The sequence below is a fragment of the Allohoeflea poritis genome (assembly GCF_027889715.1).
GTDB lineage: Bacteria > Pseudomonadota > Alphaproteobacteria > Rhizobiales > Rhizobiaceae > Hoeflea_A > Hoeflea_A poritis.
Genome location: NZ_JAPJZH010000007.1, coordinates 56507 through 114177, shown reverse-complemented (window position 1 = coordinate 114177; position 57671 = coordinate 56507). Strand labels below are relative to the sequence as shown.

At 59.2% G+C, this 57671-nt stretch carries 44 protein-coding genes (2 of these 44 running past the window's edge); 31 read left to right on the top strand and 13 right to left on the bottom strand.

What is annotated here, in order from left to right; translation table 11 throughout:
• The 4 genes in view from OOZ53_RS12845 to OOZ53_RS12830 are tightly spaced (each overlapping or abutting the next) and all read left to right on the top strand, a layout consistent with a single transcriptional unit that may run on beyond the window.
• Window positions 1-654, top strand: partial view of a hypothetical protein gene (locus tag OOZ53_RS12845; RefSeq protein WP_271089982.1) — the end only. 816 nt of this gene lie to the left of the window's left edge; 654 of the gene's 1470 nt are visible here — the last part of the coding sequence; its start codon lies beyond the left edge, outside the window; the stop codon is at window positions 652-654.
• Window positions 651-1694, top strand: a complete 1044-nt coding sequence (locus OOZ53_RS12840) for an OmpA family protein (RefSeq protein ID WP_271089981.1) — start codon at window positions 651-653, stop codon at window positions 1692-1694. Before OOZ53_RS12845 ends, OOZ53_RS12840 begins: the two co-directional genes overlap by 4 nt.
• A complete protein-coding gene (locus tag OOZ53_RS12835; protein ID WP_271089980.1) occupies window positions 1691-3004 on the top strand; it encodes an EH signature domain-containing protein in 1314 nt (437 codons plus the stop codon). The genes OOZ53_RS12840 and OOZ53_RS12835 overlap by 4 nt, the downstream gene beginning before the upstream one ends.
• Window positions 3001-6204 carry a DEAD/DEAH box helicase gene (locus OOZ53_RS12830; protein ID WP_271089979.1) on the top strand — a complete coding sequence of 1068 codons (3204 nt, stop codon included), beginning with the start codon at window positions 3001-3003 and terminating at the stop codon, window positions 6202-6204. The genes OOZ53_RS12835 and OOZ53_RS12830 overlap by 4 nt, the downstream gene beginning before the upstream one ends.
• Before the next feature lie 146 nt (window positions 6205-6350).
• Here OOZ53_RS12830 and OOZ53_RS12825 read toward each other — a convergent pair whose 3' ends face one another.
• From OOZ53_RS12825 to OOZ53_RS12815, 3 genes are all read right to left on the bottom strand, one after another.
• Window positions 6351-7925 carry a D-Ala-D-Ala carboxypeptidase family metallohydrolase gene (locus OOZ53_RS12825; RefSeq protein WP_271089978.1) on the bottom strand — a complete coding sequence of 525 codons (1575 nt, stop codon included), beginning with the start codon at window positions 7923-7925 and terminating at the stop codon, window positions 6351-6353.
• Window positions 7926-7958: 33 nt separating this feature from the next.
• Complete coding sequence (locus tag OOZ53_RS12820) at window positions 7959-8855, bottom strand: hypothetical protein (protein WP_271089977.1); 897 nt, start codon at window positions 8853-8855, stop codon at window positions 7959-7961.
• A 439-nt stretch (window positions 8856-9294) separates the two neighbouring features.
• A complete protein-coding gene (locus OOZ53_RS12815; protein ID WP_271090149.1) occupies window positions 9295-11319 on the bottom strand; it encodes a patatin-like phospholipase family protein in 2025 nt (674 codons plus the stop codon).
• Between the two features lie 853 nt (window positions 11320-12172).
• Between OOZ53_RS12815 and OOZ53_RS12810 the strand changes: the two genes are divergently transcribed.
• The 5 genes from OOZ53_RS12810 to OOZ53_RS12790 all read left to right on the top strand — a co-directional run bounded on the left by OOZ53_RS12810 (window position 12173) and on the right by OOZ53_RS12790 (window position 21094).
• Window positions 12173-14035, top strand: a complete 1863-nt coding sequence (locus OOZ53_RS12810; RefSeq protein ID WP_271089976.1) for a methyl-accepting chemotaxis protein — start codon at window positions 12173-12175, stop codon at window positions 14033-14035.
• A 45-nt stretch (window positions 14036-14080) separates the two neighbouring features.
• A complete protein-coding gene (locus OOZ53_RS12805) occupies window positions 14081-14665 on the top strand; it encodes a hypothetical protein (RefSeq protein WP_271089975.1) in 585 nt (194 codons plus the stop codon).
• A 507-nt stretch (window positions 14666-15172) separates the two neighbouring features.
• Window positions 15173-17029 (top strand): type I secretion system permease/ATPase, encoded by a 1857-nt coding sequence (locus OOZ53_RS12800; protein WP_271089974.1) that lies wholly within the window; start codon window positions 15173-15175, stop codon window positions 17027-17029.
• Window positions 17022-18332 (top strand): HlyD family type I secretion periplasmic adaptor subunit, encoded by a 1311-nt coding sequence (locus OOZ53_RS12795; protein WP_271089973.1) that lies wholly within the window; start codon window positions 17022-17024, stop codon window positions 18330-18332. The genes OOZ53_RS12800 and OOZ53_RS12795 overlap by 8 nt, the downstream gene beginning before the upstream one ends.
• Before the next feature lie 302 nt (window positions 18333-18634).
• Window positions 18635-21094 (top strand): M10 family metallopeptidase, encoded by a 2460-nt coding sequence (locus tag OOZ53_RS12790; protein WP_271089971.1) that lies wholly within the window; start codon window positions 18635-18637, stop codon window positions 21092-21094.
• A 13-nt stretch (window positions 21095-21107) separates the two neighbouring features.
• On the opposite strand, the gene OOZ53_RS12785 is transcribed toward OOZ53_RS12790, so the two are convergent.
• On the bottom strand, window positions 21108-21875 hold the full coding sequence (locus OOZ53_RS12785; protein ID WP_271089970.1) for a DeoR/GlpR family DNA-binding transcription regulator: 768 nt from the start codon (window positions 21873-21875) through the stop codon (window positions 21108-21110).
• A 417-nt stretch (window positions 21876-22292) separates the two neighbouring features.
• On the opposite strand from OOZ53_RS12785, the gene OOZ53_RS12780 reads away from it, so the two are divergent.
• The 5 genes from OOZ53_RS12780 to OOZ53_RS12760 all read left to right on the top strand — a co-directional run bounded on the left by OOZ53_RS12780 (window position 22293) and on the right by OOZ53_RS12760 (window position 27325).
• Window positions 22293-23030: a DUF3750 domain-containing protein gene (locus OOZ53_RS12780; RefSeq protein ID WP_271089969.1), complete on the top strand. Its 738-nt coding sequence runs from the start codon at window positions 22293-22295 to the stop codon at window positions 23028-23030.
• Window positions 23031-23102: 72 nt separating this feature from the next.
• Window positions 23103-23837: an SDR family NAD(P)-dependent oxidoreductase gene (locus OOZ53_RS12775; RefSeq protein WP_271089967.1), complete on the top strand. Its 735-nt coding sequence runs from the start codon at window positions 23103-23105 to the stop codon at window positions 23835-23837.
• Window positions 23837-25261 carry a cryptochrome/photolyase family protein gene (locus OOZ53_RS12770; protein ID WP_271089966.1) on the top strand — a complete coding sequence of 475 codons (1425 nt, stop codon included), beginning with the start codon at window positions 23837-23839 and terminating at the stop codon, window positions 25259-25261. Before OOZ53_RS12775 ends, OOZ53_RS12770 begins: the two co-directional genes overlap by 1 nt.
• Window positions 25262-25355: 94 nt before the next feature.
• Complete coding sequence (locus tag OOZ53_RS12765; RefSeq protein ID WP_271089965.1) at window positions 25356-26249, top strand: isocitrate lyase/PEP mutase family protein; 894 nt, start codon at window positions 25356-25358, stop codon at window positions 26247-26249.
• Between the two features lie 20 nt (window positions 26250-26269).
• Window positions 26270-27325 (top strand): dipeptidase, encoded by a 1056-nt coding sequence (locus tag OOZ53_RS12760; RefSeq protein ID WP_425499141.1) that lies wholly within the window; start codon window positions 26270-26272, stop codon window positions 27323-27325.
• Between the two features lie 594 nt (window positions 27326-27919).
• Here the strand turns inward: OOZ53_RS12760 and dddP are convergent.
• On the bottom strand, window positions 27920-29257 hold the full coding sequence (gene dddP, locus OOZ53_RS12755) for a dimethylsulfonioproprionate lyase DddP (protein ID WP_271089961.1): 1338 nt from the start codon (window positions 29255-29257) through the stop codon (window positions 27920-27922).
• Window positions 29258-29379: 122 nt separating this feature from the next.
• Window positions 29380-30417 (bottom strand): M42 family metallopeptidase, encoded by a 1038-nt coding sequence (locus tag OOZ53_RS12750; protein WP_271089960.1) that lies wholly within the window; start codon window positions 30415-30417, stop codon window positions 29380-29382.
• 239 nt (window positions 30418-30656) lie between these two features.
• On the opposite strand from OOZ53_RS12750, the gene pyrC reads away from it, so the two are divergent.
• From pyrC to OOZ53_RS12725, 5 genes are read left to right on the top strand one after another with little or no spacing between them, the layout of a single operon-like run.
• A complete protein-coding gene (pyrC, locus tag OOZ53_RS12745; RefSeq protein WP_271089959.1) occupies window positions 30657-31700 on the top strand; it encodes a dihydroorotase in 1044 nt (347 codons plus the stop codon).
• A gap of 34 nt (window positions 31701-31734) precedes the next feature.
• Window positions 31735-32436, top strand: coding sequence for an orotate phosphoribosyltransferase (locus OOZ53_RS12740; protein WP_271089958.1), 702 nt, complete (start codon window positions 31735-31737; stop codon window positions 32434-32436).
• A 33-nt stretch (window positions 32437-32469) separates the two neighbouring features.
• Window positions 32470-33726, top strand: coding sequence for a saccharopine dehydrogenase family protein (locus OOZ53_RS12735; RefSeq protein ID WP_271089957.1), 1257 nt, complete (start codon window positions 32470-32472; stop codon window positions 33724-33726).
• 1 nt (window position 33727) lies between these two features.
• Window positions 33728-34906, top strand: coding sequence for a carboxynorspermidine decarboxylase (locus tag OOZ53_RS12730; protein ID WP_271089956.1), 1179 nt, complete (start codon window positions 33728-33730; stop codon window positions 34904-34906).
• A complete protein-coding gene (locus tag OOZ53_RS12725; RefSeq protein WP_271089955.1) occupies window positions 34878-35690 on the top strand; it encodes a phosphorylase family protein in 813 nt (270 codons plus the stop codon). The genes OOZ53_RS12730 and OOZ53_RS12725 overlap by 29 nt, the downstream gene beginning before the upstream one ends.
• Window positions 35691-35796: 106 nt before the next feature.
• Here the strand turns inward: OOZ53_RS12725 and OOZ53_RS12720 are convergent, their stop codons facing one another.
• The gene (locus OOZ53_RS12720; protein WP_271089954.1) at window positions 35797-36678 is read right to left on the bottom strand and encodes a LysR family transcriptional regulator; all 882 of its coding nucleotides are present in this window, start codon (window positions 36676-36678) and stop codon (window positions 35797-35799) included.
• Window positions 36679-36820: 142 nt separating this feature from the next.
• On the opposite strand from OOZ53_RS12720, the gene OOZ53_RS12715 reads away from it, so the two are divergent.
• On the top strand, window positions 36821-38317 hold the full coding sequence (locus tag OOZ53_RS12715; protein WP_271089953.1) for a CoA-acylating methylmalonate-semialdehyde dehydrogenase: 1497 nt from the start codon (window positions 36821-36823) through the stop codon (window positions 38315-38317).
• 133 nt (window positions 38318-38450) lie between these two features.
• Window positions 38451-38921 (top strand): DUF1203 domain-containing protein, encoded by a 471-nt coding sequence (locus tag OOZ53_RS12710; protein WP_271089952.1) that lies wholly within the window; start codon window positions 38451-38453, stop codon window positions 38919-38921.
• A gap of 7 nt (window positions 38922-38928) precedes the next feature.
• On the opposite strand, the gene pgi is transcribed toward OOZ53_RS12710, so the two are convergent.
• A complete protein-coding gene (gene pgi / locus OOZ53_RS12705; protein ID WP_271089951.1) occupies window positions 38929-40557 on the bottom strand; it encodes a glucose-6-phosphate isomerase in 1629 nt (542 codons plus the stop codon).
• Window positions 40558-40736: 179 nt separating this feature from the next.
• Window positions 40737-42464, bottom strand: a complete 1728-nt coding sequence (locus tag OOZ53_RS12700; protein WP_271089950.1) for a long-chain-fatty-acid--CoA ligase — start codon at window positions 42462-42464, stop codon at window positions 40737-40739.
• A gap of 416 nt (window positions 42465-42880) precedes the next feature.
• On the opposite strand from OOZ53_RS12700, the gene OOZ53_RS12695 reads away from it, so the two are divergent.
• The 10 genes from OOZ53_RS12695 (at window position 42881) to OOZ53_RS12650 (ending at window position 52828) form a co-directional block, all read left to right on the top strand.
• Window positions 42881-44164, top strand: coding sequence for an imelysin family protein (locus tag OOZ53_RS12695; RefSeq protein ID WP_425499140.1), 1284 nt, complete (start codon window positions 42881-42883; stop codon window positions 44162-44164).
• 9 nt (window positions 44165-44173) lie between these two features.
• Complete coding sequence (locus OOZ53_RS12690; RefSeq protein ID WP_271089949.1) at window positions 44174-45655, top strand: di-heme oxidoreductase family protein; 1482 nt, start codon at window positions 44174-44176, stop codon at window positions 45653-45655.
• Between the two features lie 177 nt (window positions 45656-45832).
• The gene (locus tag OOZ53_RS12685) at window positions 45833-46510 is read left to right on the top strand and encodes a TetR/AcrR family transcriptional regulator (RefSeq protein ID WP_271089948.1); all 678 of its coding nucleotides are present in this window, start codon (window positions 45833-45835) and stop codon (window positions 46508-46510) included.
• 63 nt (window positions 46511-46573) lie between these two features.
• Window positions 46574-47635 carry a C4-dicarboxylate TRAP transporter substrate-binding protein gene (locus tag OOZ53_RS12680; protein ID WP_271089947.1) on the top strand — a complete coding sequence of 354 codons (1062 nt, stop codon included), beginning with the start codon at window positions 46574-46576 and terminating at the stop codon, window positions 47633-47635.
• A 67-nt stretch (window positions 47636-47702) separates the two neighbouring features.
• Complete coding sequence (locus OOZ53_RS12675; RefSeq protein WP_271089946.1) at window positions 47703-48266, top strand: TRAP transporter small permease subunit; 564 nt, start codon at window positions 47703-47705, stop codon at window positions 48264-48266.
• On the top strand, window positions 48253-49566 hold the full coding sequence (locus OOZ53_RS12670) for a TRAP transporter large permease (protein WP_271089945.1): 1314 nt from the start codon (window positions 48253-48255) through the stop codon (window positions 49564-49566). The genes OOZ53_RS12675 and OOZ53_RS12670 overlap by 14 nt, the downstream gene beginning before the upstream one ends.
• A 12-nt stretch (window positions 49567-49578) precedes the next feature.
• Window positions 49579-50355 carry a cyclase family protein gene (locus tag OOZ53_RS12665; protein ID WP_271089944.1) on the top strand — a complete coding sequence of 259 codons (777 nt, stop codon included), beginning with the start codon at window positions 49579-49581 and terminating at the stop codon, window positions 50353-50355.
• A gap of 9 nt (window positions 50356-50364) precedes the next feature.
• Window positions 50365-51303, top strand: a complete 939-nt coding sequence (kce, locus tag OOZ53_RS12660) for a 3,5-dioxohexanoate:acetyl-CoA acetone transferase (RefSeq protein ID WP_271089943.1) — start codon at window positions 50365-50367, stop codon at window positions 51301-51303.
• Entirely contained in the window at window positions 51303-52334 is a 1032-nt protein-coding gene (locus OOZ53_RS12655) for an SMP-30/gluconolactonase/LRE family protein (protein ID WP_271089942.1), read from the top strand. Before kce ends, OOZ53_RS12655 begins: the two co-directional genes overlap by 1 nt.
• Window positions 52331-52828 (top strand): OsmC family protein, encoded by a 498-nt coding sequence (locus tag OOZ53_RS12650; RefSeq protein ID WP_271089941.1) that lies wholly within the window; start codon window positions 52331-52333, stop codon window positions 52826-52828. The genes OOZ53_RS12655 and OOZ53_RS12650 overlap by 4 nt, the downstream gene beginning before the upstream one ends.
• Before the next feature lie 75 nt (window positions 52829-52903).
• On the opposite strand, the gene OOZ53_RS12645 is transcribed toward OOZ53_RS12650, so the two are convergent.
• From OOZ53_RS12645 to OOZ53_RS12630, 4 genes are all read right to left on the bottom strand, one after another.
• Window positions 52904-53344, bottom strand: a complete 441-nt coding sequence (locus OOZ53_RS12645) for a universal stress protein (RefSeq protein WP_271089940.1) — start codon at window positions 53342-53344, stop codon at window positions 52904-52906.
• 3 nt (window positions 53345-53347) lie between these two features.
• Window positions 53348-56170, bottom strand: a complete 2823-nt coding sequence (locus OOZ53_RS12640) for a TRAP transporter permease (protein ID WP_271089939.1) — start codon at window positions 56168-56170, stop codon at window positions 53348-53350.
• A gap of 79 nt (window positions 56171-56249) precedes the next feature.
• Complete coding sequence (locus tag OOZ53_RS12635) at window positions 56250-57221, bottom strand: TAXI family TRAP transporter solute-binding subunit (RefSeq protein ID WP_271089938.1); 972 nt, start codon at window positions 57219-57221, stop codon at window positions 56250-56252.
• Between the two features lie 5 nt (window positions 57222-57226).
• Window positions 57227-57671: the 3' portion of a MurR/RpiR family transcriptional regulator gene (locus tag OOZ53_RS12630; RefSeq protein ID WP_271089937.1), read on the bottom strand. Its footprint extends 461 nt past the window's final position; only the last 445 of its 906 coding nucleotides appear in the window; its start codon lies off the right edge, out of view — the gene reads right to left on this strand; the stop codon is at window positions 57227-57229.

Genomic DNA, 57671 nt, shown 5'->3' with positions numbered 1-57671 from the left:
CAACAGGCCGTTGACCAAGGATCAGATGCGGCGGGCCAGGCACTTCGCGCAGTTGCTGGGCAGGTGGCCGATACTCTCTCGGGTTCTATCACCCATGCGGGAGAACAAATGGAATTGGCTTCTGAAAAGATGGCGGATTTAACATCTCAATTGGCTGATGTTACGAATGGTTTTGTTGGCGAAATGGAAAAGACTACAGCTGGGCTTGACGCGGTTTCTCGTCGGCTTGAAATGGTTAATGGTAAACTCGCTGCGGCTGGCGAAAAGCTGGAACGGGGCGCGACACCACTAGCCGAATCGATAGCGGAAACTTCCGACACAGCACGCTCTATTGCAAAAGCGAGCATCAACATGGTGAATGCCGCGCAAGCCTCTTTGAGTGAGCAATCGACGGTTCTGTTGAGTACAGCTACCGCAATTCGCGAACAAGTCGACGCGTTTGAGCAGCGTGCAAAAGCGTATGATGGAGAAATGGATAGAGCGCTGCGTAGCTATAAAGACAATTTGGACAGCGCGGTTGGTGAAGTAGAGAAGTTTTCAAGCTCCGTGCACGATCGATATGCAGATGCACTTCAACGACTACAGAGCCTAATTGATGGTGCCAAAAGTTATGAGCCCGAAACCACCGGAGCTTCGGAGCGACAAGTTCAATGAGAACCTTGCGACGGTACCATCGGCATTCAGAAGATGAAGACGAGTCAGTTTTTATCTCCATGACAGACATGGCGGTGAGTATCCTATTTATTGTACTAATTTTGCTGGCGTTTTTTGCCAGTCAGCTGCGCCCAGAAGCGGTTGTTTCGCAGGATGAATACGACCGAGTGGCCAACCGCCTTGCCGAACGTGACGAGCAACTACAACAGACAATTCGTCGAATGGAAACACTCTTGTCTCGTTTGTCAGGGATACCCGAGGAACTGAACATCTCTGAGTTGCTGGCGGAGAACACAGCACTTCGTGAAGAGCTTGCAATACGGCAGAAATCGAATGAACAACTAGCTGAAGCAGCTAAAGACGATGAAAGATTGCGAGACGAACTAAACCGTCTTTATCGTTTGCTATCAGAGCGAGAAATCAATCGCCTGGAAACATACAATGCTGATGTAAGTGCCGAGCGCACTCGTCTACTTCTTCGTCTTCGTGATCTAATAAACGCAGAATATCCTGAACTAGGTGTCCGTTTAAGTAAAACGAACGACGCACTTCAGTTTCAGGGTGAGGGACTTTTTGAGTCTAGTAGTGCCGAACTATCAACAGACAGGCGGAAAAAAGTAGAACGGATTGCAGAAATTATTGATGGAGTTCTGCCTTGTTACACTCTGGGAGTTCGATCGTCCTACAGCTCTGACTGCAACGAAGCATTTGCTGTAGTTGAAGCCTTACAGATTGAAGGGCATACCGATAGTACAGGCTCCGCATCTCTCAACGTTGAGCTGAGTTCGCGGCGGGCAGCCGCGACCTATGTAGCGATGAACCAGTATTTAAGTCGGCTAACGGATCACGTGAATCTCTCAGGACAACCAGTACTTTCTGTTGCCGGATACGGAAAAGATCGGCCGATCGCTGACAACAGATCCGAGGAAGGACGAGCAGCAAACAGACGGATTGACCTCCGCTTTATCATGGTTCAACCGGCTGTTGTCGACGATATTGCCAGGATTAGAGAAAGACTACTGGTGGGTGGCAGTGAATGAGTACACTTGAAACACTGGTAGCATTTGGAAACCCTCGCCCGAAGCGCATATCTAAACCGGTTCGGCTTGATCGCATCTATAATGCCATCAAGATGAAGGTGCCAGACTTTGTCCACCGAAGCGACGAAGATCTTTCTGCAATTGCTAGAGCATACAGTAGACGGTTAGAGACGAATGATTGGGACGGCGCAACAGAAGGCGACATCTCAACTCTAATTCGAGCGGCGGTTTCAGATCGTTTGAAACAGCATCCAAGTCTCGTGGAGTTTTTGTTTTCCGAAGCTGCCGTAACATCGCGCGGGCAATTATTGGCCGCGCTGTGTGAGGGTTATCTTGAAAGCTGGATTGCTGAAAGTCGAAACACGATTTTAGCTGCTGAAATAATCGCCAAACGATTAGAGGATTTGCCTGAGCAGTTTTTGAATTTGTTTATGTCGTGCCCTGAGATTGGAGACGCAATACGCGGTGCAGGAAGATTTGCTGAACGTATGAAACAGCAGCAAGATGCATACGCTTGGTGCGTTTCACAAGGGTTACCCAATCCCCATGGAACCGGTTTTTGTGCCAAGTCTCAATCAGCCTACTTTAGGCTTCTGCCGCTCGCCGAGACACGTGAACATATTACCACTCTAATGCGATGGATCACTCCAAACAACGGTAGAAAGTTGCAAGGCGATGCCCTGCTAGAAGGTCTGAGATTGCTTCTAGATCCATGGCTAAGAAGGGATCCGTCCGACGACATCAAGAGGCTTTTGGTCGATTGGATGATTGATCACTTCGGCGATCCACGTATCGAAGCTCCAGAAGTCTGGAACAGAATGGCTGAAACTCACACAGCTGTGTTAATGCGCTGGCTTGCAGGCGATAGCATACGTGCATTCATGGACGTTATTTCAGATGTAGAAAATCGAGAAACTTGGAAAGTTCGACGCACATTTTGGACGTCACTTTTCGAGGACGGAATTGTTGAAGAAGCTTGGGTCGCTTTGCACCCCGCTGCAGAGGCCGTCGCCCTCAAGAGGGCACAAGTAACGGGCGACGTGTCCTATCGTTCTTTCGCAAAACAATCGGGCTCAAGAACGGACACTTCACTGCTGATAATGCGTTCTGGGGAAAGAGTGATCGTTGAGGGATCTCACAACTACAGGGTCCACATATTTGACAAAGGATTTCCAGCACGGCCAAAGCTTTATGAACCCATTTACCTTGATCAAGACATCACTTTACCGAGGGAAGACAAGCGAAATACGAACTGGCATGACCCACCAGGACACTGGAGGAATTGGGTACGTAGGAGACTTCAAAGTTGATCAAATTCACCTTAGACGTGAAGAACGATGCGGTAATTCTTCGTCCCGAAAAGACGTCCCCTGGTATTCTGCGGCGTTGGAAACGAGATCTCGATATTGATCTAACTGCGTTGCCGAAAGCGGAACGAGAACTGGCCTATGCGCTAGCTAGGGTTCATTCGCTAGATCCTGAAGCCAAAGACAGTGTTATCCGACGAGACTCAATTGCGTTATCACACAGGCTCGTGTCCCGGCTGGACGAGCCATTCGCCAACACACTTGGGCTTCCCGCGTTAGTCCACGATCTTGTTTTCTGCGCTAAACTTCAGGGCGATTTGGGCAGCGAAGACGCAGAGTTCAAGTGGTGGTGGGAAAACAACGGAAGGCGTGAAGCCGTTGCTCGCAGCGGTTCCATTTTACATCCAGACTCGCCTGAATACAGCATGCGACTGCCCGAGGCGATATTTGAGGCTATAACAATATCCGCCACTTTCGATCCTACTGCTCCGTTGGAAAAGCACTGGCAAACTCTCGCTCGTTTTAAAACTCTCCTTGGTGATGACGGTGAGAGTGTGGCGCTAGACCAATTCTTGAACGACCTTAGAATCGTCACGATAAGTCGTGTCGGAATTGAAGTGAATTCGGAAAGAGAAGATGAATTTGCACCAGTACCATTTTCTGTAAATGAAAATAATGAACAGGGTGTGGACTGGCCGGCCTTGTTTGGTTCGCAATTGGAGAGCTTTCAGGATGCTGTGATACGGCGCGGTGCTCAACCAGCTTATAGGCTTTCGGACGGCACGTTTACAGTTGTTGATAGGTCGGCGGCACCTGTGCTTCGGGTGATCGCCGAAGCCATGCAGGGCGATGCGAATGAGCGACGATACTTTATTGAGAACGCACCACGGATAATTGCGGAAGCAATTGAAGAACAGTTGCGCGAAACCGGACGCATCAACGAGGAGACCAGTCCCGAAGGCGTAGTGGAGCTCATCGAACAAACTGTTGGAAACGGTTGGACTGAGACGAACAGTTGGTCAGACAGAGTAACAGGGGTTGGTGTAGTACCCCCGACACCTTCGGAAATCAACGCTGGTACAGGCCTTCCTTGGTTGCCTGCCACCATGAACGTTTCCATTGGGGAAGTTCTTGGGGCCATTTTGGATGAAGATGTGGCAAATGCTCTGCAGGCGGTTAGGACGGCGATAATTGATGGGGTTGATTTCGTGTCGCTTGATGTCGGAGACATTCCGGCGAATGGACAAGTTGCAGAAGCTCTAGAACGTCGATTGGCCATGCTTCCTGAAAGGCAAGCAGAACCGCCTCTGGAAGCTGCTGATGCATTCTTGCCTTTGACACACGATAACTTCTGGGATGTTGAGTACGTCGCAGGCGCTACCCCTCGAAGGGTGGACATAGATACTAAGCTACCCTCCAGTGTAAAGACCCCACTGCGATACTATCAGAGCCAATCGTTTCAGTGGCAGTTAAAAGCCTGGGCGAGCGGTCTTCCTGGATTGTTAAATGCTGATGAGCAGGGTCTAGGAAAAACGCTTCAAACACTCTCTTTCCTTGCATGGCTGAATATTCAGATGGAGGCGGAAGAAGTCGCACCAAAACCGACGCTGATTGTTGCGCCGACATCATTATTGCGTAATTGGGAGGCTGAGATCGAAACGCACCTCTCTAATGGTGCACTCGGACCGATATACAAATTTTACGGTCCTGAGCTGTCAAGATGGAAGATCAAATCCATCAAAGGTCGCGATATTGGTGATGGTCGAGAACACTTGGATTTAGAGCCTCTGCGCGGTGCTCGCGGAACTGTGATCACAACGTATCAGACTCTTGCAAACTATGCTGTCAGTTTGGCACAGCTTCCATTTTCTGTGGCGGTCTTCGATGAGATGCAGTTCGTAAAAAATCCTCGAACACAGCGTTCGCGTGCAGCGAAAGCGATGAATGCCGAATTTACAATTGGGTTGACCGGTACACCAATAGAGAACGCTACACGTGATATCTGGGCAATAATGGATGTTATTTGCCCTGGAGCACTCGGGGCTCTGTCTGGATTTCGCCGACTGTTCGACAGACCCTCCCATGCAAGGTTGGCACAACTTCGTAACGCGCTGTTCGATTCCAAAGGTGACCGCCCCCCACTTTGTATGCGACGAACCAAAGCAGAGGCCGATCCTTCAATTCCACCAAAAACTAGACTGCTGTATCCCCGCGAAATGCCTGAGACACAAGCGATTCGGTATGATGAAGCACGGGCGAAAACCGGGGGGATTTTGCAAGTTCTGCAGCACATAAGGCGCGCGTCAGCTCATCCTGGTTTGATAGAGGGTGAGTTGGGGAGTGATTTTGCAGCTGCATCAGCGCGGACCAAGGCAGTGTTGGATATACTGGCACTTATTAAATCCAGGAATGAGCGTGTCCTCATATTCATTGAGAATCGTGACATACAGGCATGGTTCATCGAGGTTCTTAAAATAGAATTCGATCTGCCAGAGGTAATGTTGATAAATGGCGATACACCAATAGATGATCGAAAAGATATTACAGACCGCTTTCAGAGGCACCTTTCTAATGATGAGGGTTTTGACGTTCTGGTGCTTGGCCCGCGCGCGGCAGGAACCGGATTGACGCTGACAGCAGCAAATCACGTCATTCACTTAACCAGATGGTGGAACCCTGCTGTCGAGGAACAGTGCAATGACCGAACGCATCGTATCGGCCAACAGCGACCAGTAACTGTGCATCTGCCACTTGCCGTGCACCCCAAGCTTGGAAGGGCCTCTTTCGATTGCCTCTTGCACCGTTTGATGACTGACAAATTGGAACTAGCTTCCAACGTATTGCAACCAGCCGATATAAACGAAGACGATATCAAGGGGCTGCATGATGCGGCAGTGTCTGGCCGCATAGTGGACGATATGCCCAGAGAGAAAGATTTTGTTGAGTTCTTCGTAGGTCGAGAAGACCTCATTATAGAAAGGCAAGCTGAAAACGTGTTTGTTGTGCAGTCCAACCAGGATGGTGCATCCGTATTGATAGCTGCCGAACAATCAAAAGAAGAACTCCATCAGTATTTGGACGACAAGATGTCGGAGGTCATACTACTAAAACCAACAGAGCAAGCCACAAATTGGGAATCCGTTGTGCCACTTTGTAGTGTTGTGGATGTCGACCTGTGGCCTGATTTCGTGCTTCCAGCCTAGTGCCAAAAGATGGCATATTCAAACATTCTGAAAAAGTTGCGTAATTGAGATCGGCTGAGGCGGGTTGCAATGGCTTTTCGTTTGTGACGATGCTGCAAACACGCCCCATTGTCTCAATTGTCTTGAAGATGCTTGAGCTGCCCCGACTACCAATCCGCGTTTTGGCCCCGTACGTCGACGTGAACGAAAGTGTTGTATCGACCGATACCGCCTGAGAACAGGCCTTGGTCACGCAGCTCTCGAACCACACCGTGCCAATCGACCGGTGTGCCCCAGCCTGAGACTTTGAAGTCAGCGGCCTTGAATTGGACATGCTGACTGTTGGTAGCCGAACCAGGGATGGCAGCGTTGTATGCGGGGCTACGATAAACGCTTGTCAACACGACCGGATGACCTATTCGCTCACGAACCTTCTGCAGCACGCGAGCCAAGGGCAGGACGTTGGCCCACTTGATCTCCGGCGGATCCGTGTTCAGGCCAAAAGCGGGATCATGCGCTATACTATGCGCCCCGCCCTTGACCAGAAACTCGTGCCACTCGAAATGGGTTACATCCGGGGCATGCGTTTCGAAATAGCTCTTGAAGTTGATATTGCTCGATACTTGGCCGTCGATATTCGGCGATGTCCCCGCTGCAACATCTGCAATATCGGCTGCATCAGAGTCAGCGGCATCGCCTTCGCCTTCGACTACACGTTCTGTTTGTACGTTCTCTGCTGCATCCAGTTCGATCAGCGCTTTCAACAACGTGGCCGCACCGATTTGTTTCGAGACCGCAGTAGCGCTGAAGACACCGTCTCCCACAAACTTCCCGCTTGAGTAGATGTTCGAGAAAGACCAAAGATAGGGCGTCGGAATCTTTCGAGATCGATAGCCGAAACCATTATAGGCTTCCCACCTGTAGAGCGCTCTGGAGAGAGTCCAGTCGGTGAGACCATTGAGCTTTTCGCCAGTAAGCGCGTCGCGCGCGCTTTCTTCCCACGTGTAGGGCAACGATCCGCTGGCCGGGGTGGCGGCGGGACGGCCGGCGGGCACACGATGGGTGCGCGCGTTCAGAGAGTCGCCGTTGTGAAGGTGAGTGCCGAAATTGTAAGATGATTCGAGCAGGTGCACGCCTGCAATAAACCACCATGGAATCCCCAGCGGGCCGCCGACCGCTTCGTAGCGGTGTTTGTTGCTCATCGCGATTCTGGCGTACTTCATCACGGTGGCTTTCGCGGAACCGGACTTGTACTCCATAGACCCGAAAAATTGTGCATATTCGTCGGCCAGATCCACGAACTTCCGGGAATTCGTGGGCTCGAAAGAAGTAAGCCGCGTAAGGCCCTGTGACGGAGACGGCAATCCGGTCGTTTCGCCTGTCGATGGTACATCGGCCTCATCTTCAGCCACTTCCTCGAATTCTTCGGGGTTTTCGAAGGTGGTACGCATGCCTTCCGGGCCATGGAGAGTCGCGAGCCCCTTCGAAAGCTTGGCCGCAATCGCCGCCAGTTCAGGTGTGGGCGGCCGACCAAGTGCTTGAATACCGTTGAACAAATCTCCGGTCAGGCGCGCCAGCTTCGGTGTTCCTTCACGGAAATTTGCCAGAGCAGCCTGAAATGCGGCGGGGGACAACTCGTCGAACGTTTTTTCCGCAATCCTGGCTTCGTCCTCTGGCGTATTCAAATCAAAAATCAGGTTGCCGAGCCGAGCATGGGTTTCTCGAATTTCATCTGGTGACATGGTCATGGCCCCAATCGACCTTGGTTTAAAATTTCAATCCGATAACTGCCGTATGGTTTTCTCCAGAACCTGTGCCGCCGCCTTAACCTCAAGGGCGTGATCGAGGGCGAGGTTCAACGTTTCAGGGTCTGTGACACCCGCCTCAGTGGCTTCAACGAGCGTGTCGAGACTTTCTGCCATGTTGGACAGCAGCACGACATAAGCGCCGAGGCTGTCATACATGGCCTTTATCTTGGCGAATTCTCGCTGGCCTTCTGCACCGCGTGGACCTCCGGGCCGGGTTCGGGCAAAAATCAACTGTGAGGTCCGATAAAGCTGATAGACCTGCGGTGTGTCCTCGATCAAAGCGGTGATCAACGCATTGATGACACTGTGCTGCGCGGCGAGCGACCGGCGTACAGCAAATTGCGCCTGCGCAGTTTGCAATCGCCCTGCAATTGTGCCGACGGATGCGATCGTCGTATCGGTTAGAAGGAGCGCAATACCACCTGATGCAACGCCCGCAACAGACGCAAAACGCGCAGCGACCGAGCCGTAGGCGTCAATCTTCTTGCTCAACGCTGCCCCCGTCTGGCCTGAGTTCAAGGCGACCAGCGTGTCGTTGTAGGCCGCGATCGTCTCAAGGGCGAGAATGCGTGCCAGAATGTCAGGATCGGTAACGGGCGGAGTGGGTAGGAAATCCACCGGGTTGAAACAGCTTGGATTGGAGGTGTTTGCCGCGCATTGAACCGTCTGAGTACCGCTTGCTCTTTTTTTGTTGAATTCGACAGCCTTGTTGAGCGCGCCGTAAATTGCCTTGCCTGCTTCCTCGGCCTCCTTGGAGACGGAGAGATAGGTTGAGAGTTGAGCGCTTGGCAGGCTTGTACAGGATGCCAGCACCAACAAAACTGCCAAGAGCCCGAGCGGCGATCTGATCCAAAATACTCTCATGCTATGCCCCAATCACTCCAGATTGCTCGACCAATTTGTAATGCCAGCGCAAGCGGGACAATCTGCAAACAGTTTGCCAATTGTTGCACACCCAAAAGTAGAAGTGAATTCTATGTTGTGGTTGGGAGATGTCATTGGCAACAGTTTTTTGCCCTGTGCGAGTTTTCCGCTCTAGTCTGGATCGTTTTTCCTTGAAACTGCAAGGCCGGAAGAAAATTTACATGTATAGACCTTTTGCAGCCTCGAACCGGTGTAGGAATTTCGAACTGTAACACTAGGTGACTATTGTCGTCCCCAAGCCGACTTGCCGAATACAAGCCGATAGTGAGTTGCGCAGACAATCGAGACACAAACTGGTCTTGGAATTCAGTATGGATATGCAGAAGTTTTTGAGCGCTGTCGTTCCGCCAGATCAGCCGCATGGCCGACATCAGGGCTTTTACGGACAAATCTTCTTCTTGAGCAGGTAAAACCCGGCCGGGCTTCCTTGCGGCGACAGATATGCGGCGAGATTATTGTCGAGTACGTCCCTGACTTCAACTGCCGTCGTTCGGGGAGCCTTGGGGTTTATGTTTGCGCGGCGATTGACTGTTTCGGCAATATGCTCCGGTGAACATTGGACCGTCTTCAGTTCGACCAGGCAGGCCAGAACGCTTCGTTCCAGATCGCTTGTCAGCTCTGTCTCCAGAGCCAGCTGGTTTCGTCGTATGAGGTCGGCCACCAGGGTCGTTCTTATCTGCCCGAGTGTATGTTTCCTTCGGATGCGCCAGAAAATTTTTAGCCCCAGCCCGTACAAACCTCCGAGTTCCGTCTTCGCGATCGTCCTGACAAGTGCGTTTCCCCGCTTTCGGACCGCTTCCATGAAATTGTCGACATCTTCACAGGTCACGTGGGGCCAAACCGGCGCCGGTATGGGCACATTCGCCGATCCGAACAACGGGATAAGCACACGATATCTTTTACCGTCTTCCCCGCTGATCGTGTGCCGGTCTTCACAGCCCTCCGGCCACGACTTCACAACCTCATTTTCAGCCGAAACCCGGAAATGTTCGCGCAGGAACTTCTGGCAGTTTCGGCGGCCCAGTTGATAGTCATGCTCGGGAAATTTGCTGGTCAGAAATCCGCCAAACGCATTGAACACACCGGTCGCCAGCGGTTCGGCCGCTTCGAATTCTTCATCGCCGACGAAGAATTTCCGTGACGGTGCGATCAGGAAACGGCTGAACACCTCCTTGTTGTTTCCCGACCTTGCCAGGTCGATCGCTTTGACGCGCGCCTGGTTCTTCAGGGTCGGAAACAAGGCGGCGATCACTTCGCGCAGGAAGGTCTGTGTAAAGGGCTTGTCGGAAAGGTTGGGATCAAACCCAGTCGGTTCGGGAAACGGATCCACCAGCAGCACAGCCCGATCCGACTCCACCGAGCCCGGCTTATTGCGTTGCCCGGGGGTTTCCATGATTGTCCAGCGGGCAATCTCGAAGGGTTCATTGTTGATGAGGCCGCCATCGGACCCCGCATAGTCCACCTGGTAACTGTGCTCTCCTGCGTCATTGGGCGGCCAGAGCGGCTCGATGGAGCCAAGTTGCTTTGGGTTGGCATACGGCCACGCACGTTTGGTGTAGTCGCTTGTGTGAACCTCAATTTTCTGCGCCGGCAGGCCGATGGGAAAGGCGCCGGTCGCCAATGCACTTTTGATAAAGCGCCGGGCATGATCATTTCGTTCCGAATGATTTGCCTTGGATGCCGCTGCTACGATGTCGTCAGTCGAAATTGGCGTTCCAAGGTCCCCATATGCCTTCAACCAGTTGCTTTCAAAATCACCAGCGCCAAGCCCGGTCATGCAATAATGAACCCGGTCCGCATGCATGGACATGACATGCGCATCGGAGCCTCCGCCGGCCGTAAAGCGGATTCCGTAGGGAACGCCGCGCAAATTCGTGATGGTCAAGAACAGATGCAATCCCTCGGTCAGATATGGCCGTGGCTTTGCACCGGTTATTGTTCTTGCAACGGCGTCATTGGCGGCCCTTTCAAGGACCGTGCCGTTCATGATCGAGACGGGTCTTTGTCCTTCGCCGAGATCGGAAGTATCCAGCAAAGTGCCCAAATCTCTGGAATTGGCGTTTTCGCCAGAGTCGGAGCGTTGGGATTCGTCGGGTTTAAAGAAGGAGATACTTTCTACCCAGATCCTGTAAAGAGCGGGAAGGACATATTTTGTGTTGGCGGCATCCTGAACCGAAGGCAGCCGGGTGGGTTCTGACAGGGAAAAGGCGCCCAACGCAGCGGTGGCGCCGCCCGCGGAGGCTCCGGAAATGACCGGGATGAGGATTCGATGGTCCGGCACGGAGCGTTGATCCGATGGACGCGCCTGATCCTCCCGCCGGGCCCGCTCCCACTCTTCGAGCGCCTGGATCAGAAAATCGAATACACCGGCATTATAGGCGCCGGCCGAAACGGCTCCCGCCATCGTAAGCCCGACAACGAACTCGGTGTTCGAAGATTTCTCCGATGTAGACATGCACCGACCCCCAATACTTCCGGTTTCTCCGAAAATCATTCCGGTACGGCACAGGCATCTTGCTCCCCTGTGCGCTTGTATCTCGCTCTACGATCTTTGCGGACATTCGGCTGAAATGCCATCTATAATTGTATGATTTCTTCTAAACGTGCGTTTTTCTTGGGCTACGATACGTTCACCGACGAATTATTCTGCTCTCTGTGCCCCACGCGCCGCGGACCGCGAACGCCCGGCCCGGGCGGACAGCGTGCCTGAATTTGCTCATTACGCTGCCAGGCCATTGTCCGGAAGGCTGCCGGGTTGCTCGATCCAACGGACCAGCCCCAAAAAAGATGTCGGGCGGTACCGCATCTCCTCTGCGAGGCAGAAATAAGATAGATAAAATAGAAAAGATGTCGGCTAAAACAAATTCATGTCGATCGCCTGAAGGCTTTAACTTATGCGAGTATTGCCCGTTGAATGAAATAAAAGAAAATTTTTTGAAGATAAAAATATCAGAAAATAAACTTTGTGAAATGGATCAAAGGTTTAGGAGATAAAGTATCAATTCGAATAGCCGATATTCGAACGTGTATTTTTGCAACCATCGCGGCAGCGAATTCGGAATTGTTTGCGAAAGTCCGGATTTTGATTTTACGATAATTTAAATCTTTCGGGATTTTCTGGTTGCACGCGCTCCAAACCAAGACACGGCATGATTGCTGCCCATGTCGAGCGCATGTCTGTTCCAGAACAAATTGACTGGTCGATCCGCGATTCTCCCTTTTCGCGGTGAGCGGCTGCGTGTGGGGAACCCCGGTTTATGTTTAAAAAAATCAGCAATTTGTCGATAACCGCGAAAATCGCTGCTTTCATGATCGCCGTAAACCTGGGCGGCATCGCCGTGCTGGCAGGCTATACGTGGACGACGGAGACGCGCACGTCGATTGCGAACGCCGTCAGCAAATGGACGCTCGACACAGAGCAGTTCGCCACCCTCGCGGCGGGCGGCATCAAATGGAACAAGCCCGAGGTCGTGCGGGATGCATACGGTCTGTTCCGCGAAGACCCGTCGCTGAACATGGTGCAGTTCTTTGCCTTCAACCGCGATGGAGAGATTGTCGATAGCTGGGTTAGAGAAAACCCGGGAAGCAAGCTGTCGGAAGAAGATGTTCGAACCCTCGCACAGGCCAATGCCGAGGTCGAGGGCGCCGTTAATGGTCTGGAGGACGGGCTGGCATCGATCGTCCTGGCGCTTCCAAGGAATGCGGCCGGAAAAATCGGCGGCCAGGTCGTAACGGTCTGGACAACCGCACCGATCTATGCGGCGGCCCACTGGAACGCGATGATCCTGTTCGCCATCCAGACGGTTCTCGTCATTGCGGCGTTCGGACTGCTGCTCGTGGTCATGCGCAGCCTGATTGCGCGGCCGCTTGCCGAGATGAGCGAAAGCATCGGCCGCATGCAGGATGGTGACTTCGATACGGAAGTTCCCTTCCAGCAAAAGGGAGACGAGATCGGGGTCGTGGCGCGGGCGCTCGAGACATTTCGCTGCGAGTTCATCGCCAGGCAGGAGGAAAGCCGCCTCGCCGAGGAGCAGCGGCGCAGCTTCGAGGAAGAGCGGTCCGAAAACGCCAAGCGCAGCGTTGAAGCAGCGCAGGCTCAGGCATTCGCCGTGGATCGCATTGCGGCGGCGCTTGAAAAACTCGCTGCGGGAAATTTCACCTGCCGTCTTGAGGATCTTGGGCCGGATTTCGAGAAGCTCGTCAATGATTTCAACCGCATGGTCGATTCAATGAACGCGACCCTGGGTCAGGTGCAGGGCGCATCCGTCACCGTTGATACCGGCGCCGCCGAACTGGCGAACTCAGCCGACACGCTGGCGCGGCGCACGGAACAGACCGCTGCTTCGCTTGAAGAGACCGCTGCGGCCCTGCGTGAGATGACGTCGACGGTGAAGGAATCCTCCGAGCGGGCTACGGAAGCAGGATCGCTGGTCACCAAAACCAAAGGGGACGCCGCCAGCTCCGCAGCTCTGGTGCGAGAGGCGATCAGCGCCATGGACCGCATCCAGAAATCGTCTTCGGAGATCGGACAGATCAATTCCGTCATCGACGAAATCGCGTTCCAGACAAATCTTCTGGCTCTGAATGCGGGTGTTGAAGCGGCCAGGGCTGGTGAGGCCGGGCAGGGTTTTGCCGTGGTCGCCCATGAAGTGCGCGAGCTTGCTCAGCGTTCCGGCCAGGCGGCCAAGGAGATATCGCAGCTCATCAGCGAATCCGGGCGCGAGGTCGAGGGCGGTGTGCAACTGGTCAATCAGACCGCCGAGGCACTGCTGGCGATCGAGGCGCAGATCAACGAGATCACAGCCCGCATCGAAAAAATTATCGGCGGCTACCGCGAACAGTCTTCCGGGCTGGATGAGATCAACACGGCCGTCGTCAATATGGATCAGGCCACGCAGCAGAATGCAGCGATGGTCGAGGAAACCAACGCAGCCTGCCAGGAACTGCGCACGCAGGGCGCCGGCCTCCGCGAGATCATCACCCGGTTCGACATCGGCGGCGCATCGCCGGCCCGGGCGCCGGAGGCAAGCGGCGCCGACAGGCAACAGGCAAGGCCGGTGCCCGCGGTTGCCGGAAACACAGCGCTGGCAGCCGAGCCGGAAGACTGGGAGGAATTCTGATCACCGAATCCGAAAGGATCATGCAACCAGCAACGAGGAGAGAGCATGTATACCCGAAGCATTAAATTCGCACTTGCGGCAACCGTTATGGCCCTTGGCGTTCAAGGATCCCTGGCTGCCGGAGAACACGTACCGGCGGTTAAGGATTATGCCAGCGCCAACATCATGCCGTGGATATCCGATGGCGCCGTTGTCGCTGCGATCGCGGCACAGAACAAGGCCAATTCCGCTCTGACACAGGCCGAAATCGATGCGCTCGACCAGAAGTGGCGGGCCGGCGTCGACGGCGGGGACACGACGCTGATCGATGCGGTTCTCGGCAATTCCCTGTCGGACTTCCTGCGCGACAAGCAGATGGCTTCCAACGGTGTCATCACGGAAATCTTCGTGATGGATTCCAAGGGCCTCAATGTCGGCCAGAGCGAAGTGACCTCCGACTACTGGCAGGGCGACGAGGGCAAATGGAAGAAGACCTACGGTTCCGGCGATGCCGCCGCGATCTTTGTCGATGAAGCTGAAAAGGACGAATCGACCCAGATGCTGCAGTCCCAGGTTTCGATGACGATTGCCGACGCCTCGGGCGCGCCGATCGGCGCCATCACGATCGGGATCAATCTGAACGAACTCTGATCGAGCCGACCTGAACAGCGCAAGGGGCCCGTCTGCGGGCCCCTTTTGCTTTTCTGAATCACCTTGTTTCCCGATCGTGTAACGGTGACATGCGACGGACCTCCATCACATGCCGAAAGCCCGCACCCACGTGCCCGAATCCGGCTAATCTGCCAGTTCGCTACGAATGTCGAGATTGAAGTAACCAAATATATACCAATCGGACGGCTGCGAACCCTGCCGGCATGGGCGCTTTAGCAATCATTAAACGTCAACGTGTTTCATGAAACCCGGTAGCGGCTTTGTCCCGCATAACCAACTCGAAAGAGGTCGTGACGGTTGAAACAATAAGTCATCCGTAAGGAGCCCCAATTGGTGTAGACCAGCGGTCGGTAACCCGGCGGGTTCCGGGAGCCGACGGTGCATCGGGCTACCGGTAGCGGTAATGCGGCGGCGTTTGATCCACGGCTTGTTTCTGCGTGAACCAAATGGGGCCTCTGGCCCGGATACAGACCATCGAACCGGACGGTGAGAGCATTGAATTTGTCGGAAGGCAGCAGCAATACGAAGTGCCTGACCGTTGAGCAGGCCATCGGCGCCAGTCGTCCGGCGTTTGTCGGCATTGCGGTATTCAGTTTCTTTATCAATCTTCTGATGCTGAGTGGCCCGCTTTTCATGCTGCAGATCTACGACCGGGTCCTTTCCAGCCGGTCCATGCCCACGCTGATGGCCCTGTTCGGGCTTGTCGCGTTTCTGTTTCTTGTAATGGGTTTGCTGGAACTTGTCCGATCGAGGGTGCTTGTGCGGATCAGCGCCCATATTGCGCAGCGGATCCAGGAGCGGTTGTTCGATGCGGTCATGTTTCTTGGATTGCGATCAAGCGGAGACAGAAAGTCGATCGCGCCCCTTCGCGAACTCGACACCATCGTGCAGTATTTGTCCGGGCCGGGATTTGTCGTCCTGTTCGATGCGCCCTGGGTGCCTGTCTACCTGCTGGTGATCTTTCTTTTCAGCCCGACGCTTGGATGGCTTGCCCTCGGCGCTGCCAGCGTCCTGTTCATTGTCGCGCTCCTTAATGACTGGCGTGCGCGCGCACCTGCGAAACAGTCCGGCCAGGCCGCAAGCGAGGCATTTGAACTGGCCGGCGCCGGACAGCGGAACGGCGAGGTCCTGGCGGCCATGGGCATGCTGGAACCATTGCGGCGCAAATGGTCCGAGAAGAACCTGGAGGCACTGGACTGGCAATCCGAGGCGCGCGATCGCGCCGGCACATTGTCTGCCTTTTCCAAAGCGTTCCGGTTGTTCGTTCAGTCCGCAATCTTGGCAGCGGGCGCGGTGCTGGTTATTCAGGGCCAGATTACGCCGGGCGTGATGATTGCCGCATCGATCATTCTCGGCAGGGCGCTGCAGCCGATCGAGCAGTCGATCGTTCACTGGCGCGGACTGGTGCGCTATCGCGAGGCGAAGAAGAACCTGTCGGTGCTGCTGGAGAACACCCCGGTTCAGGCGCCGAAAACCAGGCTGCCGAGACCGAAGGGGCAATTGGAAGTCAGGCAGTTGCATGCCACGGACCCGAGCGGACGCGTTCGTATCCTGAAGAATATCAATTTCAGGGTCATGCCGGGAAGAACGCTGAGCATCATCGGTCCCAGCGCGTCCGGCAAGACCACACTGGCCCGGGTCCTGACCGGTGTCTGGAAACCGGCTTCCGGAGATATCCGCCTGGACGGTGCGACGTTCGATCAGTGGGACAGCACGCGGCTTGGCCGCTTTATCGGCTATCTTCCTCAGGACATCGAATTGTTCGACGGGACGATTGCGGAAAACATTGCCCGTCTGCAGACGAAGCCTTCCTCTGAGGACGTGGTCAAGGCGGCCATGCAGGCCGGTGCGCACGAGATGATCAAGCGCGTCGGCGGATATGAGACGCGGATCGGTCCTGGTGGGTGCAACCTTTCAGCCGGCCAGCGCCAGCGCGTTGCCCTGGCGCGTGCCCTCTTCGGAGAGCCTCCCCTGGTCATCCTGGACGAACCCAATTCCAATCTCGACGAGGAGGGCGAAGAAGCGCTGTATTCCGCCATCGTCGGGATGAGGGACCGCGGTCAGACCGTTATCACGATCGCCCACCGCACCAAGACGCTCAACCTGGCCGATGATCTTCTTGTGCTGAACGACGGGTCCCAGGTTGCATTTGGCGGACGCGAAGAGGTTCTGTCGGGACTCAGAAGGCGTCAGGGCGCACAACCGCAAGGTCGGATGATGCCGAGCCAATGGGGAACCAGCGGTTCCGGTGTCCGCATTACCGCGGGCGGCCAGTATGCGACAGACAACGCATCTTCCGGTGCCGGTTCCGAAAGAAGGGAAAGGCTGGTCCCGAATGACTAGGACGAACGGCAGGAACAACCTTAGCATCAGACCCTGGATATTGTTCGGGATGCTGGTCATTGCCGGCGTATTCGGTGCCGGCGGTGCCTGGGCGACGTTCGCCAGGATTTCGGGCGCGGTTATCGCCTCCGGTTCGATTGGCGTGGAGACGAAGGTCAAGACCGTTCAGCATCTCGACGGCGGGATCGTCAGCGAGATCTATGTCCGCGACGGTGATGTGGTCAGCGCCGGTGCACCGCTGCTGCGCATAGACGAGACGGCGGTAGAAGCGAGCCTGAACATTGTCAACAACAGCCTTTTCGAACTGATCGCGCGCAAGGCAAGGCTGGAAGCGGAGCAGTATGGCGCTGACATAATCTTGTTCCCCGACGAATTGCACCGGGCAAACAATCCGCTCTTTGTCAGCCGCATCATCGAAAGCAAGGCAGGTTTGTTCAATTCGCGTCGGGCCACCCGCGAAGGCCAGAAAAAGGTGATGCGCGAGAAGATACTGCAGCTGGAGAAACAGATCCGCGGGCTGGAAGCACAGGTTGCTTCAAATACCAGGCAGATCGATATTCTGTCGGCAAACATCACGCGCAAGGAACCGGCTGCGGAATCGGGCATCGTCTCGCAGGACACGATGGATCAGCTCTACGGACGGCACGCCGACCTGGCGGGTGAGCACGGTCAGTTGCAGAATACGATTGCGCGCGTGCGAAGCCAGATCAACGAAACCGAACTTCAAGTTCTTCAGATCGATGTCGATTTCCGCGAGGAAGTACAGTCGGAACTGCGTGAGGTCACGAACAAGATCGCCGAGCTGAGGGAGCAAAGATCGGCACTGGAAGACCAACTGGTCCGGACCCTTGTCGTTGCACCTGTTTCGGGTCGCATTCACGACACGTCGGTCCATACCGTCGGAGGCGTGGTTTCTCCGGCAGCACCGATAATGCAGATCATACCGGACAAGGATCGCCTGATCGTCGAGGCGCGGGTAAGGACGACCGATATCGATCTCGTTTATGTCGGTCAAAGCGCGACCGTCAATCTTTCGGCGTTTGATGCGCGGACGACGCCGGTCCTGAGCGCGCATGTCGTGCACATGTCCGCAGCGCAGCTTGTGGATCAGGCGACCAACGTGCCCTATTTTTCCGTAGCGCTGGAGATTCCGGATACGGAACTTGCCAAACTGGACGCCGATCTCGTTCTTCTTCCCGGCATGCCGGCGGAAGCGTTCATAAGCACCGGAGAGCGCACGCCGCTCGACTATCTGCTGAAGCCGTTCTCCACCTCCATCATGAAGGCCTTTCGCGAAACGTGAGTTGGCTTAAATGGAGAAGATGAACACGGGATGGTTTCCGGTTCCGTTCCAATTTATGCCACAATAACAGCAGGTTATTGATCGATATGTTAATCTGATCCGTTTCCTGGCGACAGGCTCACGGATAACAATCTGTTAATTCGGTCGGCCCCTTTTTGAGAAACTGGTTAACGACTGTTTCAGGCGCAATGCGCTAGTATGAGCGCGGGGATTCGTTTTCGTGAGAGGGAAGTATGAAGCCGTGCCGGTTACCGGCGCGGGAGTGGTTTTGATTGCCTTGCGCTTGATGGGAGAGCATCCGGATGAGCCTACAACACCAGCTGATCGGACATTGTGCATGTCCCATGTGCTCGGGAGATTTTGAGTTCGAGGCCGTCGACGTGACGGAGACGGCCGGCAGCCTGGACCCGCAATCTGCGCCGACTTTCACGGATGCTCAAGTCATCAACCAGATCGACTCCGGATACAAATGGTCCGGGAGTCAGATTTCCTACGGTTTCCTGAATAGCGGCCCGTCATGGGCCAATGGCGAGCAGACCGGCTTTGTCGCCTTCAATGCCCAGCAGAAGGCCGCCACCCGAGAGATCATGGAGCTGTGGGACGAACTGATTGCGGTCGACCTTGTCGAGACCGGATCAAATCCAGCCAGCGCCGATGTCAATTTCGGCAATACGAACACCAATATCTCCTATGCGCATGCCTACTATCCCAACGAATATTACGATATTGGCGGATCGGTCTGGCTGAACGCGCCGACCTATTCAGGCCTCTATGCTCCCGATTACGGAGACTACTACTGGCTCACCATCATCCACGAGGTGGGCCACGCGTTGGGCCTCAGCCATCCGGGCGCCTATAATGGCGGCGCGCCCAGTTACGCGAATGATGCGGAATATGCGCAGGACACCCGCCAGTGGTCCGTCATGTCCTATTTCAGCGCCTCGCATACCGGCGCGGACAACAATGGCGGAACGGGGTGGAAATATGCTCAGACACCGATGGTGCATGACATATTGACGATCCAGTCGATCTATGGCGCCGACACGACCACACGCACCGGCGATACCACCTACGGCTTCAACTCGAATGCCGGCAAGGAGATATTCGACTTTTCGCAAAACAGCGCCCCGGTCCTGACGATCTACGACACCGGCGGCATCGACACGCTCGATCTTTCCGGCTTTTCCCAGCGCGCCATCATCGACCTGACGCCCGGCAGCTACTCGTCTGTCGGCGGTGTGTCGAATACCATGACCAACAATCTCGGCATCGCCCACAACACCTGGATCGAAAACGCCATCGGCGGAAGCGGGAATGATACGATTCGGGGCAATAACCTGAACAATATTCTCGACGGCAATGGCGGTACTGACACGGCGGTGTTTAGTGGTGCTCTGACCGAATATACGCTTGTGGAGTTTGGCGGCATCGTTGCTGTTTTGACCGGGAACGGTGACGGCATTGACCAGCTCCTTGATTTCGAGCAAATCCAGTTCGCAGATCAGACAGTCGGAACCGAATCGGCAGCGAAATTCGACGGACTCGCATATATAGCGTCCTATGGGGACCTGATAGCGGCGTTCGGTGCGGATGCGCAGACTGGCTTTGAGCACTATCTGAGCAACGGATATGGCGAGGGTCGTACGGTCGATCTTTTCGACGCCCGCCTGTATCTGGGGGCATATGACGATTTGCGGTCGATTTATGGTTCCGATCTCGAGGCCGCAACGACGCACTTTATAACGACCGGCTTCGCGGAAGGCCGCAGCCGGGATGCCTTCAACGGTTACGAATATATCGCTTCATACGGTGATCTTATTGCCGCTTTTGGTGAGAATGCCGCTGCTGGTATAAACCATTTTATGGAAAACGGCTTTGATGAGGGGCGCTCGATATCGTTTGACGGCCTGGACTACATCGCCGGCTATGATGATCTGATCCAGGCTTTCGGTGCCAACTCCGAGGCAGGTGCACACCATTTCATTGTCAACGGCATGGGCGAAGGCCGGTCGACGGATCCTTTTGACGCCAGATTGTATCTGGGGGCATATGATGATTTGCGATCGATTTATGGCTCCGATCTCGAGGCCGCAACGACGCACTTTATAACGACCGGCTTCGCGGAAGGCCGCAGCCGTGATGCCTTCAACGGTTACGAATATATCGCTTCATACAGTGACCTTATCGTCGGCATTGGCGAGGATGCTGCAGCAGGCGTTACCCATTTTCTTGAAACCGGATTTGATCAGGGGCGTTCGGTACTGTTTGACGGCCTGGACTACATCGCCAGCTATGATGACCTGATCCAGGCATTCGGCGCCAATTCCGAGGCAGGTGCACACCATTTCATTGTCAACGGCATGGGCGAGGGCCGGTCGACGGATCCTTTTGATGCCCGACTGTATCTGGGGGCATATGATGATTTGCGGTCGATTTACGGTTCCGATCTCGAGGCCGCAACGAATCACTTTATTACGACTGGCTTTGCGGAAGGCCGCGACCGGGATGCCTTTAACGGTTTCAAATACATCGCGTCATATGACGACCTTATCAGCGCCTTTGGCGAGAATGCCGCCGCTGGCGTAAACCATTTTCTTGAAAGCGGATTCGACGAGGGTAGATCCATCACCTTCGACGCAGAGCAATATCTTGCAAACTATTCAGATCTGCAGGCGGCGTTCGGCGACAACACAGAGGCTGCTGCCTGGCATTTCATAGCCTTCGGGTATGACGAAGGTAGGACTGACGAATTGATTGTTTAGTCTGGAACGGGTCTCACTCCGCGACAATCAGCTCCACCCGTGCCTCCTGGCAAAGCTGCGCAATGGGCTTGGGTGGCGGGGCATCTGTGACGAAGTAGTCGATATCCCTGAGGCTGCCGATCTGCACCGGCGCCCGGCGCTGGAACTTCATGTGGTCGGCGACGAGGATTTTCCGGCGCGCCTGTTCGATGATCGCCTGCGCAACACGCACTTCGCGGTAGTCGAAATCGAGCAACTCGCCGTCCTCGTCGATCGCCGAGGCACCGATGATGGCGAAGTCCACCTTGAATTGCCTTATGAGGTCGACCGCGGCCGCGCCGATGATGCCGCGATCGCTCTTGCGGACCATGCCGCCGGTGATCACCACCTCCGCATCCTCGGTATCTGACAGGATGAAGGCGACATTCAGATTGTTGGTGATCACCATCAGGCCGCTGTGGCGGCTGAGCGCGTGGGCGACCTGTTCGGTCGTCGTGCCGATATTGAGGATGAGTGATGAATTGTCGGGAACGACGGCTGCGGCCGCCTCGGCAATACGCGCCTTGCCCTCCGAGGCCATGTCCCGGCGCGCCTGATAGGCAAGATTGGCGGTGTTCGAAGGATACACCGCGCCGCCATGCACCCGCTGGAGTTTTTCCAGGTCGCAGAGCTCGTTGAGATCCTTGCGGATTGTCTGAGGCGTGACCGCGAAATGCGCGGCAAGGCTGTCCACCTCGACCCGGCCTTCCTTGCGGGCAATGTCCAGAATGTCGATCTGCCGGGGCTGCAGCGGCTGCGCCATGATCCCTCCCTCCAGTCCGGCTCTATTAGAGCAATTCTGAGTTAAATTGGATCATTTGACCGTGGCGATTTTGGTCTCTGGCTAGGCAGGTTGCGCGCCGTGGTGCCAACCCACCACAAGCGCGAGTCAACAACGCCAGGGGCCAAAATCGCCCGGCCCATTCATTTTTGAGTTTCAATACAATAATCCTCTCTAGGGTGGGGAAAATCGGCCCATCGGCGTCGTTGCGCCACTCGCCCGATGCCCCACATCGCGCTGCGCGACGCGCCTGGCCGAGTGAACCGATTTTCCGCCATCAAATGTCCCAATCTAACTCAGAATTGCTCTAGTCCACAATCCGGCAAAAGATCAAATGCCGGCCCGGCATGTGTTGAACGGGGCTCCCTCGTTGCTTAATCTGCCGGCATGATCAAGGCGATGATTGTGCTCATTCTGGCATTCGTCCTGCCGCTCGCAGCGCAGGCCGCGCTGTATGCGGTGCAGGACGGGCATGTGCACTGGCGTCAGGCGGACTGGTCCAGTGCCGGGCTGGCGCCGGACCCATCCGAAGTCTCCGCGGCCATCGTTCAGGTTTACGCGGCGCGCGCTTATCGATGGCGCGGTATTTTCGGCGTCCATTCATGGATTGCCTTCAAGGAAGAAGGCGCAGCGAACTATGTCCGCTATGACGTCATGGGCTGGGGCAGGGCATTGCGCGAGAGTATCGGCCCGCCCGACGGCCGCTGGGCCGGCAACACGCCGCAAATCCTCTTCGAGGCGCGCGGTCCAGGCGCCGCTACCATGATCCCGCATATCAAGGAGGCCGTTGCGAACTACCCCCATGCGGAACATGGCAGCTATGTGCTTTGGCCAGGCCCGAATTCCAACACCTTCATCGCCACCATCGCGCGGCAGGTGCCGGAGCTCGAAGTGTCGCTTCCGTCGCTTGCGATCGGGAAGGACTACGCACCCCACTGGTTTTCGCTCATGAAGATGCCGTCCGGAACCGGCTGGCAGCTTTCCCTTGCCGGCTATGGCGGTGCGGGCGTTGCAACGGTCGAGGGGCTGGAGCTGCATGCATTCGGCCAGACGCTCGGCCTCGATATCCTGCGGCCGGCGCTGAAGCTGCCCGGCATAGGCCGTCTCGGCATGCCTCGCATTCAGGTGATGCCTTGATTGCCTCGCCAGTGGCGCTAATTCCCGCTTGCAGCGTAACACAATGCCGGTTTGCTGAGCGGTGAGGAACACGTGCCACAGGAAAATGTGCCCAGACATGCCGTTGTGATCGGAGCCGGCGGCGCGATCGGTTCGGCCTTTGCGCGGGCCCTGCGCAACGGTGACCCGAATCTGCATTTGCAACTCGTGTCGCGCAACGGTGTTGCCGCCGCCGATGGTCGGTCCGCAGGCCATTTGGCCGACTTCGATGATGAGGCGTCGCTTCAGGCGATATCCGGGCGCATCGCGGCCGACGGGCCGGTCGACCTGATCCTTGTGGCCACGGGCTTGCTGCATGACGATCAGCTTCGGCCGGAAAAGTCTCTGCGCGATATCTCCGCGGCTGGGCTTGAAAGGCTCTATTTTGCCAATGCAGTCGTCCCGGCATTGGCGCTCAAGCATTTCGCACCGCTTCTGCGGCGCGATGGCCGTGCGGTCTTCGCCGCGCTCTCGGCACGTGTCGGCAGCATCGGCGATAACCGCCTCGGCGGCTGGTATGGCTACCGCGCGGCCAAGGCAGGTCTCAACATGATCATCAGGAACGCAGGCATCGAGCTGACGCGCCGCAATCCGCGGTCGATTGTCGTCGGGCTGCACCCCGGCACCGTCGATAGCAGGCTTTCAAAGCCGTTTCAGGCGGGCGTAAAGCCCGGCAATTTGTTTTCCGCCGATCATGCGGCCGGAAAACTGCTCGACGTGGTCGCGGGACTGACACCTGACGATACCGGCCATTGTTTTGCCTGGGATGGAAAGAGGATTCCGGCCTGATGGATAAGGCGTCCGACATTGCCATCGTCTGGTTTCGCCAGGATCTGCGCCTCAACGACAATCCCGCTTTGATCCGGGCCGCTGAGACCGGCCGTATCCTGCCCGTCTACATCCTCGATGATGAAACCGCGGGTCCGCACCGAATGGGCGGCGCTTCCCGCTGGTGGCTGCATCATTCGCTCGCGAGCCTCGATAAAGCACTGGGCGGTGGCCTGCAGTTCTTTCGCGGTCCGGCGGATGAAGTCATTGACCGCCTCGTGGAGCGTCATGCGGTCAGCGGCGTTTACTGGAACCGCTGCTACGAGCCCTGGCGGATCCAGCGGGACAGCGCGATCAAGAAAGTGCTGACGGAAAAGGGCGTCCCGGTCCACAGCGAAAACGGCTCGCTGCTGTGGGAGCCCTGGCAGGTTCTGAAGGGCGATGGCACGCCGTACCGCGTTTTCACGCCCTTCTTTCGCAAGGGCTGCCTGCAAGCCGCGCCGCCACGCCGCCCGCTTGGAGCGCCTCCAGCGTTCGAAACCGTGGCGGATGCGCATTCGCTGACGCTCGAGGGCCTGGACCTGCTCCCGCAAATCCGCTGGGACCGCAAACTCAGCCCGCATTGGGCAGCGGGTGAAGAGGGCGCGCGGGAGCGGCTTCGGCGGTTTCTCGATGAAGGGTTGGACGGCTACAAGGAAGGTCGCGATTTTCCGGCACGGTCGAATGTCTCGCGCCTGTCGCCATATCTGCATTTCGGCGAGATTTCGCCAAATCAAGTGTGGCATTCGGCGTCAGCCGGCCCGGACAATCCCGACCGCGACCATTTCCGCTCGGAACTCGGCTGGCGGGAGTTCTCCTATTCGCTGCTCTATCATTTCCCGGACCTGCCGGACACCAATCTGCAACCTTCCTTTTCCGCCTTTCCCTGGATTGAAGACATCGATGCGTTGAAGGCCTGGCAACGCGGTGTGACCGGCATTCCCATCGTCGATGCCGGCATGCGCGAATTGTGGGAGACGGGCTACATGCACAACCGGGTGCGCATGATCGTCGGCTCGTTCCTGGTCAAGAACCTTCTGCAGCATTGGCATAGCGGCGAGCGCTGGTTCTATGACTGTCTGGTCGATGCCGATCTTGCCAACAACAGCGCCGGATGGCAGTGGATCGCCGGTTGCGGCGCGGACGCAGCGCCCTATTTCCGTATTTTCAATCCGGTGACGCAGGGACAGAAATTCGATCCCGGCGGCGCCTATACGCGCCGCTTCGTGCCCGAACTCGCAGCGCTTCCCGACAAATTCCTTTTCAGCCCGTGGGAAGCGCCGCAACCGGTTCTCCATGAGGCCGGCATCCGCCTGGGCAAAGACTATCCGGCGCCCATTGTCGACCTCAAGACCTCGCGCGAGCGCGCCCTGACCGCCTTTCAGTCCATGAAGGCCCGAGACTGATTTCCTTCTCAGCCGGTGCTTGCCCTTGCGCAAAACCGCACGAATGTGGATGTTGCTGCGAAAGGGCTGGAGCCTGCTTGAAAGGACCCGTTTCATGAGACCGACAACGCGCCTGCGGGCGCTTCTGAATGCGCCGGAATTCCTTGTCATGCCGGGCGCCCATGACGCGCTTTCTGCAAAGCTCGCCGAGCGTGCCGGTTTCGATGCGATCGTCATGGGCGGCTTTCCAGTCACCGGCTCCTTGCTGGCCGCCCCGGACAGTTCGCAACTGGGGCTTAGCGAATTGGCGGAGCATTACAGACGCGTGACCGGCGCGGTGGACATCCCGCTCTTCGTCGATGCCGACACGGGTTTCGGCAACGCATCCAACGTGCGCCGCACAACACGCGAACTGGAACGCGCCGGTGTCGCCGGGTTCTTCATCGAGGATCAGGTCTTTCCGAAGCGTTGCGGCCACACGCCGGGCAAGGCGGTCGTGCCGGTGGAAGACATGATCGCCAAGGTGAAGGCGGCGGCGGATGCGCGGACCGACGGCGATCTCGTGCTGGTGGCCCGCACGGATGCGCTTGCGGTCGAGGGGCTCAATGCCGCCATCGAACGGGCCGGGCTCTACCGTGAGGCCGGCGCCGACATGCTGTTCATCGAGGCGCCGACAAGCGTTGAACAGATGCGCCGGATCATCGCCGATCTCGGGGGGCTTCACCTCGCAAACATGATCGATTTCGGCATGTCGCCGGATCACGATTCGGCTGAACTGCAGGAGATCGGTTATGCGTGCGGGCTTTGGGGCCTCAGTTCCATTTTCACCATGACCAGGGCGCTGATCGACCTCTACGCCACGATCAAGGCTGACGGGACCAGCGCCAATGCGCGGGACCGCATGGTCACATTCGACGAATTCACGGCCATCGTCGGTCTGCCGCAGATGCGCGAGGCCGAGCAGGGCGAGCTTGATTTCGCCAGATCGCTCATCCAGGCAAAGGAGTAGGAACAATCGGGACAGACGCGGTGATACCTTTGACGCTCATTTTTGACGGTCACAATGATGTGCTGACGCGCATCCTCAATTCCGGCGGTGTCGACGCCGCGAAAGCGTTCCTCACCGGCGGCAAGGGCCATATCGACGTGCCGAAGGCGCGCGCCGGCGGCTTTGGCGGCGGCTTCTTCGCCATATGGATTCCGACCGAGAACACGCTCGACGATGATTTCGAGGCCATGAAGGCGGAGAAATACGATATCGGCCTTCCCCAGCCGGTCGGCGTCAAGAATGCGGTCCAGATCGCGATGGAGGAAGCGGCGATCCTCGTTCGGCTCGAGGAGATGGGCGCTTTGAAGATCTGTCTCGCCGCCGCCGATATCGCCGCCTGCCTGGAAAGCGGAACCATGGCCGCGATCATGCATATGGAGGGTGCCGAGGCGATCGACGCGGAGCTACACGCGCTGGAGGTCTTCTATCGCGCCGGCCTGCGCTCACTCGGCCCCGTGTGGAGCCGGCCGACCATCTTTGGGGCGGGCGTTCCATTCCGTTTTCCAGGTTCGCCCGACACCGGTCCCGGTCTGACCGAGCACGGTGCGAAACTGGTGCGCCGCTGCAATGCGCTGCGCATCATGATCGATCTTTCGCACATCACCGAAAAGGGTTTCTGGGATGTTGCGCGATTGAGCGATGCGCCGCTCGTCGCCACCCACTCCAATGCCCATGCGCTGTGCCCGCATGTGCGCAACCTCACCGACAAACAGCTTGCCGCGATCGCCGAGAGCGACGGCATGGTCGGCGTCAATTTTGCCGCGTCGTTCCTGCGCGAGGATGGCAGGATGCTTTCCGACGTTCCGCTCGAACAGATGCTGCGCCACTTCGATCACCTGATCGGGCACCTCGGCGAGGACCGGGTCGGTTTCGGCTCCGATTTCGACGGCGCGGTGGTGCCGAGGGCGATCAAGGACGCGTCCGGCCTGCCGAACCTCATCGAGGCCATGCGCGGCCACGGCTACGACGACGCACTGCTGGCAAAGCTGTGCCACGGCAACTGGCTGCGTGTATTGGAAAAGACCTGGGGCGGTTGATTTATTTCGCTCACGGCGCACGGCCGTAGCTAATATGTCCTCACGGTTGAGCGCCCAGCCTGTATCCAGATGGATACAGGCTGGGCTAACCTCCGGACGGGGCGCCGAACGATCAGCGGCGCACGGTCGTGCGCGTTGGGTGCCACACGCAAAACCTATCATGAATAAATGAACTCGAAGCGCACAGCGCTTCGAAAGGCCGACTGGCCGTCGCCGCCCATGCGGCGCGCCCGCGCAGGCCAGCCGCGCAGCGGCGGTGCGGCCGTGAGCGCAAATAACAGCGTGAAGACAAAAGAATTCTACCCTAGAGCAATTCTGAGTTAGCTTGGATCATTTGACCGCGGCGATTTTGGTCTCTGGCTAGGCGGATTGCGCGCCGTGGTGCCAACCCACCACAAGCGCGAGCCAACGACGCCAGGGAGCAAAATCGCCCGGCCCATTCATCTTTGAGTTTCAATAAGATCGTCCTTTCAAGGGTGGGGAAAATCGACCCATCGGACGTCGTTGCGCCGCTTGCCCGATGCCCAGCATCGCGCTGCGCGACGCGCCTAGCCGAGTGGACCGATTTTCCGCCATCAAATGTTCCAAGCTAACTCAGAATTGCTCTAGCAACCGTTCCTCGAACGGATAGGTCGTCAGGTTCTCGTGGCCCGTTTCGGTGATCAGCAACTGGTCTTCCAACTTGACGCCGACATTGCCGCCGTCGGCGCCGATATAGGCTTCGACCGTCATGATCATGCCGGGTTCCAGCGCGCCCTCATAGCCTGAAGCCTCATAGTCCTCCGGATAGCGGATCGCCGGATATTCGTCGCACAGGCCAACGCCGTGCGCCAGGCAGCTATAGCGCTGGTTGCGGAAGCGTTCCGGCAGCCGGTGGGCCTTGTGGGTCATCTCCTCGAAGGTCATGCCGGGCTGCATCAGTTCCATATTGGCGCTGATGTGCTCATGGGCGACCCGGTAGTGGTCCTTCTGCTCGTTGGTCGGCACGAAATCGCCGACCATCCAGGTGCGCGAGAAGTCGACGCACATGCCGTAAGTGCCGATGAGATCGGTATCGAAGGCGAGCAGCTCCCCCTGCTGGATGATCCGCGGTCCGCATTCCTGGAACCACGGATTGCAGCGCGGGCCGGAGGCCAGAAGCCGGGTCTCGATCCACTCGCCGCCGCGGCGGATATTGCCGGCATGCAGCTCGGCCCAGACATCGTTCTCGGTAATGCCCGGCTCCATGCGCGCCTGCATCTCGGCAACGGCCGCCTCGCAGGAATGCATGGCGCAACGCATGGCGAGGATCTCGTCCGGCCCTTTCACGACACGCGCGATTTCCGTGACCGCCTGGCCTTCGAAGATCTCGACGCCCAGCTTTTGCAGCGCCTCGTAGCCGGCGGTCTCGATCTTGTCGACTGCGAGCCGCCGGTTCGTCCCGCCATGCAGGCGCAAAAGATCGTCGAGCTCAGCGGCGAATTTTGCCGCATGTTCCTCCACCCGGTCGCCGCTCTCGAAATAGAAGAAGCTGGCGCCGTGGCGCACCTCGCGCACGAGCGGCGTGTGCGCCGAAAGATGATCGCAATTGTGGAAATCCCAAAGCACGATATAGCCGTCGGCCGAGACGAAACAGGCGCGGGCGAAATTGTGCGCCGTCCAGAGCTGCATGTTGGTGGTGTCGGTGGCGTAGCGGATGTTCAGCGGGTCGAAGCACAGAAGCCCCGCATAATCGTGCTTTCGGATTTCGGCGACCAGCCGGTCGAGCCGGAACCGACGCATGCGCTCAAGGTTCGGAGGCGTCAGGCCGGCGGCCTGCCATTCGGAAAAGGCAAGCGCGGTCGGCCCGATTTCGACCCGGTCATTGTCGTCGGGCGTGCCGTCCAGCTTCGATCCGGCCGCACGCCGGCGGGAGGGATCGATCTTCTGATTCGACACCGAAAAGACACTCATGGATCAGCTCCGTTCCGTCGCCCGTCAATGGAGAGAACGTTGCCGAAAATCGCCCGATATGCGCTTTTGGACGCGACCTGAAAAATCCGGTTTGCGCCTCCTGCAGTGCGAAAAACCGTGCTCTAGGCTTGCTTTAGATAGGCCGCCAGAATATCGCGCGCGGCTTCCAGGTCGGCGCGGTGGATCATCTCGGTCACCGTATGGATATAGCGCGTTCCGACGACGATGCCGACCGCGCGGGCGCCCGCCGCCGCCTGCTGGGCGGCTGCGCCGTCCTGGCCGCCGGCGCGCAACATGGTGCGTTGATAGGGGATGTCCTGCTTGACGGCGATGGCCTCGACCTCGTTGACGAGATCGCGGTCGGCAATGAAGCTCGAATCCTTGACATGCAGGCCGAAGCCCTTGCCCTGTTCGGTCGTGCGGTCCTGTTCCGGAACGCCCGGCGTGTCGCAGGAAAGCGTTGTGTCGATGCCGATGCCGATATCCGGTTTGACTGCAAAGGACGCCGTGCGCGCCCCGCGCAGGCCGACTTCTTCCTGGCAGGTGAAGGCCACATGGATCTCGCAGCCATGTTTGGCCTTGCCCAGCGCGCGGATCGCCTCGATCCCCAGCCAGCAGGCAACCCGGTTGTCGAGCGCCTTGGAGACGATCTTGTCGCCGATCTCGATCAGCGGCTCGTCCATGGTCACCATGTCACCGACCTTGACGTGATCCTTGGTCTTTTCGCCGAGACCGAGATCGATGACGAACTCGCCGACCTCCGGCACTTTCTTGCGCTCTTCTGGCGTCGCGATATGGATCGGTCGGCCGCCCGGGTTCATCACGCCTTTCAGGTCGCCTTTATCCGTCGTCACCACGACGCGGCGGGAAAAAAGGTTGCGGGCGTCGAAACCGCCCACCGGGTGCACATAGACGAAACCCTTGTCCGTGATGTGCGAGACCAGGAAGCCGATCTCGTCCATATGGCAAAGCAGCATGATCCTCTTCGGCTGCTTGACCTTCTTGCGCGGATCGCGCCGGCAAAGAAGCGAGCCCATCGGGTCGACCTCGATCGCGTCGAACAGAGGCTCGACCTCGGCTTCGATCAGTTCCCTGACACGGTATTCGTGACCCGGGACACCCGGGGTTTCGCAGAGGCGGCGCAGAAGATCCACATTCATGTTTTTTGGCTTTCTATTTGATCGGCTACTCGTTCCGGCGCGGATCATAGAAGCAGCGCGGCGCAGGGAACAGCGAAATCGTCGACCCTGTAGCGAGAAGCCGAGGTCGATTTTTCAGGGAAACTCGGAGGAGGCGGAATTCCCACTCTGGTTCTCGTCGCAATTTGTCTGTATGGAAGCCGGGACATTTCAGAAGCGCGGCATGCCCGACGACCCGGGCCGCCTTGAGACGGACAGCCATGCAGGAACTTACGATACGCCGCCCGGACGACTGGCATCTTCATCTGCGCGATGGCGCGATGCTGGAGGCTGTGTTGCCGCATACGAGCCGGCATTTCGCCAGGGCGATCATCATGCCCAACCTCGTGCCCCATGTCGCGACAACCGCCATGGCGGCGGACTACCGGGCGCGGATCGAAAAGGCACTGCCCGAGGGCGACGACTTCACGCCGCTGATGACGCTTTATCTGACCGAGGACACGGACGCCGAGGATGTGGTCGCCGGCCATCGCAGCGGTGAAATTACCGCCGTCAAGCTCTATCCGGCCGGTGCGACGACCAATTCCCATAGCGGTGTGCGCAATATCGAAACCGTGTATCCGGTCTTCGAGCGCATGGCCGAGGCCGGTGTGCCGCTCTGCGTGCATGGCGAAGTGACCGATCCGGAGATCGATATCTTCGACCGCGAGGCGGTCTTCATCGAGCGCGTTCTCGATCCGGTCCGACAGCGATTTCCCGATCTGCGGATCATCATGGAGCACATCACCACCAGTGACGGTATCGACTTTGTCGAGAACGGACCGGAGGGGATCGGCGGGACGATCACCACCCATCATCTGATCATCAACAGGAACGCCATCCTGGCCGGCGGTATCCGGCCGCACTACTACTGCCTGCCGGTGGCCAAGCGCGAAAGCCATCGCCTCGCGCTGCGCCGTGCCGCGACGTCGGGCAACAGGCGCTTCTTCCTGGGGACCGATTCCGCGCCGCATATTGATCCGGCTAAGGAAAGTGCCTGCGGTTGTGCCGGCGTATTCTCCGCCATCAATACCATGGCGTGTTTGGCGCATGTCTTCGAAGAGGAGGGCGCGCTCGACCGGCTGGAGGCCTTTGTGTCGCTGAACGGGCCGGCATTTTACGGTTTGCCGGCTAATGAAGAGCGGATACGCCTGATCAGGCGCGATGAGCCCGTGCAATATCCGGAAAGGATCGAGACGGGCCTTGGTCCGGTCACGGTATTCGATCCGATGTTCCCGCTGCACTGGGATGTCGTGCAGGATTAGGGCGGCAAGAAACGAATATTTCGAGGTATAGATGATGTTCTCAAATACATACCCTGACAGGGAACTGGCCGCCGAACTGGTCGCCAAGATGCTGGTCGAAATCAAGGCGGTGCATTTCCGCTCCGACGAGCCCTATACTTTCACCTCGGGCCTTGCGAGCCCTGTCTATATCGATTGCCGAAAGCTGATTTCCTACCCGCGCATTCGCTCGGCCATCATGGACTTCGCGGTCGGCACGATCCTGCGCGAGGCCGGCTTCGAACAGTTCGACAGCGTCGCCGGAGGCGAGACGGCGGGCATTCCCTTCGCTGCCTGGATCGCCGAGCGCATGGGCCTTCCCATGCAGTATATCCGAAAGAAGCCGAAGGGTTTCGGCCGCGATGCGCAGATCGAGGGCGACATGCCGGAGGGCAGCCGGGTGATCCTGGTCGAGGACCTGACCACCGACGGCGGCAGCAAGATCAAGTTCGCCGAGGCAATCCGCAAGGCGGGCGCCACCATCGACCACACATTCGCTGTGTTTTACTACGACATTTTCAAGGACGCACCGGAGCGCCTGAAGGCGAACGGCATGACGCTGCATTACCTTGCCACCTGGTGGGACGTGCTGTCGCTGTCGCGCAAGAACAGCTATTTCGATGAAAAGACGCTTGCCGAAGTGGAAGCCTTTCTGAATGCGCCGCTTGAATGGTCGAGCCGCAATGGCGGCATTTCGGAGCTTCCGGAAAAACCCTGAACCGTTTGTTTGTCTCTTTGACGGGAGATGCTGATGGCCAAGCCCAATTTGTTGATCGTCGGCGCCGGCGGTGTCGGCCAGGTCACCGCCAACAAGGCGGTGCAGTTCCGTGACGATTTCGGCACGATTACGCTAGCCGCGCGCAACCGCGACAAGCTCGAGAAGATCGCCGCCGATATCCAGGCACGCTGGGGCGGCGCGAATGACGAGCCGTTGCTCTCGGTCCGGGCGGTCAATGCGCGCGATCCCGGCGAAATGACCGGGCTGATCCGCGATCTCGACGCGAAGATCGTCCTCAATGTCGCCTCTTCCTATTGCAACGCCACCATACTGGACGCCTGCCTGGAGACGGGCGCCAGCTATCTCGACACCGCGCTTGCCGAGGACGAGTTCATCGAGAATATCGATCCGCCCTGGTATTCCTACGTGGAGTGGCCGCGCCGGCCGAAATTCGCCGAGAAGAAGGTCAACGCCTTTCTCGGCATGGGCTTCGACCCCGGCGTCGTCAACATCTTCTGCGCCTATGTCCGCAAGCACCTTCTCGACGAAATCGACGCGATCGACATCATCGATGTCAATGCCGGCAGCCACGGGCGCTATTTCGCCACCAATTTCGACGCCGATATCAATCTGCGCGAGATCAAGGAGGATGTGATCACCTGGGAGGAGGGCGCCTGGAAGACCATCCCGCGCCATTCGCAGTGGATGGACGTGACGCTTCCGCAGGTCGGAACGCACCGTGTCTATTCGATGGGCCATGACGAGTTGCAGTCCTTGGCTGTCAACTTCCCCGATACGCCGCGCATCACCTTCTGGATGGGCTTCGGCGAACATTACCTCAATGTGTTCAACGTGCTGGACAGTCTCGGCCTGACGTCCTCGGTTCCCGTCGAGGTGGACGGGGTCAAGGTGGCGCCGAACCGGCTGGTCAAGGCGCTGCTGCCCGATCCGGCCTCGCTGGCCGAGGGCTATACCGGCAAGATCTGCATCGGCGTCGATGTGCGCGGCAGGAAGGACGGCAAGGAAAAGCGCTTCTTCATCTGGTCGAATTGCGATCATGAGGCCAATTTCCGCGAGGTGGGTAGCCAGTCCATTTCCTATTCCACCGGCATTCCGGTGATCACAGCCGCCCGGCTGATCGCCGACGGGATCTGGAACCCGCAGACCATGGTGCATGTCGAGGAACTCGATCCCGATCCGTTCCTCGCCGCGATGCCGCAGGTCGGCATTGACTGGCAGGTGGAGGAGTTGCCTCTCGACGGCAGCTGGCCCTATCCGGAAGAGGCATGACTTGACGGGCCGGACGAATTTCGAACGCCTCGACACGGCGCGCCTGCCGAGCCCGTGTCACGTGCTCGACCTGGCGCGGCTTGAGGACAATTTAAAACTGCTGAAACGCGTCAGCGGTGAGAGCGGCGTCGAAATCCTGCTGGCGCTCAAGGCCTTCTCCTGTTTCGCGGTTGCCGACCTTGTCTCGAAATATCTGTCCGGCACAGCGGCGAGCGGGCTCTACGAGGCGCGCCTCGGCAAGACCCGTTTCGGCGGCCAGATGCACGCCTATGCGCCCGGCCTGAAAGAGGCGGATATCGACGAGATGCTCATCTATGCCGACCACCTGATCCTCAATTCACTCGGCCAGTGGCGGCGCTTTCGGGAAAAACTGGTGGGCGCGCCCGGTGTTCACTTCGGGCTGCGGGTCAATCCCGGCCACAATGAGGTGGAAAACCCGCTCTACGATCCCTGCGCGCCCTGGTCGCGCCTCGGCGTTCCGGCGAATGAATTGACGGCCGCGGATCTCGACGGCCTGTCCGGTATACACATCCACGCGCTTTGCGATCATCCTTACGAAGCATTCGATCGCATGCTTGCGGCGGTGGAAGAGAACTGCGGTCATCTCTTCGGCGCGATCGAATGGATCAATCTGGGTGGCGGGCTGCTGATCACGGAAGAGGGTTTTCCGGTTGATACATTTATTAGCCGGTTAAAAGAGTTTCGTGAGCGGACCGGACTGACTGTCTACCTGGAGCCTGGCACTGCCGTTGGGCTCCACGCCGGCGCGCTTGTATCCGAGGTGCTTGACCGTACCGGCAATGTCGGCGAACTGGCGATCATGGACACATCCGCCACCTGCCATATGCCGGATGTGATCGAAGCGCCGTTCACGCCCGACGTGCTGGGCGCGCAGACCCTGCCGCGCGATATGGAGGCGGCGCCCGGTGAGTCGAATATCGTGCGGCTCGGCGGGCCGACCTGCCTCGCAGGCGACATTATCGGCACCTACCGGTTCGAAACGCCGCCGCGGGTCGGCGACCGGGTGGTCTTCCTCGATCTCGGCTACTACACCATGGTCAAGGCAACGACTTTCAACGGCACGCCCCTGCCGGCGCTGGCACTCTGGGACAGCCGCAGCGATGCGCTGGAGGTGGTTCGCGAATTTTCCTATGCCGATTTCGAGGGCCGGCTTTCCTGAGACAAAGAAAGGTTCGCTCATGGCCATCCTGGACTATTCCGGCGAAATCTGGCGCGAGGCGCTGGGCATACCGCGTGGCCGGGAGCCGGCGGCGCTGATCCTTGAAGGCACCTGGTGGCGCGAGACGGCCACCGGCAACCGGCTCTCCAAGCTGTCCGACGTTCGCGAGCTTGCCTTTCCGGATATGTTTGCCGGCTCATGGAATGATGTGGATGTTGTTTATTGCTGCGCCTATGGCGCGGCCCGGGCGGTCGAGCCGGCCCATATCTTCGCCCAGCTCGGGACGCCGCTTCTCATCCAGATCGGCACCTGCGGCACGCTCGATCCGCAGGCGTCCTCAGGCAAGGTCATCCTGCCGGAAAGCTGCGCGGCCCGCGACGGTGTCTCGCAGCATTACGGGGCAGGGCAGACGGTGCGCATGGATGCGCATTGGCTGGAGCGCGCCGAGCGCCATCTCAACGGCCACGCCGTCGAGACACAAAGAGCGTATCATCTGACCTGGCCGAGCCTCTTCGCGCAGTCCGACGATATGTGCGACGGCTGGGCCGCGGAAGGCCTGCTGTCGATCGACATGGAGACTTCCACGGTCGCTGCCGTTGCGGATTATTTCGGCGTCAAGGCCGTCTCGATGCTCACGGTCTGGGACGCGTTGCCCCATGGGCGCACCTTTCTCGACCCGCTGGAGCCGGACGATGCGGCGCGATTGAAGCGCTCCAATCAAAAGGTCTTCGACGTGGCGCTTGAGCTCGCGGAAGAGGCGGGAAAGGCGCGATCGGAAGCGTAGGCCTCGAAGAAAAATGCTGCAGAAATGCTGCGCAGCATAGGTGCAGCATTTTGCGTACAATAAAATTGCTGCAATGCAGCATAATATGCGGTAAAGTGTTGGAAAATCAGGAAAACTGACCTCTTTCCCGATCCGTCTCTTCTGCGATGAAATCGACGACGGCCTTGATGCGCCGGATATTGCGCAGGTTCTCGTGATAGACGATCCAGTAGGTGCGCCCGACCTGTTTGTGCGGCAGAACCGGAACCAGTTCCTTGTGCGGGCGCGCCAGGAATGTGTGCAATATGCCGATGCCGGCGCCGGCCCGCACGGCCTCCACCTGTCCGAGCACGGCCGAGATCTCGAAATCCGATTCCCAGTTGCGCGCGAACTCCGAACGGTAGTGCAGGCGCGGCGACATGATCAGGTCTTCGACATAGCCGATCAGCCGGTGCTGTTTCAGAGCCTCTTCGTTTTCGGGCATGCCGTGGGCGGCGAGATAATTCTTCGAGGCGTAGAGCGCCAGCGTATAGTCGACCAGCTTGCGGGTGATCAGCCGGCCGGTGTCCGGCCGCTCGACGGTGATGACCACATCCGCCTCGCGGCGCGACAGCGAGAAGCTGAGCGGCACCGGCACAAGCTGGATCTTCAGGCCTGGATAGCGCTCGGTGAGCTGCCCGAGACGCGGCGCAAGGAAGGAAACGCCGAAACCGTCCGTTGCGCCGATGCGCACCGCTCCGGTCACTTCGGTATCCGTCATGCCGACGGCGGAGCGGGCCGACAGCATCTCGGCCTCCATGCGTTCGGCCGCATGCATGAACGCTTCGCCCTCGGGCGTCAGGTCGCAGCCATTGGTGCGCCGGATCAGCAGTTTCGATTGCAGCGCATCTTCAAGCGCGCCGACCCGCCGCCCGACCGTGGCATGGTTGAGCCCCAGCCGCCGCGACGCGGCGAGGATCTGGCCGGAGCGCGCAACCGCCAGAAAAATTCGCACATCGTCCCAGTTCATGCCATTCTTTCAGCCCGAATACATCGAATTTGCGGAACTATAAAATGCGCACAACGGTTGCGAAAGCCTGCGCGTTGATTTTCAGAATTTAAAGCGCAGAATGCGGCCAACCACATGGAGGCCAACCACATGGAGGAATGCAATGCGTGAAATCGGACACTTTATCGGCGGCAGGACGGTCGCCGGAACCAGCGGCCGCACGGCCGACGTGCTGATGCCCATGGACGGAACGGTTCAGGGCAAGGTCTCCCTCGCCAGCGCCGCGGAAGTGCGCGCGGCGGTCGAGAACGCCAGGGCCGCGCAGCCCGAATGGGCGGCGACGAACCCGCAAAGGCGCGCCCGCGTGCTGATGAAGTTCCTCGATCTCGTCCACCAGGAATACGATTCCCTTGCCGAGCTGCTCGCCAGGGAGCACGGCAAGACGATCCCGGACGCCAAGGGCGACATCCAGCGCGGCCTCGAGGTCGTCGAGTTCTGCATCGGCGCGCCGCATCTGATGAAGGGCGAGTTCACCGATGGCGCGGGTCCGGGCATCGATGTCTATTCCATGCGCCAGGCGCTCGGCGTCGTCGCCGGCATCACCCCGTTCAATTTCCCGGCCATGATTCCGCTGTGGAAGATCGCCCCGGCAATCGCCGTCGGCAACGCTTTCATCCTCAAGCCGTCCGAACGTGATCCGGGCGTTCCCATGCGCATCGCCGAACTCTTCATCGAGGCCGGCCTGCCCGAGGGCATCCTCAATGTCGTCAATGGCGACAAGGAAGCGGTCGATGCGATCCTCGACGACCCCGACATCAAGGCCGTCGGCTTTGTCGGCTCGACGCCGATCGCCGAATATATCTACAGCCGCGGCTGCGCCAACGGCAAGCGCGTGCAGTGTTTCGGCGGCGCCAAGAACCACATGATCATCATGCCCGATGCCGACATGGACCAGGCCGTCGACGCGCTGGTCGGCGCCGGATACGGCTCGGCCGGCGAGCGCTGCATGGCGGTTTCCGTCGCCGTTCCCGTCGGGCAGCAGACAGCCGACCGCCTCGTCGAGGCGCTGGCGCCGCGCGTCGAAAGCCTGAAAGTGGGACCGTCCACCGATCCGTCCGCCGATTTCGGACCGCTGGTGACCCAACAGGCGCTCGATCGCGTCAAGGGCTATGTCGATCTCGGCGTCGAAGAAGGCGCCAAGCTCGTGGTCGATGGCCGCGACTTCAAGATGCAGGGCTACGAGAACGGCTACTATATGGGCGGCTGCCTGTTCGACAATGTCACGCCCGACATGCGCATCTACAAGGAAGAGATCTTCGGTCCGGTGCTTTCCGTGGTGCGCGCCGACAACTATGAAGAGGCGCTGCGTCTGCCCAATGAGCACGAATACGGCAACGGCGTCGCCATCTTCACCCGCGACGGCGATGCGGCGCGCGATTTCGCCGCGCGTGTCCAGGTTGGCATGGTCGGCGTCAACGTGCCGATCCCCGTGCCGATCGCCTATTACACTTTCGGCGGCTGGAAGGGTTCGTCCTTCGGCGACCTCAACCAGCACGGACCGGACGCCTTCCGCTTCTACACCAAGACCAAGACGGTCACCTCGCGCTGGCCCTCGGGTGTCAAGGACGGCGCCGAATTCGTCATCCCGACGATGAACTGATCAAAGGCTTCATCGGAAGAATTGAAACGCCCGCCAATCCGGCGGGCGTTTTTGATTGCGAGGCAACAAGCGGATATCGGCTTCGCACGCTTTGCCGCATCTCTCCGGGAAACAACCAGCCCGGAGACGTGCCATGTCGATCCTTTTCAAAGCCTTGCCAACAGAGACAGTCCGCGCCTTGCAGTCCGGCGGTGCGGACTCCAATCGTCAGAAACCCGAGAGATGCACTTCGGACGGCGTCGGAATCCCCTGTCGCCACTGCCTGAGATTCGTGCAAAAAGACAGGGCGTTTCTCACCATCGGCCACAGGCCCTTCGAAAGCGTTCAGCCCTATGCGGAGACGGGCCCGATCTATCTGTGCGCGGATGCCTGCGAGCGCCGCGCGGATAGCGACGCGCTGCCGGATGTCATGAAGACATCGCCGCAATTCATCATTCGCGGCTATTCGGCGGATGAGCGCATTTGCTACGGAACCGGGAAAGTGGTCGCAACCGCTGACATTGTTTCGGCGTGCGAGACGATGTTTGAGGATGTGCAGATCGCCTTCATCCACATCCGTTCGGCCAGCAATAACTGCTTCTACTGCCGTGTCGAGCGCGCCTGAACCGCGCTCAACCCTTCTGCTCTTCCTGAATGAATGCGACCAGTCCGGCGGTGGAGCTGTCATGGCCTTCGGCGTCCTCCTTACCCTCGACAACCGGAAGCAGCGCCGTGGCGAGTTCCTTGCCGAGCTCAACGCCCCATTGGTCGAAGGCGTTGATGCCGAAGAGTTGTGCCTCGACGAAGACGCGGTGCTCGTAAAGCGCGATCAGCCGGCCGAGCGCGTAGGGCGTGAGCTTCTTGTAGGCGATCGTCAGGGACGGGCGGTTGCCGGCAAAGACCCGGTGCGGCGCCAGCGACACATCGGCGCCATTGGCCTGCATCTGGGCCTGCGCCTCCTCGAGCGTGCGGCCGCGCATCAGCGCTTCCGACTGTGCCAGGCAATTGGCGACGAGAAGGTCATGCTGATGCTGCAGGTCCGGCTCGTGCCCCTGTGCCGCGATGATGAATTCAACGGGAATGATGTCGCTGCCCTGGTGCAGGAGCTGGAAGAAGGCGTGCTGGCTGTTGGTGCCGGGTTCGCCCCAGACCAGCGGGCCGGACGGGCCTTCCAGGGCCTTTCCGTCGACAGCCACGCTCTTGCCGTTCGATTCCATGTCGAGCTGCTGCAAGTAGGCCGGCAGGCGCGCCAGCCGCTGGTCATAGGGGATGACGGCGCGCGAGCCCCAATTGCAGACGGCGCGATGGAAGAAGCCGATCAGCCCAAGCAGCATCGGCAGGTTTTCGAGCACCGGCGCGGTGCGGAAATGATTGTCGAGGTTGTGGGCACCTTCGAGGAATTCGCCAAAGCGCTTCGGCCCGATGGCGATCATCAGCGGCAGGCCGATGGCCGACCAGATCGAGTAGCGTCCGCCGACGAAATCCCAGAAGCCGAAAACCCGTTCCTGGCCAATGCCGAAAGCGGCAACCTTGTCGAGCGCCGTCGACACCGCCGCGAAATGCTGCCCGACCGCCTCCTCGCCCATCGCCTCGGCGATCCACTTGCGGGCCGTTGCCGCGTTGGTCATCGTCTCGATTGTTGTGAATGTCTTTGAGGCAACGATGACCAGCGTCGTCTCCGGATCGAGTTTCGCCAGCGCATCGGCGATATGCGCGCCGTCGATATTGGAAACGAAATGGACCGCAGGCCCGTCGCAATAGGGCGAGAGCGCCTGGCAGGTCATGGCCGGACCGAGGTCCGATCCGCCGATGCCGATATTGACGACGTCCGTAATCCTCTTGCCCGTCGCACCGGCAATGGTGCCATCGCTCAGCCCGGTCGCGAAAGCGCCCATCGCATCGAGCACCGCGCGGATTTGCGGCATGACGTCTTTCCCGCCGTCGCGCACCGGTGCGTCAGAACGGTTGCGCAGCGCCGTGTGCAGAACGGCTCTGTCCTCGGTCGCGTTGATATGCGCGCCGGAAAACATCGCGTCGCGCTTCTGCTCGAGGTCCGCGTCGATGGCCAGCTGCTGCAGCAGATGCATCGTTTCCGTATCGGCCGGACATTTCGAATAATCGAGCAGCAGGTCGTCGAGGCGCGCCGAATACCGTTCGAATCGATCGGGATCTCCGGCAAAGGCGGCGCGCATGTCGAGCGGCATGGTCTGCACGTGGTGAACCTGAAGCTTTGTGAGAGTCCTGCCGATGTCCGGGATCATTTCAAATCCTGTTCAAATGGGCGCAGGGCGCGTCAGGCGCGCCACTGGCTTGTCATAATAGATGAATGCGACGGCTATGTCGCATAGCTGAAACGGGCGGTCAAATCGATTTAAATGCCCAGATGCAAAACGCCGGGCAAGGCCCGGCGTTCGTGTCGCATTCGAATTTTCCCTGCCGGTCAGGCGGTTTTCGCAAGGTCCGCGTCCCGCAACTCGCGGCGCAGGATCTTGCCGACATTGGTCTTTGGCAGTTCGTCGCGGAACTCGATATATTTCGGCCGCTTGTAGTTGGTCAGCTTGTCGGAACACCAGTTGCGGACATCCTCTTCCGTCAGGTTCGGGTCGGACCGCACGACGAACATCTTGACCACTTCGCCCGAATGCTCGTCCGGAACGCCGATGACGGCTGCTTCCAGGATGCCGTCATGGCTTGCTGCCACCTCCTCGACCTCGTTCGGATAGACGTTGAAGCCGGAGACGAGCACCATGTCCTTCTTGCGGTCGACGATGCGCACATAGCCGGTCTCGTCCATATAGCCCATGTCGCCGGAGCGGAAGAAACCGTCCTCGGTCATCACCTTTGCCGTTTCTTCCGGCCGGTTCCAGTAGCCCACCATCACCTGCGGTCCGCGTATGCAGATCTCGCCCACTTCGCCGAGCGGCAGCGACTTGCCGTCGTCGTCGCGAATGTCGATGTCCGTCGAGGGCAGCGGAAGGCCGATGGCTCCGGTGAATTCGCCGTCGCCATCGAAGCGGTTGGCGGTTGCGACCGGGGAGGTTTCCGAAAGGCCGTAGCCTTCCGAGATGGAGCAACCGGTCAATTCCTTCCAGCGCTCGGCCACCGGCCGCTGCACGGCCATCCCGCCGCCCAGCGTCAGCCGCAATTCGGAAAAGTCGAGTTTCCTGAAGTCTTCATTGTTGAGCAGCGCATTGAACAGCGTGTTGAGCCCCGGCAGCACATGATACTGGTACTTGCCGAGCTCCTTGACGAAGCCGGGAATGTCGCGCGGATTGGGAATGAGGACGTTGTGGGCGCCCTGGTCCATGCCCATGATGGCGTTCACCGTCAGCGCGAAGATGTGGTAGAGCGGCAGGCAGCAGATATAGACAAGCTGATCGGGCAGCTTTTCCTTGCGCTTCAGCGCCTCCAGCCAGACATGGTTCTGGGCCGCGTTCGACAGGATATTGCGGTTGCTCAGCGTCGCGCCCTTGGAAACGCCCGTCGTGCCGCCCGTATATTGCAGGAAGGCGATGTCGTCCGGCCCCACATCGGCCATTGTGAAGGACTTGCCGGCTCCCGCCGCCAGCGCCGCCTTGAAAGGCGTATGGCCGGGCAGCGACCAGTCGGGCACCATTTTCTTGACCCGGCGCACCACGAAATTCACCAGATGGCCCTTCAGACCCATCATGTCGCCCATGGTCGCGACACAGACATGCTTGACCTCGGTGCGGGCGATGACCTGCTGCAGGGTCGTCGCGAAGTTCTCCAGGATGAAGATGGCCTTCGCGCCGGAATCCTTCAGCTGATGTTCCAGTTCGCGCGGAGTGTAGAGCGGGTTGACATTGACGACGACATAGCCGGCTTGCAGCACAGCGGCTGCCGCGATGGGATATTGCAGGATATTGGGCATCATGATGGCAACGCGGTCGCCCTTTTGAAGGCCCAGGGACTGCAGCCATGAACCGATCTGCGCCCCGTAGGTGTCGAGCTCGCCATAGGTGATCGTCTTGCCCATACATGTATAGGCGGGTTTCGATGCATTATCCTCGCAGGCTTTCTTGATCAGGGCGCCGACGGAAGCGTGCTCAAGTTTGCCGATGTTCGCGGGCACACCTTCGGGATAGGACTTCAGCCAGATTTTCTCATTCGGCTGCGAAGCTTTTTTTTCGTCAGGTGCTGTCGACATGAATTCCTCCCGGGTGCCCAAGCGCTCTGATTGTTCTTTAACGTGCCGTCCCGTCACCGAAACAAAGGCACGCCTCCCTCGCTCCCAGATTTATGGTCACCGGCCCTCCGGTGCAAGTGTCATTTTACGTAAAAGTAAGAATTGCGTTAGCGAATTCGCCAGTGCCGTGCCAGGGAGGCTTCCTGTGAATGGCAGGCTCGCGATTGCTGGTCTGCGGTATCCGGGCACGTCAAGATTAGAATAAATCTAAACTATTGAAATTTATGCAGCTTTTCCAAAATAGAGTTTGACATTCATATATTATGCAGCTTTTTAAGGCAATGAGCCGGGCGGTCCGCCGGAAGCAATATTGCGTTGCATGTTTCCCGCCTGGCAGGAAGTTCTATTCAGCCGCAACCGATCAGCCGGAGCATCAGATGTTTTATGGAATGAGGAAGATCGCCTGTGCCGCGCCGCTGGCGTTGGCCGTGGTAGCCGCCGCCCCGTCCGCACAGGCCGAAGTGGACGGCAAGGCCGTGCTCAAGACCTATGCCGATATCGCCGAAGCCAATTACGCGGATTCCCTGACGACAGCCAAGGCGCTTGAGGTCGCCATCGGCGCGCTGGTGGCGGATCCGAGCGAAGCGACGATGCAGGGGGGCCGAGACGCCTGGAAGGCCGCGCGCATTCCTTACCAGCAGACCGAGGCATTCCGTTTCGGCAATCCGATCGTCGATGATTGGGAAGGCCGTGTGAATGCCTGGCCGCTTGATGAGGGCATGATCGACTACGTTGATTCCGGCTACGGCACGGAATCGGATCTCAACCCGCTCTATACGGCCAACATCATCGCCAACCAGTCGCTCAAGGTGAACGGTGAGGACGTCGATATCAGCGCGATCACGCCGGCGGTTCTTTCCGGCAAGCTGCATGAGGCCGGCGATGTCGAGGCCAATGTCACGACCGGCTATCACGCCATCGAGTTCCTGCTCTGGGGTCAGGACCTCAACGGCACGGATGCCGGCGCCGGCAACCGGCCCTACACGGATTTCGATCCCGACAACTGCACCGGCGGCAATTGCGCCCGCCGCGCCGAGTATCTGGCGGCAGCCGCCAATCTGCTGGTCGACGATCTTGAGGAAATGGTCGCCAACTGGCGCACGGACGGCGAGGCGCGCAAGGCGGTCATGGATGGCGAGGTGAACCAAGGCGTTGCCAAGATCCTCACCGGCATGGGTTCGCTCTCCTATGGTGAACTGGCCGGCGAGCGCATGAAGCTCGGCCTGCTGCTTCACGATCCGGAAGAAGAGCATGACTGCTTCTCCGACAACACCCACATCTCGCATCTCTACGATGCGATCGGCATCCGCAATGTCTATGAGGGCTCCTACACACGCACCGACGGATCCGTCGTCAAGGGCCCGTCCGTGTCCGATATGGTCAAGAAAGCCAATGCCGATATCGACAAGGAACTGCGCGCCGATATCGATGCGACGGTTGTGGCCATGAAGGCGATTTCCGACGCGGCCGAAGGCGGTGAGGCCTACGACCAGCAGATCGGCGAGGGCAACGCAACCGGCAATGCTCGGGTCCAGACAGCCATCGATGCGCTGGTCAAGCAGACCAAGTCGATTGAGCGCGCCGTTGCGGCGCTCAACCTCGGCACGCTGGAATTCGAGGGCTCCGACAGTCTCGACAATCCGAGCGCGGTCTTCGAATAGGCTTTGACCATGCATGACCGCCCGCCGGCCAGATGGCGGCGCATATGCATTTTGGCACTTGTCGCGGCGGCGCCGGCTCTCAGCCTCGCCGCCGCGCCCGCTTTAGGCGAGCGTGACGACCTGACCGCGGCCGAGCGGGCGCGGGTGCTTGCGGTCACCGAGCCGACAGCGGATTTTTCCGAGGCCGAGCGCTTTGAGGCGATGCCCGGCGGAGCGACGACCCTTCGCAAGTCTGCCGGCAGAGAGTCTTTCTCGTTTCCGTCGGCCAATATCAGTTTTGGCGGACGGGAGACCTTTACCCTCGGCGAAGCCCTGTTTGAAAAGCTCTGGGTGTCGTCGCCGGCCTCGACCAAGGCCTCCGACGGGCTTGGTCCGCTGTTCAATGCCCGCGCCTGTTCGAGCTGCCATATCCGCAATGGCCGTGGACTGGCGCCCGACGGAGAAGGCAATGAGGGATCGCTCGTCCTGGCTCTCTCGGACGGCAAACATGCCGACCCGGTCTATGGCGCCCAGTTGCAGACCCGCGCCGTCCAGGGCCTCGAGGCCGAAGCGGTAACGAAAACCGCTTACGAGGAGGTCCCGGTGCGGTTGCGTGACGGGACGGAAATTATCTTGCGCCGACCGGTCTATTCCATCGAGAATCTTGCCCATGGGCCCTTGGGAAGCCGGACACATGTCTCGCCGAGGCTCGCGCCGCCGATGATCGGTCTCGGTCTCATCGAACGGATCGCGCTGAGCGATCTGCAGATGCTGCAAGATCCGCACGATAGCGACGGCGACGGAATTTCCGGCCGCATCAACTGGGTTGCCGATCCCGAGACCGGCGCAATCACCTCCGGGCGCTACGGCTGGAAAGCGTCTCGGCACAGTATCCGCGCGCAGTCGGCGGCGGCGTTTTCGACCGATATCGGCCTGTCGAGCGCACCTTTTCCGGCCCATGCCGGCGACTGCACGGCTTTTCAGCGGGACTGCCTGGCAGCGCCGCACGGCGCCCAGCCGCATCTGGGACCCGTCGAGGTGACCGATACGGTGCTTGAGATGGTGGCCGGATTTGCCGGTCATATCGCTGTCCCGAAGCGCCGCGATGTGGGTGATGCAAAGGTGCTCGAAGGCAAGGAACTGTTCTACGGCGCCGGCTGCACCGCCTGCCACCGGCCGAAATTCGTCACCCGGCGCGGAGAGGAAGCCGGCGCCAATGGCTTCCAGCTCATCTGGCCCTATTCGGATTTTCTTCTGCACGATATGGGCGAGGGTCTGGCCGACGAAGGCGGAGCGGCAATGGCGCGCGAATGGCGCACCCCGCCGCTCTGGGGCATCGGCCTGACGGAGGCGGTTCTGGGGCAGGAAAACTACCTGCATGACGGGCGCGCCCGCACGCTCGAAGAGGCCATCCTGTGGCATGGCGGCGAGGGCAAAACCGCACGCGATGCCTTCGCAGACATGTCCGCCAGTCAACGAGAAGCGCTGGTGACGTTCTTAAAATCTCTTTAGTTTCATAGCGTTAAGGGGTCTATTGTGCGGCTTCGCCGGAAAGCAGTCGAAGCGCGCTTGACAAAATCCGAATTTTAATCAAACGTTTAATTAATAAAGATGCCGGCTTACCGATGCTATTGCGAGCTTCCTCGAAAATGCGGTTTGACCGGCGCTTGACCATTGGGAGGTAATTCGTTGCCGCAGGCACAGGCAGTGCAGCAGGGCAGGGCGCGGGACAGCCGAAAGGCCATCCTCGACGCCGCCGAAAGGGCCTTTGCCGATTTCGGTTTCGGCGGCGCGTCCATCCGCGCCATTGCCCGCGACGCCGATGTCAACCAGGCGATGGTCCACTACTATTACCAGAACAAGGATCAGCTCTTCTCCGCCGTTGTCGAAAGGCGCGCCGGCGATATCAACGAGCGCCGCGACCTTGCGCTCGATGCGCTGTTCGACAATGCCGTTCCGGCGCTGGAAGATCTGGTCGAAGCACTGCTTCGCCCGACCATCGAGCTTGGCCACGATGTCGAGCGCGGCGGTGATGCCTATGCGCGCCTGATTGTCTATTTCAACAATTCGGCCGATGAACGCTCGCAGCGCGTGGCGGAAGAAAATTACGATCCCATTGCCCGGCGGTCGATCGACGCACTCATGCGGGTCTTGCCCGGCCTCGGCAGGGCAGAGGCCGTTCGCGGCTATCTCTTCGCCATCAGTGTCGCGCTGTCGGTCATGGCGAAAACCGGCCGTGCAGCGCGTCTCTCGGATGGCCTTTGCGACGATTCGAACACCGAGGAAACGGTGGCGACGGTGGTTGCATTTGCCTGCGCGGGCATTCGCGCCTTGGCGGATGGACGGTTCGAGAACAGACAGGATTGAGCTTCAAGGCCGCGAAAGACGGCGGCTGAGAAAACAGCAAATGGTGAAAACCGGGAGGAAACCATGAAACGACTATTGTCCGCATTGCTTGCTACAGCCGTACTGGCGGGCGCTTCGCTCACCGCCAGGGCCGAAACGGTCGACATAACGATGGCGGCCGGACACCCGCCGGTGTTCCGCTGGGTCAAGCATGCGAACCAGACCTTCATTCCGGCCGTCAACAAGGCACTCGAGGGCAGTGGCATAACGGTGAACTGGAGTGAGCAGTATGGCGGTTCGATCGCCAAGGTCGGCGGCGTGCTTGAAGCAGTTGAGGAAGGGCTTGCAGAGGTCGGCCTTGTCTCCAGCCTGTTCGAGGCCGCCAAGCTCGCGCCGCAGAACGTCACCTATTTCACCCCTTTCGTGTCCAGCAATGCCACCGCAATCTCCGAATTGATGGATAGGCTGCACGAGGAGAACGCCGAACTGCGCAAGTCCTGGGAAGAAAACAATCTCGAATATCTCGGCGCGGCGATCGGCATCGACGACTATCTTCTGATGACGACGTTCCCGGTCAATTCGCTCGACGATCTGAAGGGCAAGAAGATCGGCGCGCCGGGGCCGGCGGTCAACTGGCTGAAGGGCACGGGCGCCATCGGCGTTTCCGGCAATCTGACCACCTACTACAACGAAATCTCGACCGGCGTTTATGACGGCGTCATTGTGTTCGCCACGGCCGCCGTACCCGGCAAGCTCTACGAGGTTGCGCCCTATGTGACCAAGGTCGGCTTTGGCGCCCAGTACGCCGGCGGTATCGCCGCCAACAAGGAGTGGTTCGACGCCCAGCCCGAGGCCCTGCAGAACGCGTTGCGCCGCGGCGGCGTTGCCCAGCGCGAGGCCTATCACAAGGATCTCGACCAGGCGATCACCGCATCCCTGGAGGCCATTCGCGCCAATGGCGGAACCGTCACGGAAGTCTCGCCGGAGTTCCGCATGAAATGGGCCGCCGGCATGGAAAATGTCGCCAAGGCCTGGGCCGCCCAGCTTGATGGCGAGGGCAAGCCCGGCTCCAGCGTCCTGTCCGCCTATATGGACGCCATGCGTAAGGATGGCGCGACCCCGGTCCGCGACTGGGACAAGGAATAGTCCCGTCCGAAATCCGCGGCGGCACCGGACAGCATAGCCGGTGCCGCCGCAAATACGCGGTTTTCTCATGCCCAGAATTCTTCAACAGGTGCAGGCCGTCATCGATCGGCTGACGATGGGATTGAACGTGCTCGGCACGCTGCTCATCCTGGCGCTGATGGTCCTTATCAACAGCGACGTGATCGGGCGCGGCGTGTTTCTGTCGCCCGTTTCTGGGGTGCCAGAGCTTGTTTCCATGTCGATTGTCGCCATCGTCTTCCTGCAGGTGGGGCAGGCCTTTCGCATGGGCCGCTTCACGCGAACGGACGCGCTCATCAATATTCTCGAACGGCGCGCGCCCCGCGTCAGGGCGGGGCTTGAATTGCTCTACAGCGCCGCCGGCTTTTTCATCATCGGCGCTCTTTTGAACGCAAGCTATCCGCTTTTTATCAAGGCCTGGGACCGCAGTACCTTTGTCGGAACGGTCGGCGATTTCATCGCCCCGATCTGGCCGGTCAAGCTGGTCATTCTCATCGGCTGCGCCGCGCTTTTGCTGCAGCTTGCCATGTCGGTGATCCGCAGCGCCATCGAGATGTTCACCGGCGGGCATATGGATCCGGCAGAAACGGCAGGTGGCCATGACACCGTTTGAGATCGGTCTGGCGGCGCTCGCCGTCATGGTAGTGCTCGTTTATGTCGGCATGTATGTGCCGCTTGCCCTGATGGTCGTTTCCTACTGTGCCGTATGGATGATGAAAGGTTCGCCCATCCTTGCCGGCAAGCTGCTGGCGCTGGCCGCTTCGGAAACCATATCCAGCTACTTCTTCGGCGTCGTGCCGCTCTTCGTGCTGATGGGCTATGTCGTTTCCGTCACCGGCATGGGGCGCGACGCCTTCGACGTCGCCAATCACCTGTTCCGCCGGTTTCGCGGCGGCTTGGGCATCGGCACGGTCGGCGCCAATGCGATCTTTGCGGCGATCACTGGTATTTCCATTGCCTCGGCGGCGGTGTTCACCCGCATCGCCGTGCCGGAAATGGTTCGCCATGGCTACACCAAGCGGTTTTCCGTCGGCGTCGTCGCCGGCTCCTCCGTCCTCGGCATGCTGATCCCGCCCAGCCTCCTGTTGATTCTCTACGGTCTTTTGACCGAGCAGTCCGTGGGCGATCTTTTCATCGCAGGCGTCATACCCGGCCTCCTCCTGGCATTGATCTTCGGCATAGGCGTCGTCGCCATGGCCCGTTTCTGGCCCGGTTTCATCGGCGAGAACCTGTCGGACAGCGATGAGCCGCCGCTCAGCAGCGGCGAGTTGTTCAAGAAGGGTTTTCCCATCGCCGCCCTGATCTTCCTGGTGCTCGGCGGCATCTATGCCGGCTGGTTCACGCCCATCGAGGCCGGCGCTGTCGGCTGCCTCGGCGCGATCGTCATCGGCCTTCTGCGCCGCTCGCTCACCTGGAAGGATTTCTGGAGCGTATTGACCGATACAGGCCTGGTGACCGCCTCGATCTGCTTCCTCATCATCGCGGCGCAGATGTACTCGCGCATGCTGGCGCTCTCCGGTGCGCCGGCTGAGTTCGGCAGTTTCGTCGCGACAGCCGATATCGGTTTCTGGGGCGTTGTGCTCGCTTACGTCGCGCTCGTCATCATCATGGGCACAATCCTCGATTCCTCGTCCATCATGCTGATCCTGGTGCCGCTGATGCTGCCGGTGATCCAGCCGATGAATATCGATCTCATCTGGTTCGGCATCGTGACCGTGCTCGCGGTGGAGATCGGGCTGTTGACGCCGCCATTCGGCATATCGGTCTTTGTGATCAAGTCGGCGCTCAATGACGACACGATTTCGCTCGGCGACATCTTCGCCGGGGCCGCGCCCTTTGCCCTCATGATGCTGCTTGTCCTGGCGCTGGTGCTCATCTTCCCGACACTGGCGACGCTGCCGCTCGGATACTGACGGAGAAAAGAAATGCCACGCAGAATTGTCGATTTGTCCGTGCCGCTGGAGGCCGACATCGCTTCCGACCCGCCCGTCATGCTGCCGGAGATCGACTATGTCGACCACGAGATGTCGGCGGCGCAGGTCATGGCGTTCTTCCCGGGACTGAAGAAGCAGGATCTGCCGGGCGGCGAGGGTTGGGCGGTCGAACAGCTGAGGATCACCACCCATAACGGCACCCATCTCGACGCGCCCTATCACTATCATTCGACCATGAACAATGGCGAACGCGCGATCACAATCGACGAGGTGCCGCTGGAATGGTGCTTCCAGCGCGGTGTCAAACTGGACTTCCGCCATTTCGACGATGGATATGTGGCGACGGCCGCGGATGTGGCGGCCGAACTCGAACGCATCGGCCACGATCTCCAGCCGCTCGATATCGTCGTCGTCAACACGGCCGCCGGCGCCCGCTACGGCCAGCCCGACTATGTTTCTACGGGCTGCGGCATGGGTCGCGAGGCAACGCTCTATCTGCTGGAGCGCGGCGTGCGCGTCACCGGCACCGATGCCTGGAGCTGGGACGCGCCTTTCGTCCACACGGCGAAGGAATATGAGCGCACCCACGATGCAAGCATCATCTGGGAGGGGCACCGGGCCGGCATGGAGATCGGCTACTGCCACATCGAGAAGCTGACCAATCTCGAGACACTGCCGCCGAGCGGCTACGAGATCGCCTGCTTCCCCTACAAGATCAAGGGCGGCTCGGCGGGCTTCACCCGCGCCGTCGCGATTTTCAACGAATAGGAGGCCACCATGGCTCAGAAAATGAAGAAGGTGATTGTCACCTGCGCGGTCACCGGCGGCATTCATACGCCGACCATGTCCGCTAATCTGCCGGTGACGCCGGACGAGATTGCCCAGCAATCCATCGATGCGGCCGAGGCCGGCGCCTCGATCCTGCACCTGCATGCGCGCAATCCCGAAGACGGCCGCCCGACGCCCGATCCCGACGTCTTCATGCAGTTCCTGCCGCGCATCAAGCAGGCGACCAACGCGGTCATCAATATCACCACGGGCGGCGGGCTCGGCATGACGGTGGAGGAGCGCCTTGCCGCGCCGCTGCGCGCCGAACCTGAAATGTGCTCGCTCAATATGGGTTCGATGAACTTCTCGCTGCATCCGCTGGCCGACAAATATCCGAGCTGGAAATATCCGTGGGAGCCGCAGTTTCTGGCCGGCAGCGAGGACTTCATCTTCCGCAACACCTTCAAGGATATCCGCATGATCCTCGAGCGGCTCGGCGAGGGCTGCGGCACGCGCTTCGAGCATGAATGCTACGATATCGGGCATCTTTACAATCTGGCGCATTTCGTCGATGCCGGCCTCATCAAGCCGCCTTTCCTGGTCCAGTCGATCTTCGGCATTCTCGGCGGCATCGGCGCCGACATGGAAAATGTCATGTTCATGAAGCAGACGGCGGACCGGCTGTTCGGCGACGATTATGTCTGGTCGGTGCTTGCCGCCGGGCGCTTCCAGATGCCCTTCATCACCCAGGCCGCCATGATGGGCGGCAATGTCCGGGTCGGGCTTGAGGATTCGCTCTTCATCGCCAGGGGACAGCTCGCCCAGTCGAACGCGGAGCAGGTGCGCAAGATCAGGACCATCCTCGAAGAACTTGGAATGGAAATCGCCTCGCCGGACGATGCGCGCGCCATCCTCGACCTCAAGGGCGGCGACCGGGTCAATTTCTGATGGCAATCAATCCGATCATCGGTTTCCAGGTCGATCCGGCCGATATCCGGACCATCGGAGAGGATCTGCAGCGCCCGGAGTGCATCCTGGCCGAACCCGACGGCTCGCTCTGGTCGGCCGATGCGCGCGGCGGCGTCGTCCATATCGCGCCGGACGGCAGCCAGCGGATCATCACCCAGTCGGAGCGCACGGATTTTGCGGAGGCGGCGGATGAGGCGGCCCGCTTCACGGAAGGCACCCTGCCCAATGGGCTCGCTTTCGCCCGCAATGGCGACATCCTGATATCCAATTTCGGCACTGACCGGCTGGAGATCATGAAACGGACCGGCGAGACACAGGTGCTCCATGATGCGATCGACGGCGCGCCGATCGGCAAGGTCAATTTCGTGCTGCGCGATTCCAAGGACCGTATCTGGCTGACGGTCTCGACCATGGTCCCCAACTGGATGAAGGCGATCAGCCCCAATATCCGCGACGGCTTTGTTGCACTCGCCGACGGCAAAGGCTTGCGGATCGTCGCGGACGGGTTCGCCTTCACCAACGAGATCCGCCTCGATGCGAAGGAGGAATGGCTCTACATTGTCGAGACGACCGCCCGCAGGATCACCCGCATGCGGGTCGGCGATGACGGTTCGCTCGGCAACCGCGAAACCTACGGCCCGTCCGATCACGGCGCCTTCATCGACGGCATTGCCTTCGATGCCCATGGCAATCTTTGGGGCACCCATGTCATGACCGATCGCATCTTTGCCATCACGCCCGAGGGCGATTTGCAGATCATTCTCGACGACGACAACGGGTCCGAGGCCGGCAAGACACTGTTGCAGGCTTTTGAAGAAGACCGCGTGACACCCGATCTGGCGGTGGCCTGCGGTGGTTCGATCGCACCATGGATGGCCAGCGTCACCTTTGGCGGACAGGATCTGAAAAACGTCTATATCGGCAGCCTGCGCGGCACGACGATCCCGTGGTTCCGCTCACCCGTGGCGGGGCTGCCCATGGTTCACTGGAATGAGGGAAGACAATCATGAGCGAAATCGGTGCTATGCCCGAAAAGGCCGTCGTGCAGTTCGATTGCCGCGGCACGGCGGTCGGCAAGATGCGCAACGAACTTGCGATCGAGATGGTCAAGCCGTTCAAGGAAGAGTTTGAAATGGCGACGGACGAGGGTGCTTTTCACGGTGGCGATGCCTCCGCGCCGCCGCCGCTGGCGCTGTTCGTCGGCTCGCTCACCGGCTGCATCATGACGCAAATCCGCGCTTTCGCAAAAAGGCTGGGCGTGACCGTCGACAATCTCGATGTCCACACCCGCATACAGTGGAACTGGCAGGCGGTCGGCCGGGTTTACGAGACCGCGCCAAAGAGCTTCGAAATCGACGTTTTGATCGAAAGCCCCGACCCGGAAGACAAAGTGGTGGCGCTTATAGAAACGGCCAAGAAGGGCTGCTTCATCGAACAGACGCTCGGCGTCGGAAACACCATCAACCACCGCATGAAGACCGCGGATGGCTGGAAGGACGTCTAATGTGCGCCCGCCGCTCAGGGCGGTGAGCGGCGGGCACTACGTCGGGTGTCGTCTGGCAAAGTTGTCTGGCGGCCGCTAATGCCGCACGACCAGAACGGACTGGCGCGCATGCCGCACGACACGAGACGCATTCGGTCCCAGAAGGTAGTCCTTCAGGGCGGGACGGTGTGAACCGACAACGATCAGGTCCGCCTCGCACTGATCCGCTGCCGCGATAATCTCTTCATAAATGCTGCCATGGGCGATGATGTGCTGCACGCGCGTGCCTTTCGGCACGTGCCTGGCGGTAAAGGCGTGCAGCTCGTCGGTCGCATGTTCGATCATCTGTTTCTCGTGATCGGCCGGAAAGAACGTGCCGACGATGCTGCGCCCGTAGTCTGGCACCACGCACACGACATGCAGCGTGTCCTCCGCCACCATCACCTCCAGCGCCGCCTGAATGACCTTGACGGATGATTCCTCGTCGCCGAGATCGATCGTGGCAAGTATCTTCTTGAAGATGTTCGTCTCTGCCATGATCTATGCCCCCTGTTCGACGGTTGCGGGTTCCGGCGTGTCGTCGCGGCGGCGGCGCTGCAGCAGGAAGATCAGCGCCAGAAGCGCCAGGGCCGGGATGTAGAACAGGTATTTGCTCGGCTGCGGCGCAGGCACCAGCAACTGGCTGATCACCTGGTCGAAATCGAACCCGGCAGCCTGTGCCTTGGAGTCGAAAATGGCATTGTCGACCAGCACCTTGCCGTCATCCTCGAAGATTTCGAGTCCGAAGGCCTCCAGCCGTTCCTCGCCCGTGGGTTCGTCCCCGACATCAATCACCATGGTGAGCGTGATCGGATCGCCCACGTCGTCAAGGCCGTCGACAATGGCCCGCATCTGCGATCCGGGCTCCGCTTCGCCCATCGCCTGGACGATCTGCGCCGGATTGACGTTCGAGAAGGGCGGCACGACATAATCCATCCAGAAACCCGGCCGGAACAGCGTAAAGGCGATCAGCAACAGCGCCAGAGATTCCCAGATGCGCGAGCGCGCGATGAAGAACCCTTGCGAACCGGCTGTGAAGATGAGCATCGCCGCCGTTGCGATTATGAAGACGAAAATCCCCTGAGCCCAGGAAACGTCGATCAGGAGCAGGTCCGTGTTGAAGATGAACAGGAACGGCAGCAGTGCCGTGCGCAGCGAATAGAAGAATGCCACGAAGCCGGTTCGGATCGGATCGCCCCCCGACACCGCCGCGGCCGCGAAGGACGCAAGGCCCACCGGTGGCGTGACATCCGCCATGATGCCGAAATAGAAGACGAAGAGGTGCACCGCGATCAACGGCACGATGAGACCGTTCTCCTGCCCGAGCGCCACGATCACCGGCGCCAGCAGCGATGAAACGACGATATAGTTCGCCGTCGTCGGCAAACCCATGCCGAGGATCAGGCTCAGGATCGCGGTAAAGATCAGGATCAGCATGATCTGGCCCTGCGACAGGAACTCGACCAAGGCGGCAAGCACTGCGCCGACGCCGGTCTGCGAGACGGCGCCGACGATGATGCCGGCGGCTGCCGTGGCGATGCCGATGCCGATCATGTTGCGCGCGCCCGCGATCATGCCGTCGATCAGCTCGTTGAAGCCGCGTGCGAAAGCACCGTCGCGGTTTTCTCCGCGGAACATCGCAAAGAGCGGCCTCTGCGTCAGCAGAATGAAGATCATGAAGGCCGTTGCCCAGAAGGCGGACAGCGATGGCGACAACCTCTCGACCATCAGGCACCAGATCAGCACCAGCACCGGCAACAGGAAATGCAGGCCCGACTTGACGGTCGGTCCCGGCTTGGGCAGCCGCACGACGGGTTCGTTCGGATCGTCGAGTTCGAGCTCCGGATAGGAGGCGCAGAAGCGCACCAGCCCGACATAGGTGACGGCAAGCAGCGCGGCGATGATCCACGGCGTGGCGGCGCCGGCGAGCGCACTGACGGTCTGGATCAGGTAAAACACGCCGAACGCGCCGATGACGGTGAAACCAAGGACCTGCGCGCCGGTCGAAATCACCTGGATCTTGCGCTCTTCGCTCAGCCGTGCGCCGAGCATCGCGAAGATGGTGAAGATAATGCCCAGGATGACGGCGATGGCCAGGACGCGGCTGTCGGCTTCCTGCAGCGCCTCGAAGGCGAGGAACAGATAATAGATCGCGCTGGCGGCGGCGAGGATGATCGCCATGGTGATGCCGAAAGAGATCAGGCCCCATTTCAGCGGCTTCGGTTCGGTGGCCCGGTCGAGGCCGGCCATGCCGAGCTTCTTGGCTTCAAGATGCACGATATAGACAAGCGCGATGTAGGAGATGATCGCCGGCACGAAGGCGTGCTTGACGACCTCGAAATAGGATATGCCGATATATTCCACCATCAGGAAGGCGGCGGCGCCCATGACCGGTGGCATGATCTGGCCGTTGACCGACGAGGCAACTTCCACAGCACCGGCCTTTTCGGCGGAAAAGCCGACGCGGCGCATCATGGGGATGGTGAAGGTTCCAGTGGTCACCACATTGGCGATGGATGATCCGGAGATCAGGCCGGTCATGCCGGAAGCGACCACGGCGGCTTTCGCCGGCCCGCCGCTCAGATGACCCATCAGCGAGAACGCCACCTTGATGAAATAATTGCCGGCCCCGGCCTTGTCGAGCAACGCGCCGAACAGAACGAACAGGAAGACCAGGTCCGTCGAAACGCCGAGCGCGATGCCGAAGACGCCCTCCGTGGAGAGCCACTGGTGATAGGCGACGGCATTGAAGCTTGCGCCCTTCCAGGCAAGGAAGCCCGGGGCGTAGGGTCCGAGGAACGTGTAGCCGAGGAAGACGATGGCGACGATCATCAGTGGCGGCCCCAGTGCGCGGCGCGTTGCTTCCAGGAGCAGGATGATGCCGAGCACGGAGACGATCACGTCGAGCTGGTTTGGATTGTTGGGCCGGTCGGAAAGGCGCGTGCCCATGATGCTCTTGATGATTTCCGTGTCGAAGACGAAGAGATAGAGCGAGCAGCATGCGGCGCCGATCGCCAGCGCCCAGTCGCCGGTCGGTATGACCCGGCGCGGCGATGATTTGAACGCCGGATAGGCGAGATAGGCGAGAAACAGCGCGAAGGCTAGGTGGATGGGCCGGGCCTCGCCGCTTGAGAAGACGCCGAAGCCGGTCGTGTAGGGCAATGGCGAGGCAATCCAGACCTGGAACAATGACCAGGCAAGGGCCGTGCCCGCGATCAGCAACGCCACCGAATGGTTGGTGGGTTTGCGTCCGCCGGTGTCGGTCGATGCGACGAGGTCTTCAAGTTCCTCGCTGCTGAGTTTGCCGGTGTCTTCCTGCGCCATTGTCTCCCCCGCAATTCCTTTTGGACCTCAAAAGGCAATCGGGGGCGGATCGAAATCCGCCCCCGGTCAACGTGCCGAACTACATCCAGCCGCGTTCCTTGTAGTATTTGACGGCGCCGTCATGCAGCGGCGCGGACAGATTGTTCTTGATCATGTTCTCTTCTTTGAGATTTGCAAAGGCCGGATGCATCTTTTTGAACCGGTCGAAATTCTCGAAGACGGCCTTGGTGATCTCGTAAACGACTTCTTCCGGCGTGTCGGACGAAGACACGAAGGTCGCACCAACACCGAACGTTGTGACATCGCTGTCTGTGCCGGCATACATGCCGCCGGGGATGGTTGCCATTGCATAGAAGTCATTGTCGTTTGCGAGCGACTTGGCCGCATCGTTGTCGACATTGATCAGTTTCGATTCGCAGGACGTCGTTGCTTCCTTGATCGAGCCGTTCGGGTGACCCACCGTGAAAACGATCGCGTCGACCTTGTTGTCGCAAAGCGCGGCGGCCTGCTCGGATGATTTAAGCTCGGAGGCGAGCGCGAAATCGTCCATCGACCAGCCCATCTTGTCCATCAGCACTTCCATCGTGCCGCGCTGGCCGGAGCCCGGGTTGCCGATATTGACGCGCTTACCCTTCAGGTCGTCAATGGTGTTGATGCCGGAATCGGCGCGTGCAACGACCGTGAAGGGTTCCGGATGCACGGAGAACACGGCCCGCAGACCGTCGAACTTGCCGTCCGGGAACTTGTCCGGGGCGGTGCCGTTATAGGCATGATACTGCCAGTCCGACTGTGCAACGCCGAGGTCGAGGTCGCCGGTGCGGATGCCGTTGATATTGGCCACCGAACCGCCCGTTGTGTGCGTGCACTTGATTTCGTGATCCTTGGTGCCGCGATTGACGAGGCGACAGATGGCGCCGCCCACCTGGTAGTAGACGCCGGTCTGACCGCCGGTTCCGATTGTGACGAAGGTTTCTTCCGCAATGGCCGTTCCGGCAAGACCCATGGATAGAGCCACGGCCGTGCCGGCAAGCATGTTGCGTCGTGATAACATCTTTACTACTCCCTGTTCGATGTTAATTGGTCCACCGGCCAGTATTCTCCGAGCCGGTGATTATTCGTCTCCACTTCCTTCAGGCGCTCGCTCGTATCTGGCCCCGAACGGCGGATCACCATGCCCATCAGCGATTCCAGCAGAAGGAGCGTGGCGATGTAGGAGGAGAAGAATTGCGGACTATCCGTCGGGACAATGAAATGGTGCGTCGCAAAGGGAAATGCCGGACAAGCCATGGAATCCGATATGACAATGACGAAGGCCCCCGATTCATGGGCGATCTGCGCGGCATCGACCGAACGCTTCGCGTAGGGATCCTTCATGATGATGACCACAGCATCTTCCTGCTTGATCCCGGTCAGTGATGTTGCAAGGGCAATGCCGTCGAGGCCGAGCACCTGCCAGTTCGTGAAGGCGAGATTGGCCAGGTAGCCGAAATACTGGGCAAAG

Bases quoted from the DNA above. Each gene is read 5' to 3' on its own strand.
- OOZ53_RS12710 (WP_271089952.1), top strand. From the start codon at position 38,451: ATGTCGATCCTTTTCAAAGCCTTGCCAACAGAGACAGTCCGCGCCTTG.
- OOZ53_RS12700 (WP_271089950.1), bottom strand. From the start codon at position 42,464: ATGTCGACAGCACCTGACGAAAAAAAAGCTTCGCAGCCGAATGAGAAA.
- kce (WP_271089943.1), top strand. From the start codon at position 50,365: ATGGCTCAGAAAATGAAGAAGGTGATTGTCACCTGCGCGGTCACCGGC.
- OOZ53_RS12715 (WP_271089953.1), top strand. From the start codon at position 36,821: ATGCGTGAAATCGGACACTTTATCGGCGGCAGGACGGTCGCCGGAACC.
- OOZ53_RS12835 (WP_271089980.1), top strand. From the start codon at position 1,691: ATGAGTACACTTGAAACACTGGTAGCATTTGGAAACCCTCGCCCGAAG.
- OOZ53_RS12670 (WP_271089945.1), top strand. From the start codon at position 48,253: ATGACACCGTTTGAGATCGGTCTGGCGGCGCTCGCCGTCATGGTAGTG.
- OOZ53_RS12820 (WP_271089977.1), bottom strand. From the start codon at position 8,855: ATGAGAGTATTTTGGATCAGATCGCCGCTCGGGCTCTTGGCAGTTTTG.
- OOZ53_RS12680 (WP_271089947.1), top strand. From the start codon at position 46,574: ATGAAACGACTATTGTCCGCATTGCTTGCTACAGCCGTACTGGCGGGC.
- OOZ53_RS12655 (WP_271089942.1), top strand. From the start codon at position 51,303: ATGGCAATCAATCCGATCATCGGTTTCCAGGTCGATCCGGCCGATATC.
- OOZ53_RS12825 (WP_271089978.1), bottom strand. From the start codon at position 7,925: ATGTCACCAGATGAAATTCGAGAAACCCATGCTCGGCTCGGCAACCTG.
- OOZ53_RS12810 (WP_271089976.1), top strand. From the start codon at position 12,173: ATGTTTAAAAAAATCAGCAATTTGTCGATAACCGCGAAAATCGCTGCT.
- OOZ53_RS12805 (WP_271089975.1), top strand. From the start codon at position 14,081: ATGTATACCCGAAGCATTAAATTCGCACTTGCGGCAACCGTTATGGCC.
- OOZ53_RS12785 (WP_271089970.1), bottom strand. From the start codon at position 21,875: ATGGCGCAGCCGCTGCAGCCCCGGCAGATCGACATTCTGGACATTGCC.
- OOZ53_RS12765 (WP_271089965.1), top strand. From the start codon at position 25,356: ATGAGACCGACAACGCGCCTGCGGGCGCTTCTGAATGCGCCGGAATTC.
- OOZ53_RS12635 (WP_271089938.1), bottom strand. From the start codon at position 57,221: ATGTTATCACGACGCAACATGCTTGCCGGCACGGCCGTGGCTCTATCC.
- pgi (WP_271089951.1), bottom strand. From the start codon at position 40,557: ATGATCCCGGACATCGGCAGGACTCTCACAAAGCTTCAGGTTCACCAC.
- OOZ53_RS12725 (WP_271089955.1), top strand. From the start codon at position 34,878: ATGCCGATTTCGAGGGCCGGCTTTCCTGAGACAAAGAAAGGTTCGCTC.
- OOZ53_RS12780 (WP_271089969.1), top strand. From the start codon at position 22,293: ATGATTGTGCTCATTCTGGCATTCGTCCTGCCGCTCGCAGCGCAGGCC.
- OOZ53_RS12675 (WP_271089946.1), top strand. From the start codon at position 47,703: ATGCCCAGAATTCTTCAACAGGTGCAGGCCGTCATCGATCGGCTGACG.
- pyrC (WP_271089959.1), top strand. From the start codon at position 30,657: ATGCAGGAACTTACGATACGCCGCCCGGACGACTGGCATCTTCATCTG.
- OOZ53_RS12750 (WP_271089960.1), bottom strand. From the start codon at position 30,417: ATGAATGTGGATCTTCTGCGCCGCCTCTGCGAAACCCCGGGTGTCCCG.
- OOZ53_RS12645 (WP_271089940.1), bottom strand. From the start codon at position 53,344: ATGGCAGAGACGAACATCTTCAAGAAGATACTTGCCACGATCGATCTC.
- OOZ53_RS12735 (WP_271089957.1), top strand. From the start codon at position 32,470: ATGGCCAAGCCCAATTTGTTGATCGTCGGCGCCGGCGGTGTCGGCCAG.
- OOZ53_RS12795 (WP_271089973.1), top strand. From the start codon at position 17,022: ATGACTAGGACGAACGGCAGGAACAACCTTAGCATCAGACCCTGGATA.
- OOZ53_RS12815 (WP_271090149.1), bottom strand. From the start codon at position 11,319: ATGGCGGGAGCCGTTTCGGCCGGCGCCTATAATGCCGGTGTATTCGAT.
- OOZ53_RS12665 (WP_271089944.1), top strand. From the start codon at position 49,579: ATGCCACGCAGAATTGTCGATTTGTCCGTGCCGCTGGAGGCCGACATC.
- OOZ53_RS12690 (WP_271089949.1), top strand. From the start codon at position 44,174: ATGCATGACCGCCCGCCGGCCAGATGGCGGCGCATATGCATTTTGGCA.
- OOZ53_RS12770 (WP_271089966.1), top strand. From the start codon at position 23,837: ATGGATAAGGCGTCCGACATTGCCATCGTCTGGTTTCGCCAGGATCTG.
- OOZ53_RS12650 (WP_271089941.1), top strand. From the start codon at position 52,331: ATGAGCGAAATCGGTGCTATGCCCGAAAAGGCCGTCGTGCAGTTCGAT.
- OOZ53_RS12790 (WP_271089971.1), top strand. From the start codon at position 18,635: ATGAGCCTACAACACCAGCTGATCGGACATTGTGCATGTCCCATGTGC.
- OOZ53_RS12740 (WP_271089958.1), top strand. From the start codon at position 31,735: ATGTTCTCAAATACATACCCTGACAGGGAACTGGCCGCCGAACTGGTC.
- OOZ53_RS12840 (WP_271089981.1), top strand. From the start codon at position 651: ATGAGAACCTTGCGACGGTACCATCGGCATTCAGAAGATGAAGACGAG.
- OOZ53_RS12720 (WP_271089954.1), bottom strand. From the start codon at position 36,678: ATGAACTGGGACGATGTGCGAATTTTTCTGGCGGTTGCGCGCTCCGGC.
- dddP (WP_271089961.1), bottom strand. From the start codon at position 29,257: ATGAGTGTCTTTTCGGTGTCGAATCAGAAGATCGATCCCTCCCGCCGG.
- OOZ53_RS12695 (WP_425499140.1), top strand. From the start codon at position 42,881: ATGTTTTATGGAATGAGGAAGATCGCCTGTGCCGCGCCGCTGGCGTTG.
- OOZ53_RS12640 (WP_271089939.1), bottom strand. From the start codon at position 56,170: ATGGCGCAGGAAGACACCGGCAAACTCAGCAGCGAGGAACTTGAAGAC.